Raw genomic sequence first — 57,186 nt, 5'->3', positions numbered from 1 at the left:
GCTGCAACGGGATTCGCCGCGCGCGGCGGTCGACCAGCTCGCGGAACTCGTCCAGCTTTTCCGGCGGCACCAGCGGGGTCAGCGCCAGCCTGGTCCGTTCCACGCCGAGGACGTGCGCCGCCAAGTGCTCGGCGTCGGCCCGCGGACTGTGCACCCCGGCGGTCCGCAACGTCTCGACGGCCTCGTTGATGACGGGACGCAGCGCGACTCGGGTCATGGACATGGCACCGACTCTGCCCGAAAGACGATCATTCCGCCGCCATCCGCGCTTCGCGATCCGCCTTCCCCAGAGCATCCAGCAGCGCGTCCAGGTCGCCGTCGAGCACGGAGTCGAGGTTGTGCGCCTTGAACCCGATGCGATGGTCGGTGATCCGGTTCTCCGGGAAGTTGTAGGTGCGGATCCGCTCGGAGCGGTCCACCGTCCGGATCTGGCTGGCCCGGCCCGCCGCCGCCTCTTGGTCGGCCTGTTCTTCGGCCAGCGCCTGCAACCGCGCCGCGAGCACCTGCATGGCGCGCGCTTTGTTCTGCAGCTGGGAACGCTCGTTCTGGCAGGTGACCACGATGCCGGAGGGCAGATGGGTGATGCGCACCGCGGAGTCGGTGGTGTTGACGCCCTGGCCGCCCTTGCCGGAGGAACGGTAGACGTCGATGCGCAGATCCGACTCGTCGATCTGCACCTCTTCGACCTCGTCGGGTTCCGGATAGATCAGCACGCCCGCCGCCGAGGTGTGGATGCGGCCCTGGGACTCGGTCACCGGGACGCGCTGCACCCGGTGCACACCACCCTCGAACTTGAATCGCGACCACACGCCGTCACGCGTCGCGTCGCGGCTCTTGATCGACAGCGTCGCCTCTTTGTAGCCGCCCAGGTCGGACAGGGCGACGTCGAGAATCTCGACCTTCCAGCCGTGCCGCTCCGCGTACCGCACGTACATGCGGGCCAGGTCGGAGGCGAACAGCGCGGACTCCTCGCCGCCCTCGCCGGACTTCACCTCGAGCACCACGTCGTCACCGTCGTGCGGGTCGCGCGGGGCCAGCAGGTCGGCGAGGGTCTGTTCCAGCTCCTCGACCTGCCGTTCCAGATCCGGGACCTCCGCGGCGAACGCGGCGTCGTCGGCGGCTAGTTCCTGGGCGGCGGACAGGTCACCGCGCACCGTCTCCAGTTTGCGGTAGGTCGCCATGACCGGGGCCAGCTCGGCGAACCGCTTGCCGACCCGGCGCGCGGCGCCCGCATCGTTGTGCAGCGACGGATCGGCCAGCTGCGTCTCCAGGCCCGCGTACTCGGCCAGAATGTCGTCGATGGCGGACGGTTGCGTCACAGTGCTTCCTTCTCCCGGGTAGCTGTCCAGACAAAACACCGACGCCCGGCCTGCGAGCAGGACCGGGCGTCGGCGGGGAAGCTACTTGGCGTCGGCCTTCTTGCCGGCGCGCTTGCCGTAGCGGGCCTCGAAGCGGGCCACGCGACCACCGGTGTCGAGGATCTTCTGCTTGCCGGTGTAGAACGGGTGGCACTGCGAGCAGACCTCGACGGTGATGTGTCCCGACTCCTTGGTGCTGCGAGTCTGGAAGGTGTTGCCGCAACCACAGACGACCGTGGTGTCGACATACGTCGGGTGAATTCCTGCCTTCATGGGTGTCCTCTCGAGTTTGGTCGCCGGGTCGCCCCACGCGAATTCGCGCGAAGCGTGAACCGGAACCGACTAGGCGGGAGCTCTGCTCACCTGAGCAGACGCAACGACCGTTCAGTATGCCAGAACTGCCGTTACGCTCCCAAAACGCCCCCGGCGAGTGGTTTGTTCCCGCCCTAGGTACTCCCCCATCGTTCGCGCCCCTGGAAGTCCGGGCACGCGAATCGGCGCCGCCTCCGGGACGCTGAAGTCGGGTAGTCCGCTACTCACGAATGCGAACAGATCCGTTCATAGAGTTGCATACCTGGGTGCACATCGACGTGCCGAGACAGGAAGGAGACCTCGTGAACATCCGAATCGCGGCCGCGATTTTCGTTCTACTGACTCTCTCGGTCGCCGTCGGTTTGTCCGCACTCCCCGAAAACGCGCACTATCCGACGCCGGAGAACGCCGTGTACATCCAGGCCTCGGAATCCGCCGCCGCCCATGGCCCGGACGGCGGGCGCTGCGCACTGATCCTCGGTCTCCTGATCAGTGGCGCGGCCACGGTCGGCTTCGCCTTCTTCGCCCCGCAAACGCCGAAAGGGTCCCGCACCAGCGGGACCCTTTCGGCCGTTGTCATGGCGACAACTGATCAACTCCACGGCACCCGACCGGTACGGCCCGAGTACCCGCAGAGGCGGACGAGCCCGATGCTATTCGTCGAGCGCGCCCGGCGCGGTCTTGCTCACCTGCATCAAGAACTCGAGGTTGTTCTTGGACTTCTTCAGTCGGTCGATCAGCAGATCGATCGCCTGGTGCGAGTCCAGGCCGGACAGTACGCGGCGCAGCTTGTGCAGTACCGCCGCCTCGTCGGGGCTGAGCAGTAGCTCGTCCTTGCGGGTACCGGACGGGTTGACGTCCACCGCGGGGAACACTCGCCGCTCCGCGATCTTGCGGTCCAGCTTGAGCTCGGCGTTGCCGGTGCCCTTGAACTCCTCGAAGATCACCGTGTCACCGGTCGAGCCGGTCTCCACCATCGCGGTGGCAATGATCGTCAGCGAGCCGCCGTTCTCGATGTTGCGCGCCGCGCCGAGGAACCGCTTGGGCGGGTACAGCGCGGTGGAATCCACACCACCGGAGAGGATTCGGCCCGAGGCGGGCGAGGAGTTGTTGTACGCGCGGCCGAGCCGAGTGATCGAGTCGAGCAGCACGACGACGTCCCTACCCATCTCCACCAGGCGCTTGGCGCGCTCGATGGCGAGTTCGGCGACCGAGGTGTGGTCCGACGGCGGGCGATCGAAGGTCGAGGAGATGACCTCGCCCCGCACCGAACGCTGCATGTCGGTGACCTCTTCCGGACGCTCGTCCACCAGCACGACCATGAGGTAGACCTCGGGGTTGTTGGTCGCGATCGCGTTGGCGATGTCCTGCAGAATCGTGGTCTTACCGGCCTTCGGCGGCGACACGATCAGGGCGCGCTGGCCCTTGCCGATCGGCATGATCAGGTCGATCACGCGGGTGGTCAGCTTGTTCGGCTGAGTCTCCAGCCGCAGGCGCTGGTTCGGGTACAGCGGGGTGAGCTTGCCGAACTCGGGACGGCGCTTGGCCGCCTCGACGTCGCCGCCGTTGACCGTGTCCAGCCGCACCAGCGGATCGAACTTCTGGCGCTGGTTGGCCTGTTCGCCGTCGCGCGGGGCGCGCACCGCGCCGGTGATCGCGTCGCCGCGGCGCAGACCGTTCTTGCGGACCAGGTTCATCGACACGTAGACGTCGTTCGGCCCGGCCAGGTATCCCGAGGTGCGGACGAAGGCGTAGTTGTCCAGCACGTCGAGGATGCCCGCGACCGGCTGCAGGACGTCGTCCTCACGGATCTCCAGCTCGCGGGCCTCACCGCCGCCACCATCGCGGTCGCGCCCACGACGACGCTCCCGGAAGCGGCGTCCGCGCCGTCCGCGACCGCCTTCCTCGTCGTCGCCGCCACGGCCGCCCGCGCTGCCGTTCTGGCTCTGGCCACGCTCACCCTGGCCACGCTCACCGCGCTCGCCACGCTCACCCTGGCCACGCTCACCGCGCTCACCGCGCTCACCCTGGCCACGCTCGCCGCGCTCACCCTGGCCACGCTCGCCGCGCTCACCCTGACCGCGCTCACTCTGACGCTCGCCCTGGCCACGCTCGCGGCGGCGCTCGCCGCCCTGTTCGCTGTCCTGCTTCGGTTCGTCGGCACGCGTCTCGGCGGGCGCGGTCTCGGCGGATGCGGATCGCGCCTGGTCACGGCCACGCCGCTGCCGTCCACGACCACGCTGGCCGCTCTCTCGGCCGGACTCCTCGGTGGTCTCGGTCGCCTCGGTCGCCTTCGACGAGGCCGACTCGGCGGCGGGCGCGGAATCGGCGGGAGCCGTCTTCGCCGGGGCGGGAGCCTCGGTGGGCGCGGCCGAAGCCGCGGGCGTCACGTCGAGGGTCGCCTGCTCGGCCTTGGCGGGCGCCGACTCGGCGGGAGCGGCGTTCTTCGCGGGGGCATCGGCCTTGGCGGTTGCCGCGGACTTGGCCTCGCTCTTGGCGGGCTTTTCCACCTTCGCCGACTTTCCGGCGGCCTGATTTTCCTTGATGGCGGCGATCAAATCGCCCTTGCGCATTCCGGAGGTGCCTCGGATACCGAGCTCCCCCGCAAGCGCGCGCAACTGCGGCAACAACATTCCAGTCAGCCCCGATCGTGCGACGTCGGTGTTTTCGATCATCTTCGAAATCTGTCCGGATTCACTTTCGCGGTCGCCCGTCGGGTTCGATTCCACGCCGGGTGTCGCGAGCAGGTCCGTATCTGTCACGGAAATCCTTTCCTTCCCTCGATTGCCGTGTGCTGTTTCGAGGGTTCGTCCCGCAGCCCGGGCATTCTGCCGGACTGGGATGCGTCCGTCCGGGCGCTTTGTGCCGTATCACCTGCCCCGCCGGACCGGCGGCTTCTCCACCGTTGGTGAAAGGTGGGGAGAGATCATTCCAGTTGCGCAGCTACGCAGCACCCCCATGGCCTGGAGGCTCGAGCCTGGAGCCTGCTGGAGCGATTGCCCTGATGAAGCACCGGCGTCTGATGCGCACGATGTACGGACTTGCCCAGGATAGCTGTCCATTGCGAATCTCGGCAAGACAGACTCGCCGTCACTCGACCAGGACACCCTCGGCGATTCCCGGCTCCAGCACGCGCAAGCCGTCGACCGCCGCCAGTTCGCGGAGTTCCGCTGGAAATTCGCTGGTACCCAGGGCCAGGATGGTGGGTCCCGCGCCGGAGACGGTGGCCGCCATCCCCGCCGCGCGCAGGCGGGTGATCCAGGCGGTGGTCAGCGGTAGCGCGGGGGCACGCTGGGCCTGGTGCAGGCGGTCGGCGGTGGCAGGCATCAGCAGATCGGGACGCTGGGTGAGCGCCACCACGGCCAGCGCCGCGCGACTGACGTTGAACGCGGCGTCACCGTGCGGCACCACGTCGGGCAGCAGGCCGCGGGTGTGCGCCGTGGACGAGCGCTCCTCGGGGATCAGCACGAACGGCCGCAGCGCGGGATGCGGCTCGAGCCGCACCGCGCGGTAGACGCGACCGTGGTATTCCGTGCCCGGCGCCTCGTCGGCGGGGCGCTCGCTCTCGGTCCACGAGACCACGATCCCGCCGAGCACACTGGCCGCCGCGTTGTCCGGATGACCCTCGAATTCGGCGGCCAGCTGGACCATTCGGTCGGCCGAGGTGGCCAGCGCCGGGTCCAGCTTCGCGACCAGGGCGCACCCGGCGGCCAGTCCGCCGACCACCGCGGAGGCCGACGAGCCCAGCCCGCGGGAATGCGGAATCACGTTGCGGCACACCACATCGAGGCCGTCGGCCCACACCCCGGCCGACTCCAGGCCGCGCTCGATCGCGCGGACCACGAGATGCGAAGGGCCCCAGGGCACGTCGTCGGCACCCTCGCCCTCGACCCGGATGGTGAGCCCGGAATCGGTGGTGCGCACCTGGATCTCGTCGTAGATCCCCAATGCCATACCGAGCGAGTCGAACCCGGGACCGAGGTTCGCGGTGGACGCGGGCACCCGCGCGGTCACGGTCAGACCGGCGGGCAGCGTCGCGCTCATGAGCCGGCTGTCACGCGAAGTCAACTCAGGCCAGCTCTAGTTCGGCGGCGACCGCGACCGGGTCGACCGAGATCGGCTGCACCTGCGGCATGCCCGACAGCGCGGTGTCGGGATCCTTCAGACCGTTGCCGGTCACCGTGCACACCACGGTGAGGCCCGAGTCCAGCCAGCCCTCCTTGCGGGCGGCGAGCACACCGGCCACGCTGGCGGCCGACGCGGGCTCGACGAACACTCCTTCGGTGGCCGCGACCAGGCGGTACGCGTCCAGGATCTCCTCGTCGGTGGCCGCGCGGAACGCACCGCCGGACTGCTCCTTGGCCTCGACCGCGCCGTTCCAGGAGGCGGGCGCGCCGATCCGGATGGCGGTGGCGATGGTCTCGGGGTCCTTCACCGGAGCGCCGTTGACCAGCGGGGCCGCACCCGCGGCCTGCACGCCGAGCATGCGCGGCAGCCCACCGGTGACGCCGTCGGCGTGGTACTCCCGGTAGCCGCGCCAGTACGCGGTGATGTTGCCCGCGTTGCCGACCGGAAGGGCGTGCACGTCGGGCGCCCTACCGAGCACGTCGCAGATCTCGAAAGCCGCGGTCTTCTGGCCCTCGATGCGCGCCGGGTTCACCGAGTTCACCAGCCCGATGCTGGGGAAATCGGCGGTGACCTTGCGGGCGAGCTCCAGGCAGTCGTCGAAGTTGCCCTGCACCTGGATGATCTTCGCGCCGAGCATGACGGCCTGGGCCAGCTTGCCCATGGCGATCTTGCCCTGCGGGATCAGCACCGCACAGCTCATGCCCGCGCGGGTGGCGTAGGCCGCGGCGGATGCCGAGGTGTTGCCGGTGGACGCGCACAGCACCGCCGTCTGCCCGCGGTACTTGGCGTCGGTCATCGCCATCGTCATGCCCCGGTCCTTGAACGAACCGGTCGGGTTCAGGCCTTCGACCTTCAGATAGACCTCGCACCCGGTCACCTCGGACAGGTGCGGCGCGGGCACCAGGGGCGTGCCGCCCTCGTACAGCGTGACCGGCTCCCAGTCGGCTGCGCCCGCGAGCCGGTCGCGGTAGGCCGCGATCAGGCCCGGCCAGCGGGAGTGCACTCCTGCCTGTGGCGCGACGCCAGTCGTACTCATTCTTCGGTGCCTTCCAATCTCAGAACGCTGGTCACGGATGTGACGGATGCCATATCCGCCAGGGCGGCCACGGTCTCCGCGAGCGCCGACTCCACGGCGTGGTGGGTCACCACGACCAGGCGCGCACCCGAGCCGTGCCCTTCTTGACGGACGGTCGAGATGCTCACCCCGTGATTGGCGAATTCACCCGCCACCGCGGCCAGTACCCCAGGACGATCTTCGACCTGCAGGTTCACGTGATAGCGGGTGGGCGTATCGCCGATCGGCGCGATCGGTAGCTCAGCATAAACCGATTCGCCAGGAGCGCGACCCCCGTAGAACTTGTTCCGCGCGGCCATCACCAGATCGCCGAGTACCGCGGAGGCGGTCGGGGCGCCACCGGCGCCCTGCCCGTAGAACATCAGCCGCCCGGCGTTCTCCGCCTCGACGACCACCGCGTTGAAGGCGCCGGTCACCGCGGCCAGCGGGTGCTTGCGCGGAATGAGCGCCGGGTAGACGCGCACCGAGACACGCTCTTTGCCGCCGTCCTCCGGTCCCGGCTCGCCGGGGCCCGCGTCCACACGCTCGCAGATAGCCAGCAGCTTGACCGTGCAGTCGAGCGCCGAGGCGGTCTCCAGGTCCTCCGCGGAGATCCGCGAGATGCCCTCGCGGTACACGTCGGCGGCGGTCACCCGGGTGTGGAACGCCAGGGAGGCGAGGATCGCGGCCTTGGCCGCAGCGTCGTAGCCCTCCACATCGGCGGTCGGATCGGCCTCCGCGTAACCGAGCCGGGTGGCTTCGGCCAGCGTGGCCGAGTAGTCGGCGCCGGTCTCGTCCATCGCGGAGAGAATGAAGTTGGTGGTGCCGTTGACGATGCCGACGACCCGGTTCACCCGGTCGCCCGCCAGCGACTGGATCAGCGGGCGCACCACGGGGATGGCGCCCGCGACGGCGGCCTCGAAGTACAGGTCGGCGCGGCTGCGTTCGGCGGCCGCGGCGAGTTCGCCGGTGTAGTCGGCCAGCAGCGCCTTGTTCGCGGTGACCACGGATTTGCCCGCGTTCAGTGCGGCCAGGATCAACCGACGGGGCGGATCGATGCCGCCGATCACCTCGACCACCAGGTCGACGTCGTCGCGGGCGACGAGTGCGTCGGCGTCGGTGGTGAGCAGGTCCGCGGGGATGCCGCGGTCGGTGTCGAGGTTGCGCACGGCGACACCGCGCAGCACCACCGGGGCGCCGACGCGGGAACGCAGGTCCTCGGTGTGCTCGCGCAGGATGCGCACGACCTCGGTGCCGACATTGCCCATACCCAGGACCGCGACACCGATCGGGCGATCGGTCCCCCACGCACCCTTGTTCGCGTTCGCCGTCACGCTTCCACCTCCAAGCTGAGCAGGTCCGCCACCGTCTCCCGGCGCAGGATCAGGCGGGGCTTTCCGTCCCGTACCGCGACGACCGCGGGACGGGTCAACTGGTTGTACCGGCTGGACATCGAGTAGCAGTACGCGCCGGTGGCGGCGACGGCGACCAGGTCGCCGGGGCCGACATCGGCGGGCATCCAGGTGTCCCGGATGACGATATCGCCACTCTCGCAATGCTTTCCGACCACACGCGCGACCACCGGACCGGCCTGCGAGGACCGCGAGACCAGGCGGCAGTCGTAGTCGGCCTGATACAGCGCGGGCCGGATGTTGTCGCTCATGCCGCCGTCGACGCTCACGTACCGGCGGCGCAGACCACCGTCCAGCGAGACGTCCTTGATGGTGCCCACCTCGTAGAGCGTCACCGTGCCGGGGCCCGCGATGGCGCGGCCGGGCTCCACCGCGATCACCGGCGTGGGCAGCCCGGCGCGCTCCGCTTCTGCGGCGACCAGCTCGCGAAGGTTCGCGGCGAACTGGTCCAACGGCGGCGGGTCGTCCGACGGCAAGTACGAAATACCCAGTCCGCCACCGAGATCCAGCGTCGCGATCTGCGCGGTGCGCTCGACGCCGAACTTGTCGACGGCCTCGCGCAGCAGGCCGAGCATGCGCCGCGCGGCGATCTCGAAGCCGTCGATCTCGAAGATCTGCGAGCCGATGTGACTGTGCAGGCCGACCAGACGCAGATTGTCGGCGTCGAAGACGCGCGCGAGCGCCTCCATCGCGTCGCCGCCCGCGATCGAGAAGCCGAACTTCTGGTCCTCGTGCGCGGTCGAGATGTATTCGTGGGTGTGGGCTTCCACACCGACGGTGACGCGCACCAGCACGTCCTGCACCACGCCCGCGCGGCCCGCGACGGCTTCCAGGCGCTCGATCTCGATCAGCGAGTCGACCACCACGTGGCCGACGCCCGCGGATACCGCGGCTTCCAACTCCACGACCGATTTGTTGTTGCCGTGCAACGCGATTCGCTCGGCGGGGAAGCCGGCGTGCAGCGCGACGGCGAGCTCGCCGCCGGAGCACACGTCCAGCGAGAGGCCCTCGTCGCGGATCCAGCGGGCGACCTCGCCGCACAGGAACGCCTTGGACGCGTAGTGCACCCGCGCGTTCGTCCCGAAGGCGCGCACCATGTCGCGGCAGCGGGAACGGAAGTCGTCCTCATCGATGACGAACAGCGGGGTGCCGAACTGGGCGGCCAGCTCGTGCGCCGGCACGCCGGCCAAGCGGACGACACCGTCTTCGTCGCGCACCGCGTTGCGCGGCCACACGTTCGCGGGCAGGTCGATCATCTGCTTCGGATCGCTCGGACGCTCCGGCAGATTCGGCGCGTGCGGGATCTCGGCATGCCGGGGACCGGCGGGATGCGCGCTCATGCCTGCGCCTCGCTGACGCTCGGCCTCGGCATGACCGCGCGGGCGGCTGTGATGTTCACTGGTGCTTCCTTCCTCGCTCTGGTCGGCCGGCCGGTCACATGCGCTCCGGCGCACTGACGCCGAGCAGACCCAAGCCGTTGGCCAAGACCTGGCGTGTGGCGTTCACCAGAGTGAGCCGGGCGGCGTTCGTCGGCGAGACGGGGTCGTCACCCAGCGGCAGGACGCGCAGGTTCTTGTTGGTCTGGAAACGGTGGTAGGCGCCGGCCAGCTCCTCCAGGTAGCGGGCCACCCGGTGCGGTTCGCGCAGGCTCGCCGCGCTGCCCACCACGCGCGGGTACTCGCCGAGGGTGCGGATCAGCTCGCCCTCCTCCTCGGCCGACAGCAGCGCGAGATCGGGGGTGACGGCGTCGTACTCGAACTCGGCGGCGTTGCGCGCGATCGACGCGGTCCGCGCGTGCGCGTATTGCACGTAGTAGACCGGGTTCTCGTTGCTCTGGCTGGCCCACAGGTTCAGGTCGATGTCGATGCTCGAGTTCACCGACGAACGCACCAGCGAGTATCGCGCCGCGTCCACGCCGATCGCCTCGACCAGGTCGTCGAGCGTCACCACGGTGCCCGCCCGCTTGCTCATCTTCACCGCGACGCCGTCGCGCAGCAGGTTCACCATCTGCCCGATCAGCACCTCGACGGTCGCCGGATCGTCACCGAAGGCGGCCGCGGCGGCCTTCAGCCTGCCGATGTAACCGTGGTGGTCGGCGCCGAGCATGTAGATGCACAGGTCGAAGCCGCGGGCGCGCTTGTCCTGGAAGTAGGCGATGTCGCCTGCGATGTAGGCGGCTTTGCCGTCGCTCTTGATGACCACCCGGTCCTGGTCGTCACCGTATTCCGAGCTGGCGATCCACCAGGCGCCGTCCTTTTCGTAGAGGTCGCCGGAGTTCTTCAGCCGCTGCACGGCCTGCTCGACCGCGCCGGAGGCGAACAGCGAACTCTCGTTGAAGTAGACGTCGAAATCGGTGCCGAACTCGTGCAGCGACTCCCTGATGTGCGCGAACATCAACTCGACGCCCACCGCGCGGAACAGCTCGAGGCGCTCGCCCTCCGGCTTGCTCGGCGCGTCGGGATGCGCGGCGACGATCTTGTCGGCGATCTCGCCGATGTAAGCGCCCGCGTACCCGTTCTCCGGAGTCGGCGCGCCGGTGGCGGCCGCGACCAGCGAGGCGGCGAACCGATCGATCTGCGCGCCGTGATCGTTGAAGTAGTACTCACGCACCACGTCGGCGCCCTGCGCGGCCAGGATGCGGCCCAGCGCGTCGCCGACCGAGGCCCAGCGGGTACCGCCGAGGTGCACCGGGCCGGTCGGGTTGGCCGAGACGAACTCGAGGTTGATCCGGGTGCCCTTCAGCGTGTCGGCGGTGCCGTAGGCGGCGCCCGCGGCGAGCACCCGCTCGATGATCGCGCCCTGCGCGGAGGCGGCGAGGCGGATGTTCAGGAAGCCGGGCCCGGCGACCTCGGCGGCGGCGACACCGTCCGCGTCGGCCAGTGCGTCGGCCAGCCAAGTGGCCAGGTCACGCGGCTTGGTTCCGGCGCGCTTGGCCACCTGCATCGCGACATTCGTGGCATAGTCGCCGTGTTCCGGGTTTCGCGGACGCTCTACCGTGACCTCGTCGGGCAGGACCGCGGGGTCCAGTCCACGTTCGACAAGCACCTTCGCCGCGGTCGAGCGAAGGAGATCTGCAAGGTCAGCTGGAGTCACGAGTCTCTATCCTATGGTCTTGGCGGGTGTACACCTCTGGGTGGGCACTGCGCAGCCAGCGGATCCATCAACGTCGAAAGAGCACACTGAGCGATGCCTAGCAGTCCCAGCGCCAAATCGGCCAAGGCCGCCAAGGCCGCGGCGAAGTTGTCGGGTCCCCGCAAGGGGGGCAAACAAGGGCAGCTTCCGAAGAAGAATCGCCAGGTCCCCTGGCTGGCCATCGGCGCGGCCGTAGTAATCATCGCATTGATCGGCGCGCTGGCTTACAACCTGGTCCCCAAGTACCGGGAAAAGGCCGACCTGGAGAAGTACACGCCGAGCGCGCAGAAGAAGGACCCCTCGGACGGGATCGCGGGCGTGGTGAAGAAGGAATACCCCGCGGGCCTGCACATCGGCTCGAACCAGCGGGTGGCCTACGACCAGGCGCCGCCGTTCGGCGGCCCGCACGACCAGTCCTGGGCGACCTGCACCGGCGTGGTCTACAGCAAGCCGATCCGGGTGGAGAACGCGGTGCACTCGCTCGAGCACGGCGCGGTGTGGATCACCTACAACCCGGACAAGGTGAACGCCGACGGTATCGAGACGTTGAAGGCGAAGGTCGAGGGCAAGCCGTACACGTTGATGTCGCCCTACCCCGGCCTCGACTCCGCGGTGTCGCTGCAGTCCTGGGGGCATCAGCTGAAGCTGGACAGCGCGGAGGACAAGCGCGTCGGCCAGTTCATCACCGCACTGCGGCTGAACAACTACACCTATCCCGAGGTGGGCGCGGACTGCTCGACCATCGTCTTCGACACCGACAACCCGCCGCCGTTCGACCCGACGCCGCCCGGACCCGACGCGGTGCCGATGGACGGCAAGGGCCTGCAGCCGGACCCGTCCGAAGTCGGCGGTGCGCCCGGCGGGCTTCCGGGTGTGCCCGGCGTTCCCGGCCTCCCCGGGCTGCCCGGCATGCCCGGCGCTCCGGTGCCCGCGCAGCCCGCGCCCGCCCAGCCCGCACCCGCGCAGCCCGCACCCGGCGCGGGGCAGTAGTGTCCCGCGATCGCGAAGACGCCGGGGCCGACTCTCGCGAAGCATCCACTGGGGCTGACATTCCCGAATCGACCGCTGCGGCTGCCACTCCCGAAACACCGGCCGGTGCCGACTCACGCGTATCAACCGCCGAGGCCGGTACCCCGGAGGTACCCGCTGGGGCCGACGACCGCGCAACCCCGAGGGCCGGCAAGCCCGAATCCCGCACTTCCAGCGAGCACCGCGCCGCCGGATCCGACAAGCGCCGAGCCGCTGCATCCGACCCGCACGAAGCCACCGCATCCGGGCACGACGTCCCGGACGGATCCGATGACGACGCGTCGGCCGGTTTCAGCGGACAGTTCCGCCGCCAGCGCACGGCGCTGCTGATCCTCGGGATCATCGGCGCCATCCTGATCGGCTTCGCCATAGGCGTGCTGGCGCGGATTCCGCTGGACGGTTCGTCGGAGCCGGACCCGGGCGTGGTCGACGCCGGATTCAGCCAGGACATGTCGGCGCATCACGCCCAAGCCGTCGAGATGGCGGGCGTGGTGCTGGTTCGTTCCACCGACACCGAGGTACGGCGTCTGGCCTACGACATCCTGACCACCCAGCAGAGCCAGATCGGGCGTATGCAGGGCTGGCTGCAACTGTGGGGCGAGCCCGCGCAGGGCGTGGACGGATTCATGGGCTGGATGACCGAGCCCATGGGCGGACACGACCACTCCGGGACGAACGAGCCGCACCACTCCGGCCCGGTGCCCGCCATGCCCGGCATGGCCACGCCCGCCGAACTCGCGGCGCTGCGCCAGGCCACCGGCCCCGCCCTCGACACCATGTTCCTGCAGCTCATGCTGCGCCACCATGAGGGAGGGCTGCCGATGATCGACTACGCCGCCCAGCACGCGGCCACCACAGCGGTGCGCACCCTCGCCGAGACCATGGCGAAAACCCAGCGCGGTGAATCCGAGCTGATGACCACCATGCTCAGAACCCGCGGCGCCGCCCCCCTCCCCTGACCCGAATCCCCGCCGCCGTCCGCGCTTTTTGGCGGACGGCGGCCGATACGATAGGCTGACCCAGCCCGATCGGACCGCCTTCCAGGCCCCGACCGAGACCTATCCCGCCCTCGTAGCTCAGGGGATAGAGCGTCTGCCTCCGGAGCAGAAGGCCGCAGGTTCGAATCCTGCCGAGGGCACGTACGTGAAAGGCCCCCTGCCAGCTGGCAGGGGGCCTTTCTCGTTGCGATCTCGGCCTAGCTCGATGGATGTGACCGCATCAGCTGCTGCCGAACACACCGTTCGGTATCAGCTTGTGGAACATGCGCCACAGCGGATCATTGCCGCGGCCGCGGTCGTGATCCCCCCACCAATCATTGTCGCGGTCACTGCCCGGGAAGCCAGGACGGTCGTCCCACCGGTCATGCCTGATTTCGGTGCCGACCACGACGGGTGTCGCTGGATCGGCCGAGGCCGGAATCGTCGATATAGCCAGGGATGCAGCGGCGACTGCGCCGGCTACGACTGCGCGGATCAATATCCGACGCGGAGTAGTGAATGTGGTTGCCGAGAACACCGGCAGATCCTTTCTAGCGTCAGCGAAGGTACTCACCATGCCCTGATCTGCCTGAAGGCAACCGGAGCAGGTAGGAGATCGACGATGCCCACGTATGGCTGCCCCGGTCCCCCGGCCCATATCGTACGCATGTCCGATGTTGTCGTAGAAGTGGCGGTGTACGGGCAGTCACGCGGTGGTCCCGACCGGCCGAGCCGGATTCAGTCCAGTATGCGGTGACAGACGCTCGCATCTGCCCCACGGCCGTATGCCCGTTCGAAATCCTCATAGCCTGGATCTATCTTGCCGTCCAGGTAGTACGGGACAAGGGCCGCCTCGACGCTGTTGCACACCCACTTTTCACCCGATCCACTGTTTTGCAGTTGGAAAGTGATCCAGTGGTGGCCGATCAAAGGAGCGCCCGCCGTGGCCGTGCACTCACGACCTTTCACGGATCCGAAGTGCGGTAAGTCGAGCGTGTAGCTGCAGGTGTAAGTCGGCAGAACTTGTGCGGCAGCGGCGGGGGCGGCCACCAGACCGGCGGTGGCGGCCAGCAGGAGTGCAGGCAGCCCCAGGCGGACCAGACGGATTGTGCTCATCGCGGTTCCTGTTCGAATCGAAGTAATTGAATTGCGGGAAACGACTCACGAACGGCTTTCTCGCTCGCGTCGCGCGGTCAGATCGGACGACAGTTACTCGCGTCCACCCCGGCATTGAGCACCGCTTCGGCTTCGTAGGATCCCATTCCCGGATGGATCGGCTTGCCGAGGAACGGGAACGCGCCGCCGCACTCCCATTTCTCGCCGGTGACGCTGTTCTCCATCCGGACCGGGTAGAAATAACTGCCGTCCAGCGGCGCACCCGGCGACGCTGCGCACCTGCGCCCGCGCATCGAGCTGAATACCACGAAGTAATCCGTGATGGGCGTGTACTTGCAGGTGTAGGTCGGCAGCGGGGGTTGTGCCGCCGCGGTGGGAGCCGTCGCCAGGCCGGCACCAGCGGCCAGCATGAGCACGGGAAGCCCGAGAAGGGCAAGACGCGTTGTGATCATCAAGGCACCCTCACCGAGCGGCCTAAAGGAACCCTTAACGACTGGTAAGCAAGATCGACCGGTCGCGGCTTCCGTAGGAAATGATGACGAGCGGTACACCACGAAGAGGGCTGCACGACGTTCGACGCAGACATGTGCCACTCGCGGCTCGTCTACGCAGGAAGGTGAACGGCATTGGGTGACGGTGGGACTGGGCGAGTGTCCGCGCTGCGCTGGGTGGTGGTGGGAGTTGTCGCTGTCGCGGTGCTCGGGGGCGGTTTGTGGTTCGAGATCACCAGGGAGCGGCCGCCGTTCGATACGGACGCGGTTCCGGGGACTCAAGTTGTCTGGGTGACGGCGCCGGCCGGAGCCGACCGGGGGACGTTGGAACTGTGGCAGCGGGACCGGTTTCGACGGTGGGAGCGCACATTGGCGGTGCCCGCGTGGGTGGGCTCGGCTGGGATTTCCCGGGAGGCGAGGGAAGGCGCGGCGTATACGCCGGAGGGCACCTTCGCGTTGACCGAGGGCTTCGGCCGGTTGCCCGACGTAGGCGCGAAGCTTCCCTACCTGTCGGTGGACCCGTCGAACACCTGGTGGTGGGTGTCCGACACGGCGAGCCCGCTGTACAACCAGAAATATCAATGTGCCGAGGGCGGCTGCCCGTTCGACACCACTCTCAGCGAGAACCTCGGGCGCACCGACCCGCAATACAACTACGCGCTGGTCATCGACTACAACCGCTTTCCGGTGGTGCCGAAGCGGGGCTCGGCGTTCTTCGTCCACGTCGAGGCAGGCAGGCCGACCGCGGGCTGCGTCGCGGTCGGCGACGACGTCATGCGCACGCTGCTGACCACACTCGAGCCGTCGAGGAAGCCGGTGATCGGCATGTATCCGATCTGAATCGCCGCGGACCGCACACGCGGAGGAGGCGCGAAATACCTTGCTCGCAGACGAGAAAAGGGCTCCCGAACAGTCGGGAGCCCTTCGCTCGAGTGGTTCGGTGCCTTCTGCGGCACGGCGCTACGGCAGGGGTTCGGTGGGCTTGTCTGTGGCCGTCAGGACGCCGGCTTTGGTGAGGTAGGTGAAAGCGGGAGCGGTCAGGCCGGGCTGGAGGAAGTAGAAGTGGGCTTTGGTGAGGGTGCCGTTCTCGGCGGCGTCGCACAGGGCGTGCAGGGCGGTGGGATCGACGGTGAGGGCGATGAGCTTGCCCGCCTCGTAGTCCATCTCCACCCACTTCGCGTGGATGGCGGCGCTCATGACGCTGCCGGTGAAGTCCTCCCGGTCGGCGGCGGCGCTGAGGCCGAGCTCGAGGCCGTCGTCGAGGTCGGTCGGCGTGTGCTGCCAGCGGCCGAATTCCCACCAGCGCACGAAACTGACCGGGCCTTCCGCGCCACCGGGCAGCTGCGCCGTCGGTTCCACCGAGCGCACCCAGGCGGGCGCCGCGGCCAGCGGATCGTAGGAGGTCCCGGTGACCTCGTTGTCCTCGTCCCTCCCGAATAGCAGCGCGCGGTCACCGGGATATCTGACCAGTGAGTACCAATTGCCCTCACCGTCGTCGTTGATCAGCCGGCCGCCTTCCACTCTGGCCGTCTGCCCGATCTCCTGTCCGCTCGCGACCCGATCGGTGTGGGTCGCGGAGGTGATCACGTCCAAGACGGTCACACGCGCCCACAGCACCTCGGGATGCGGCAACTGAAATCCCATGCCGGGCAACGTATCACCGGCCCCCTACCGCGACAACCGGGCAGCAATCGGCCGGACAACCCGCTCGTCCGGTGCCGCACACCGCGGCAATCGGCCGGCCAAGGGCGCTCACAGGGATCTCCGAAGTTCTGACAAGACAGGCAAACTCGAGGCTACATGCTCGATCACTAAGGCTCCGGCGCGGCGGACTGCCGCGGACGCAGCGCATAGGCGGGGACCAACTGGTCGCGCACGTGCAGGTCCGGGCGGCCGTCGGCGAACTGGATGCTGTAGGTCACCCGGCCCATCCAGTCACCGTCGACGGTGGGCAACCAGTGCGTCAGGGTTCCGGGGCGCTCACCGCGCATGATGACGCCCGCGCCGTTCACATGCCGCGGAAGCCCCGGGTCGCGGACCAGGATCGCGTCCAGCCGCACCCAGACCGGCCGCGGCGGGTAGGTCAGCGTCCGGTAGTAGTGGCCGGTCCGGTTCGGGTAGACCAGCTCCGGTTCCGTGCCTTCGGTTCGCGGCGTTTCATCGCTTATCGAACCCATGTTCGAATGTTAGCCGGACATATGCGGCAAGCACCAGGCAACCCGACCGGGGGAATCCGACGACATGACGACGACCACAACTCCTGCTCGAAATTCAGCCAGGGATCTAATATGATCGTTCTAGAACAATCATATTAGAAGGAGTGCGACATGTCCGCGAAGTTCGAGGTCGTCAAGGGTTTCTACCTGGCGACGCAGACGGGTGACGGACCGGCGATCCTGGCGTTGCTGCATCCGGATTTCGAAGCCCGAACCGCACCGGGAATGCCGTGCGGGGCCGGGGGCGCCTTCCACGGCCCGCTCGCGGCGATGGCGCGAATCTGGGGCGCGGTGGCCCGGGATTTCGAAACCGCCCCGTACGACGAGACCTGGCAGGAGACCACGGACGGCACCGTCGTGGTGACCGGCCACTATCGCGGCGCGGCGCGCGGCACCGGCCGCGAATACGAGGCCGAATTCGTGCACCTGTGGCAGGTGGACGACGAAGGACGCATCACGCGGCTGCACCAGTACACCGACACCGCACGCTGGCACGCCGCGCTGACCGCATGACCACGCAGGCGGGACCGTTCGCCATCGGTCACGGCGACCTCGCGAACGGTCCGGTTCCGGTTTGGTTTCCGGTTGCCCGGGCACGCCCTTGCCGTAGCGATGCAGGCACCGGGGGTAGACACCGGAGGACGACATGGCTTACCCGCCGGGCGGGCAACCGCCGGATGAGCAACCGCACCACCCGCAACAGCCATCTCCTGGCTACGTCCCGCCTCCGCCGGGCGCGGGCTATCCGCCACCCGGTTATCCACAGGCCGGATACCCGCCGCAACCACCGAAGCAGAGCCACACCGGCTTGATCGTCGGCCTGGCGGTGATAGTCGCCCTGGTGGTCGCGGGGGCGGTGATCGCGGGCGTGTTCTTGACCTCGCAGGGCCGAGGTCCGCTCGCCTCGGACGAGAAGCGGATCGAGTTGTCGATTCGCGACTTCTACGAGACCCTCGACACCCGCGGCTTCAGCGCGGCGGCCGAGCAGGCGTGCGCACGCGAGCGCGCCGCGTTCGAGGCGATGACCGAGCGCGAGAAGAACGAATTCGACAGCACCTCCGTCGCGGTCACCATCGATAGGATCGAGGGCATCGTCGTCACCGGGGACACCGCGACCGCGAAGGTCACCGGCAAGCTCACCGTCGCCGTGCCCGGTGAACAGCCCGATACCGAAACCAGCACGACCGAGCACCTGAAGAAGGAAGACGGCAAGTGGAAGGTCTGCTCCGCGGAGGGCACGCGCTGATCGAATGCACGCACCCATGAGTTGCTGCGGGCCGAACCGCAGAACCGTTCTCGGGGCGCTCGGCCTCGCCGCACTGCTTCCCCTCGCCGGACGAACGAAAACTCGGGCACAGCCGAATTCCGCCGTCGCCACCGATCTCGAAGTGGTGACGATCACCGACACCTCGGTGATCCTCACCTGGACCACGCTCGCGCCCGACCCGGCCGGTCGGCTGATCCCCGTCGACGCCGACACCCGGGTGCGGATCGGTCCCGCCGACTCCGCGCGCGAACCGGTGCCGGTATTCGCCGACGACCGCCCCACCCCGTTCCACTACGCCGAGATCGATGGGCTCGAACCGGGCCGCGCCTACCGTTTCGAGGCCTGGTCGGCGGGCCTGCGCGCCACGCCGGCGCTGTCGCTGACCACCTCAGATCCCGCCGCACCGGAAGCCCGCGGCGAGTTCACCACTTTGGTCCCGCCGCCCGGCCGCAGGCTGCGCACGCTGGCGCTGGCCAACGACGTGCACTACGGCGAGCAGGTCAGCGGCTTGATCGTCGGCGACCTGCCGCCCGGCTTCCGGCAGGCCCCCCACCTCGCGCCCTATCCCGAGGTGATGCTGGCCGCCGTACTGGACGACTTGCGCCGCCCCGACCGCGGGGCCGAACGCCTGCTGCTCGCGGGCGACCTCACCGCCGAAGCCTCCGAACACGACACCCGCACGGTGCGGGCCCGGCTCGACGCGTGGGGGTCGCTGGGCCGGGACTACCTGGCGGTGCGCGGCAACCACGACCGGCCGCACATCGGCGCCGAATACGCCGGCTGCGCGCCCGCTCCCGCCGATCACCGGGATTGCTGGGCCGACGTCTTCTCCGCGCGGCAGCAACTGGTCGAACACGAGATCGGCGGCCTGCGGCTGCTGGGCGTGGACACCAGCCGGCTCGACGGCGCGGGTGGGTCCATCGAACGGCCCCAGTTCGATCACCTCGCCGAACGCCTGCGCGCCGATCCGGACCGGCCGACGCTGCTGTTCGGCCACCACCCGGTCACGACCGAGTCCGGGCTGACCAACCTCGCCGGGCCGGGATTCGTCCTCGACGGACGCGACAGCGCCGAACTGCAGACGCTCTACACCCGGTCTCCCGGCGTCTTCCTGCATCACAGCGGCCATACCCATCGCAACCGCCGCACCAGACCGGACGCGTCGTGTGCGGTGGAGTTCCTGGAGGTCGCCGCGGTCAAGGAGTATCCCGGCGGCTACAGCCTGCTGCGTCTCTACGAAGGCGGCTACATGGTCAATTTCTACAAGACCCGCACCGAGGAAGCGCGGCGCTGGAGCGCGCTCACCCGCGGCGAGTATTTCGGGCTGCTCCCGGACTACACGCTCGGCACCTGCGCCGACCGCAATCACGTTGTGCTGCGCGACTTCTCGGGGCTGCGGTAGCCGCCGAGGAAATTCGCCACATCCGGGAACGGTTTGCGCACGTCGAACGCGGTATCTTCCTTAGGCAAGCCTCAACATACGTACGAGGAACGCGGTCGGAAGGACGAGGATGAAGCCGGTCAGATGGAAGACGATTGCCGCCGGATCGGCCGTCGCCGTGGCGGCGCTCGGCATCACGGCTTGCTCGGATTCCTCGGACGACGCGAACGAGATCACCGTCTACAACGCGCAGCACGAATCGCTCACCAAGGAGTGGGCCGAGGCGTTCACCAAGGAAACCGGCATCAAGGTGACGTTGCGCCAGGGCGGCGACACGGCGCTGGGCAACCAGCTGGTCGCCGAGGGCGCGGCCTCGCCCGCCGACCTGTTCCTCACCGAGAATTCACCCGCTATGGCGCTGGTGGAGAACGCGGGCCTGTTCGCCGACGTGAACGCCGAGACCCTGGAGCAGGTGCCCGCGCAGTTCCGTCCGTCCACCGGCAAGTGGACCGGCGTCGCCGCTCGCTCAACGGTTTTCGTCTACAACAAGAACAAGGTCCAGCCGGGGCAGCTGCCGGCCTCGCTGCTCGATCTGGCGCAGCCGCAGTGGAAAGGCCGCTGGGGCGCGGGCGTGTCCGGCGCCGACTTCCAGGCCATCGTGGCGGCCCTGCTCGCGCTGAAGGGTGAGGACGTGACCCGTGCCTGGCTGAAGGGCATGAAGGAGAACGCGACACCCTTCCCGAACAACGTCGCGACCATGAAGGCGGTCAACTCCGGCAGCCCGGACGGCGGCGTCATCTACCACTACTACTGGTACCGCGACCAGGCGAAGACCAAGGAGAGCAGCGCCGACACCGCCCTGCACTACTTCAAGAACCAGGACCCGGGCGCCTTCGTCAGCGTCTCCGGCGGCGGCGTGCTGAAGGCGAGTAAGAAGCAGGAGGCGGCGCAGAAGTTCCTGGCGTTCATCGTCGGCAAGGCCGGGCAAGAGGTGCTGCGCGACGGCACGTCGCTGGAGTACCCGGTCGCGAGCGGTGTGGCCGCGAACCCGGCGCTGCCGCCGCTGGCCGACCTGCAGGCCCCGGCCGTCGACCCGTCGAAGCTGGACTCGAAGAAGGTCACCCAGTTGATGACCGAAGCGGGCCTGCTGTAGCCGTGGCGCTGCGGACCGTTGTGACGGCGCCCAAGGTCGGCAGGCCGGGGCCGGTCGTCACGATCGTCGCGCTGCTGCTGGTGGCGGCGACGTTCGTACCGCTCGGATACATCGTTTCGACGGTCTTGTCCACCGGCCTCGATCAGGCGGCCGAGCTGGTGTTCCGGCCCAGAGTCGGTGAGCTGCTCGGCAATACGGCCGCTCTCGTGGTGTGCACCGTGCCGATCTGCGTGGCGCTCGGCGTCGGGCTGGCCTGGGTGGTCGAACGCACCGATGTTCCGGGGCAATCTTGGTGGGGGCCGGTTTTCGCGGCGCCACTGGCGGTGCCCGCGTTCGTCAACAGCTATGCCTGGGTCAGCGTCTTCCCGACCGTGCATGGGCTGTGGGCGGGTGTGGTGATCTCGACGATGTCCTACTTCCCGCTGGTCTACCTGCCCGCGGCGGCGACACTGCGCCGCCTGGATCCCGCGGTGGAGGAGTCGGCGCGGGCGCTCGGCTCCGGGCCGGTCGCGGTGTTCGCGCGAATCGTGCTGCCGCAGTTGCGCTTGGCCGTGCTCGGCGGCGGGCTGCTCATCGCACTGCATCTGCTCGCCGAGTACGGCGCCTTCGTGATGGTCCGGTTCGACACGTTCACCACGGCCATCTTCGAGCAGTACCAATCCAGCTTCGCCGGTCCGGCGGGCAGCATGCTCGCCGGTGTGCTCGTGCTGTGCTGCCTGGCGCTGCTCGGGGCGGAGGCCGGGCTGCGCGGCCGGGCGCGCTACGCGCGAATCGGCAGCGGGGCGCCGCGCGCCGCGACCCGGATCCGATTGGGCGCCGGCACGGTACCGGTCCTGGCCGTGCTCGTCGCGGTGACGGCGGGCGCGCTCGGCGTGCCGCTGTGGACCATCGTGCGCTGGTTGCGCATCGGCGGAACGGCGGTATGGGACCTCACCGACATCGGCGACGCACTCGGGCAGACGGTGGCGCTCGCGGCCGTCGCCGCGCTGCTCACCACACTGTGCGCGTTCCCGGTCGCGTGGATCGCGGTGCGTTCCACCTCGGCGTTCGCCCGGCTGGTCGAGGGCGCCAACTACATCACCAGCTCGCTGCCCGGCATCGTGATCGCGCTGGCCATGGTGACCGTGACCATCCGGTGGGCGCCCGCGCTCTACCAGACGGCGAGCATGGTGATCGCCGCCTACCTCTTGCTGTTCCTGCCCCGGGCCCTGGTCAGCGTGCGGGCCGGGCTCGCCCAGGTGCCGGTCGGCCTGGAGGAGGCGTCCCGATCGCTGGGCAAGTCGGGGCCCGCGACGTTCTTTCTCGTCACGCTGCGTCTCGCGGCGCCTGCCGCGGCTGCCGCCGCCGCGCTGGTGTTCGTCGCCGTGGCGACCGAACTGACCGCGACACTTCTGCTGGCGCCCAACGGAACTCGCACGCTGGCGATGCGATTCTGGAGTCTGTCCGGCGAATTGGACTACGCGGCCGCGGCACCGTACGCCCTGATCATGATCGTCACCGCGGTGCCGGTGACGTATCTGCTGTTCACCAACTCGCGGAAGGCGGCCGGGATATGAGTCGCGTTGTCGTCGCCGATGTGTCGAAGACCTTCGGTCACAGCCGCGTGCTGAGGGGTATCAGTCTCGACGTGCCGGACCGCACCGCGACCGCCGTGGTCGGCTCGTCCGGTTGCGGCAAGACCACGCTGCTGCGGGTCATCGCCGGATTCGAGGCGCCGGATACGGGCTCGGTGTCGATCGGCGCGGAAACCGTTGTGGGCGATCGGGGGACGGTGCCGCCGCAGCGGCGCAACATCGGCTACGTCGCGCAGGACGGGGCGCTGTTCCCGCACCTGACCGTCGGGCAGAACATCGCCTACGGGCTCGGCCTGCGCCGCCGCAACCGGCAGCGGGTGCACGAGCTGCTGGAGATGGTCTCGCTGGACGCGTCCTATGCCGATCGGCGGCCGCATCAACTCTCCGGCGGCCAGCAGCAACGCGTCGCGCTGGCCCGCGCGCTGGCGCGCAAGCCGTCGGTGATGCTGCTGGACGAGCCGTTCAGCGCGCTCGACGCGGGGCTGCGCGCGACGACCAGGCAGGCCGTGGCCGACACGCTGCGCGCGGCGGGCATGACCAGCATCCTGGTGACCCACGACCAGGAGGAGGCGCTGAGTTTCGCCGAGCAGGTGGCGGTGATGCGAGACGGGCGCTTCACCCAGGTCGGCACGCCGGAGGAGGTTTACGCCACGCCGAAGGACCTGTTCACCGCCCGCTTCCTCGGCGACTGCGTGCTGCTGGATGCGGTGGTGGAAGCCGACGTGGCCAAGTGCGCGCTCGGGCGGATCCCGGTGCAGCGCAATGCCCCGGCCGGGACCGTGACCGTCATGCTGCGGCCGGAACAGCTTGTGGCTCGCGCCGTTTCAGCGGGCGAGCGGGAAAGCGGGCAGGTCAGCGCGGTCGAATTCCGCGGCGCCGATGTCATCCTGACGATCGATCTCGACGGCGCCACCACCCCGGTGCGGGTACGCCGGGCCAGCGTCGACGCTCCGGCCACCGGCCGGCGGGTGCGCATCGAAGTGCTCGGCTCGGCGGTGGCGTACGCCGAGCCGGACACCGCCTGAATCCACATCCAGCTGCCGCGATCGTGGACCACCCCGAGACGCCTCGAAGTGCTCGGCTCAACGGTGACGTGCGCCGAGCCGAGCACCGAGGAAATATGGAGCGAGCGGCGGGAATTGAACCCGCGTAAACGGCTTTGCAGACCGTTGCCTAAACCACTCAGCCACGCCCGCCTCGCCCTAGATAGTGCCCGTGGCGGGTAGGCCCGGCCTACCATTGCGCTCACGCTGATCCGAAGGCTGGTCGGATGTCCCCGTCCCCGTGCGCGGGCATGGAATGATCGGAACATGTCTCGGCCACGCCCGCTTCCGAACGACCCGATCGAGGAGGCCCACCGCCAGTGGGTCGGCCACGGCTGGGGCGATGTCGCCGACGGCATGGCAGCGGTGACGTCGCTGGTGCGGGCTCAGCAAATCGTGATGGCCTGGGTGGACGAGGCGCTCAAACCCACCGGGTTGACCTTCTCCCGCTACGAGCTACTCATGCTGCTCAACTTCAGCAAAACCGGGGCCTTGCCGATGGCGAAGGCCAGCGCGCGCTTGCAGGTGCACCCCACCAGCGTGACCAACACCGTTGACCGGCTGGAGGCGGCGCAGCTCGTCGAGCGGGTACCGCATCCCAGCGACCGGCGCGCTACCTTGATCGAAATCACCGATGCCGGACGCGAATTGGTGGCCGAGGCGACGGTGGAGCTCAACGCGAAGGTCTTCGCGCGTCCCGGCCTCCCGCCCGAACGCCTGCACACCCTCTTGCAACTGCTCGCCGAATTCCGACACGCGGCGGGCGACTTCGACACCGCCGAGGGAACGGCGCGCTGGTCGGCCACGGCCACAGAGTAATTCAACGTACCGGTCGGTCGAATACCTCACCGGACCGACCATCGAGTGACATACGGGCATCCAACCGGCGAATTGCCGGGCATGCCGTCTTGGCAGCGGAAGCGAAAAGGTCCACCATGGACTCATGGTGCTGGTCTTGGGTGTATCGGCGGGCGCTGGCGGCGCCCACGCGATGCTGACACACTCCGATCAGCCGCACCTACCCCCGATCGATCGCTGCGAGGTGCCGCGCCGCGCGGGCGGTGGCGTCGAGGAATCGGTCTTCGAGGCGATCCGCCAGATGAACGGCGCCGCTGCCCGGCGAGACGAACTGATCTCGGGAACAGCGGTGACGTGCCGCTGTCCGCTGCACGCCGACGCCATCCGCGCCGGAGTGGCCGACCGCGGCGTGACCATCGTCGACGAACCGCTCGCCCAGCTGCGCTATCTGCGCTTCACCGGGCAGCTTCCGGACAGCGGCTCGGTGATCCTCTACGACCTCGGCAGTTCCGGGCTGACCATCACCCAGGCGGACTGCCGCACCGACACGATCCTGTCCAGCAAACGCAGCACCGTGCTCGGCGGCGACGGCTACGACGCGCTGCTGCGCTGGCGGCTGGCCCGCGACGGCGTGCTCACCGACACGCCGACCATCCGGCGGCACCGCGAAGAACTGAGCGACGCACGGGTGGTCACCGCGATCGACGACGACACCGGCGACCGGGCCGTGGTCACCCGCAGCGACCTGGCCGAACTGTGCGCCGCGGGCATCCATCACTCCGCGTCGTTCGTGCGCCAGATCATCGACGAGACCGGCGTGCGGCCGGAAGCGATGGTGCTGCTCGGCGGCTGCACCCGCAGTCCCAGCATTCGCGCCGAACTGGCCGAACTGATCGACCTGCCGATCATCTACGACCCGGAGCCCGAATTCGTCTCCGCGCGCGGCGCCGTGCTGCTGGCCGCCGAACGACGCGGCGGCGTAGTCCGGATGGCACGATTGCGCGCCGGAGCCACGCTGGTCCCCGTCACCGTCGACCGGCGCAAGCTCATCGCGGCGGCCGCGGTCACCGTTGCCCTCGGCGCCACCATCGCCGGTCTGCTCGCCACGGACAAGGACGCGACCCAGCCGGAAGGCGACCGGGCGCCCACGCCCGCGGAGATCGTCGCGCCCACACCGGGACACTTCGGATAGCTTTGCGACGGTCCGCCCGGCCGAGCGAGCCGGCCGGGCGGTACCGGCCTCAGCGGTTGGTGAACTTCGCGGGACGCTTCTCGACGAAGGCGCTCATGCCTTCCTTCTGGTCCTCGATCGCGAACAGCGAGTGGAAGACTCGGCGTTCGAAGCGCAGCCCCTCGGCGAGGGTGGTCTCGAACGAGCGGTTCACCGCTTCCTTGGCGATCATCGCGACCGGCAGCGACATCGACGCGATCGTCTCGGCGACCTCGAGTGCGGTGTCGAGCAGTTGCGCGGCGGGCACGATGCGCGAGACCAGCCCCGCCCGCTCGGCCTCCTCGGCATCCATGTTGCGGCCGGTGAGCACCAGGTCCATGGCCTTGGCCTTGCCGATCGCGCGGGTCAGCCGCTGCGAGCCGCCGATACCGGGGATGACGCCCAGCTTGATCTCCGGCTGCCCGAACTTCGCGGTGTCGGCCGCGAGCAGGATGTCGCAGATCATGGCCAGCTCGCAGCCGCCGCCCAGCGCGTAGCCTGCGACCGCGGCGATGGTCGGCTTGCGGAACTGCGCCAGCCGGTCCCAGCGGGCGAAGTAGTCGTCCATGAACATGTCCATGTACGACTTGGGCTGCATCTCCTTGATGTCGGCGCCTGCCGCGAATGCCCGCTCCGAGCCGGTGATCACGATGGCGCCGATCTCGTCGTCGTGCTCGAGTTCGTCGAGCGCGGCGATGACGTCATCGAGGACCTGCGCGTTCAGTGCGTTCAGCGCCTTCGGGCGGTTCAGCGTGATCCAGCCGACCCGGCCCTTGCGTTCCAGCAGAATCGTCTCGAAGTCGCGCCCTCCCGCCACCCGGCCGCCACCCTCCACGGAATCGCTTCGCGATGCGTCCATCTTCATGCACCCTCTTGGTCGGATCGGTTACGGATATCGGTGACGATAGCCGAGAAGTCCCGGCCGGCATCCGTCTGGTTGAAGCGCTCGTAGATCGCCGCGGCGAGCAACCCGAGCTGCCCGTCGATGTTGTTCTCGCGCAACGCGTTCGCGGCCAGACCCAGGTCCTTCGACATCAAGGCCGTGGCGAAACCCGGCTGGTAGTCGTTGTTGGCCGGGCTGGTCGGCACCGGGCCGGGGACCGGGCAGTAGCTGGTCAGCGCCCAGCTCTGGCCGGAGGCGGTGGAGACCACGTCGAAGAACGACTGATGGCTCAGCCCCAGCTTCTCGCCCAGCACCAGCGACTCCGACAGCGCGATCATCGAGACGCCCAGCAGCATGTTGTTGCAGATCTTCGCGGCCTGGCCGACGCCGGAGCCCCCGCAGTGCACGACCTTGCCGCCCATCACCTCGAGCACCGGAAGGGCGGCGGCGAAGTCCTCGGCGGCGCCGCCGACCATGAAGGTCAGCGTGCCCGCCGCGGCACCGGCCACACCGCCGGAAACGGGTGCGTCCAGCGCGCGGTGCCCGGCCTCGGCGGCGCGTTCGGCCGCGAGCTTGGCATCGGCCACGTCGATGGTGGAGCAGTCGATGAACTGCGTGCCCGGCGCGGCGACCGGCAGCAGCTCGGCGTACACGTCGAGGACGAGTTTGCCGTTGGGCAGCATGGTGATCACGGTGTCGGCCGCGGCGGCCTCGGTGGCCGAACCGACCACGAGCGCGCCGTCGCGCTCGGCCTGCTCCCGCGCCGCGGGCACCGGATCGAAGGCGAGCACCTCGTAGCCCGCCCGCACCAGGTTGGCCGCCATCGGCCCGCCCATGTGTCCGAGGCCGAGGAATCCGATTCGCTTGCTCATCACGCCACCTCCGGGGTCGCCAGACCCAGCTCTCGATCGCCCAACTCGGCGAAGTATGCGTCCACCTGCGCGTCCGTGACCGCCTCCAGGGTGGCGGGCGACCACTGCGGGTTGCGATCCTTGTCGATCACCTGGGCGCGAATGCCTTCCACCAGATCGTGCGAGGCCAGCGACGCGATGGAGACCCGATACTCCTCGTTCAGCACCGCCTCCAGGCTCGGCGCGGTGCGTGCCGCACGCAGCGAGCGCAGCGTGACCTTCAGAGCGACCGGCGATTTCGCCAGGATCTCGTTGGCCGCCGCCCGCGCTTCCGGCGCGTCGTGCGCTTGCAGCCGCGCGAGGATCTCCTCCACGGAATCGGCCGCGTAGCAGGCGTCGATCCAGCTCTGTCCGGCGGCCAGCGCGGAATCCGGCGCGTCGGTGGCGAACTTGGCGATCGCGATGTCCGCGCTCTCCGAGCGCAGCGTCTCCAGCAGGGCGGGCAGATCCTCGGAGGCGACGAAGTAGTCCGCGAAGCCCGCCGCGATGGCGTCGCCCGCGCTCATCCGCGCGGTGGTCAGCGCGACGTGCGTTCCGATCTCACCCGGGGTGCGGGCCAGCAGGTACGTGCCGCCGACGTCCGGGACGAAGCCGATGCCCACCTCGGGCATGCCGATCTTGGACCGCTCGGTGACGATGCGGTGGCTGCCGTGGCCGGAGAGCCCGACGCCGCCGCCCATCACGATGCCGTCCATGACCACCACGTACTGCTTCGGGTAGCGGCCGATCAGTGCGTTGAGTATGTATTCGTCGCGCCAGAACCGCCCGGTCGGCGAATCCACCCCGGCGGCACCGCTTTTCGCATCCGCGTGAATGGCGACGATGTCGCCGCCCGCGCACAGGCCGCGCTCCCCCGCGCCGGTGACGACCACGGCGCGCACCGCGTCGTCCTCGACCCAGGCGCGCAGCGCGTCGGTGATGGCAAGGGCCATCGAATGATTCAGCGCGTTGATGGCCTTGGGCCGGTTCAGCGTGATCAGGCCGAGGCCGTCGCGCTGTTCGAGAAGAACTTCGAGTTCACTCATGCTCTGTCCTTTCCGGCACGAGCGGGGCCCTGCGTGGTCACGCTGCGCTGCCGCCTCCGGGCCTGACCGCTCATGCTGTGTCTCCTGTCGGCATGAGCGGGGCCCTGCGTGGTCACGCTGCGCTGCCGCCTCCGGGCCTGACCGCTCATGCCGTGTCTCCTGTCGGCACGAGCGGGGCCCTGCGTGGTCACGCTCCGCTGCCGCCTCCGGGCCTGACCGCTCATGCCGCTCCTGCCACCAGTGAGCGGGCGACGACCACCCGCATGATTTCGTTGGTGCCCTCGAGGATCTGGTGCACCCGCAGATCCCGGACGATCTTCTCCACGCCGTACTCGGTGAGGTAGCCGTAGCCGCCGTGCAGTTGCAGGGCCTTGTTGGCGACCTCGAAGCCCGCGTCGGTGGCGAAGCGCTTGGCCATCGCGCACAGCTCGACCTTGTCCGGCGCGTCGGCGTCCAGCGCCGCGGCAGCCCGCCACAGCAGCGTGCGGGCGGCCTCCAATTCGATGCGCATATCGGCGAGTTCGAATTGCAGCGCCTGATTGCGCAGCAGCGGCTTGCCGAACGCGTGCCGCTCGGCGAGATACGGCACCGTCTTGTCCAGCGCCGCCTGCGCGCCGCCGACCGAACAGGCGGCGATGTTGAGCCTGCCGCCGTTGAGTCCGTTCATCGCGATGCGGAAGCCGTCGCCCTCCGCGCCGAGCCGGTTCGCCGCCGGGACCCTGGCGTCGGTGAAGATCACCTGACGGGTCGGCTGCGCATTCCAGCCCATCTTCTTCTCGTTGGCGCCGAAGGTGATACCCGGTGTGTCGGCGGGGACGATGAACGCCGAGATACCGCGGGCGCCCGCGTCACCGGTTCGTGCCATCACCACGTAGACGTCGGTGGCGCCCGCGCCGGAGATGAACTGCTTGGCGCCGTTGAAGACGTAGTCGTCGCCGTCGCGAACGGCCTTGGTGCTCAACGCCGCCGCGTCGGAACCGACACCGGGCTCGGTGAGCGCGTAGCTGGCCAGCAGTTCCATCGCGGTCAGCCGGGGCAGCCAGCGGTTGCGCTGGTCGTCGTCACCGTAGCGGTCGATCATCCACGTCGCCATGTTGTGGATGGAGATGTAGGCGGCGATGGCGGGGCAGCCGGTGGCCAGCTGCTCGAAGATGCGCACGGCGTCGAGCCTGCGCAGCGCCGAGCCGCCCACGTCCTCGCGTACGTAGATGCCGCCGAGGCCGAGCGGGCCCGCCTTGCGCAGCACGTCCACCGGAAAGTGCTTCTGCTCGTCCCATTCCAGCGCGTTCGGGGCGAGGAATTCGTCGGCGAAGCCGCGCGCGGTGTCGCGGATCGCCTTCTCGTCGTCGTCGAGTGCGAACATCGGCGTCAGTCCATGGTCGGGATGACGAACGCGTTGCTCTCCTTGAGGCCGGAGGGCCAGCGCTGGGTCACCGTCTTGGTCTTGGTGTAGAAGCGGATGGAATCCGGGCCGTGCTGGTTCAGGTCGCCGAAGCCGGAGCGCTTCCACCCACCGAAGGTGTAGTACGCGATCGGCACGGGGATCGGCACGTTGATGCCGACCATGCCGACCTGCACGCGCGCGGCGAAGTCGCGGGCGGTGTCGCCGTCGCGGGTGAAGATCGCGACGCCGTTGCCGTACTCGTGCTCGTTGGCCAGCCGCAGTCCCTCTTCGTAGTCCTTGGCGCGGACCACGCTGAGCACCGGACCGAAGATCTCCTCGCGGTAGATCCGCATCTCCGGGGTCACCTTGTCGAACAGCGTCGCGCCGACGAAGTAGCCGTCCTCGGCGCCCTCCACGACCAGACCGCGTCCGTCCACCACCAGGTCGGCACCCTCATCGATGCCGATCTGGACGTAGTTGTTCACCCGGTTCACGCCGTCCTGGCCGACCAGCGGGCCGTAGTCGGCGCCGGGGTCGTCGGAACGGCCGATGTTGAGCTTGTGCACCCGCTCGGTCAGCTTGGCCACCAGGCGGTCGGCGGTCTCCTCGCCGACCGGGACGGCCACCGAGATGGCCATGCAGCGCTCGCCCGCCGAACCGTAGCCCGCGCCGATCAGCTGGTCGGCGACGTCGTCGAGGTCGGCGTCCGGCATGACGATCGCGTGGTTCTTCGCGCCGCCGAAGCACTGGGCTCGCTTGCCGTTCGCGGTCGCGGTCTCGTAGATGTACTGCGCGATCGGGGTGGAGCCGACGAAGCCGACGGCCTTGACGCGCGGATCGTGCAGCAGCGTGTCGACGGCTTCCTTGTCGCCGTTGACGACGTTGAACACGCCTGCGGGCAACCCCGCCTCGAGGAACAGCTCGGCCAGCCGCAGCGGCACCGAGGGGTCGCGCTCGGAAGGCTTGAGGACGAACGCGTTGCCGGTGGCCAGCGCGGGACCGGCCTTCCACAGCGGGATCATGGCCGGGAAGTTGAACGGGGTGATGCCCGCGACGACACCCAGCGGCTGGCGCATCGAGTACACGTCGATGCCGGTGCCCGCGCCTTCGGTGTACTCGCCCTTGAGCAGGTGCGGGATGCCGACGGCGAATTCGATGACCTCCAGGCCGCGCTGGATGTCACCCTTGGCGTCGGCGATGGTCTTGCCGTGCTCGGAGGACAGCAGGGCGGCCAGCGAATCCATCTCGTCCTGCACCAGGGTCAGGAACTTCATCAGCACGCGCGCCCGCTTCTGCGGGTTGAAGGCGGCCCATTGCGGCTGCGCCGCCTCGGCGTTCGCGATGACCGCTTCGACCTCGGATTTGCTCGCCAGCGGCACCCGCGCCTGCACCTGGCCGAGGTTGGGATCGAAGACGTCGCCGAAGTTGCCGGAAGTGCCCGGCACATGCTGTCCGCCGATGAAATGGGTGAGTTCGCGAACCATGCCAGTCCTGTTCTGGTAGCCGATCGGGACACCGCGGTGCGGTATGCGGTCATCCTATAGTTGGATGTCCAAGTATCCACTGGGCGCAGGTCCGATGTGATTCATCCCACGGTTCGGAGTCCACTGAGCGACCTGCATCGCGCCGGTTACCGCTGCGCACCGGCCGGTACGTCCCCGAGGGCTACGGCTTCGCGACCGGATCGGCCTTCTTCTCTCGCCACGGCCGTGCGAGCCGGAATGCGCCGACGGCGAGCGTGATCGCGCCGATCGCCACCACGACGGCCGCGGCGCCCAGCGAGTCGTCGGTCCAGTCCGAGACCGCCTCGCCCGCCGCCAGCGCGATCGCCACACCACCCCCGATGACGAGCACCGCCGACCGCTGGGTCGCGTACAGGGCGAAGCAGATCAGGGCCACCAGCGCCGTGAGTCCGTAGGCCCAGGCCCGGCCGTCGACGTCGACACTCTGCGCGGCGGCGACGGACGTGATGATCGCGATCAGGTATCCGACCCGGATATCGATCAACGCTCCGACCCTGGTCAGCGCGAACCACACGCCACCGAGCAGCAGCACCGCCACGCTGCCCCAGATGTCGTCGAGATCGATCACCTCGGTCAGCAGCCCCGCGACGGCCGCGGGCACGAAGCACGCGCAGACCAGCATTCCGACCACCGAGGGCAGCGCGAGGTAACCGAGCACGGCGATCACCGCTCCCGCCACACACGCGAAAACCCATGCGGCATCGGAGCCGCCGCCCTCCAGCGCCGTACCGACGGACCCGGCGAGCGCGACGGAACCCAGCGCGAACAGAACCGCCGCCAGCCGGGCGCGAGCGCTGTGCACGCTCGTGCGGCGCGATCGCACGCCGGTGAGCAGAACTCCGCCGAGCAGAACACCGCCGAGCAGAACACCGCCGAGCAGTAGACCGGCCGACACGACGGCGAGCACGCCCACCCGGACCGGCCGCCCGAGATCGTCCCAGGATGCGGACGCCACCAGGAAGATCCCGCCGAACAGCAGACCGGCCCCGACGTACGCGGCGATCTCGGCCAGCACCTTCCCGCGCGCCACCGCCGACGCCCGCTCGACGGCGAGCGCGGCGAGCACCGCGTCGGCTTGGTCCTTGGACAGCACGCCCTCGGAGACCAGCCGACCCAGCGCGGCGCCTGCCCTCTCATCCCTCACCATGCGCCCAGTATGTCCGAGTCGGCCGACGGCACAACGCGAACCGGGTTCGGACCTCCTGGGCAGCCGGGGAACCGGCACGACTCGGATCCCTGGCGATGTGATGGCAGTCACCGTAGGATTAGTTTGACGTCCTAGTATCGGGCGCCAATGGACTCGCCGGAGGAATTCCGTGGCCGACAGCAGCGCGCTCTACGCACCCACCCATCCCGTTCGTTTCGTCACGTCAGCGGCCCTGTTCGACGGGCACGACGCGGCGATCAACATCATGCGCCGCATCCTGCAGAGCCAGGGCGCGGAGGTGATCCACCTCGGCCACAACCGCTCGGTCAGCGAGGTGGTCGACGCGGTGCTCACCGAGGACGCCCAGGGCGTCGCGGTCAGCTCCTATCAGGGTGGTCATGTCGAGTACTTCGAATACCTGGCCGACGCGTTGCGCAAGGCCGGAGCCGAGCACGTGCGGATCTTCGGCGGCGGCGGTGGCGTGATCGTCGCGGAGGAGATCGCGCGCTTGGCCGCATCCGGCGTGACGATCTTCTCCCCCGAGGACGGACAGCGGCTCGGTCTGCCGGGCATGATCAATCAGTTGATCCGCGCGTGCGACATCGACCTCGCGGCCGAGCCGCCGGTACCGGACGCGGTGCTCGCCGGTGAGCGCGCCGCCTTGGCCCGCGTCATCACCTGCCTGCAGGCGAACGCGCTGCCGGAGGAAGACCGGCTCGAGCTGGCCGACGCCGCGTCCGCGCGGACCGTGCCGGTCCTGGGCATCACCGGCACCGGCGGCTCCGGAAAGTCTTCGCTCACCGACGAATTGGTGCGCAGGCTGCGTTCGGATCAGCAGGACAAGGTGCGCGTCGCGATCCTCGCGGTCGACCCGACCCGGCGGCGCGGCGGCGGCGCGCTGCTGGGCGACCGCATCCGGATGAACGCGCTCGACGGCGAGCACGTCTTCTTCCGCTCGCTGGCCACCCGCGGCGGACGGGAACTGCCGGACAACATCGATCTCATCGTGACCGCCTGCAAGGCAGCGGGATACGACCTGGTCATCCTGGAGACGCCTGGCATCGGTCAGGGCGACGCGGCGGTGACCGATTACGTCGACGTGTCGATGTACGTGATGACACCCGAGTTCGGCGCCGCCTCCCAGCTGGAGAAGATCGACATGCTGGACTTCGCGGACGTGGTGGCGATCAACAAGTTCGAGCGCCGCGGCGCGGCGGACGCGCTGCGCGACGTGGCCCGCCAGCTGATCCGCAACCGGGAGGAGTTCCACGCCGCGCCGCAGGACATGCCGGTCTTCGGCACCAGCGCGGCGACGTTCAACGACGACGGCGTGACGGCGCTCTACCAACACCTGACGGGGCTGCTCGCGCAGCACGGCCTGCGGCTCGAGCCCGGCGCCCTGCCCCGGGTGGACACCCGGACCTCCACGCGCTTCGCCCAGCTCATCCCGCCCGCGCGGGTGCGCTACCTGGCCGAGATCGCCGAGACCGTGCGCGGCTACCACGCCGAGACCGCCGCCCAAGCGCTCGCCGCGCAACGGCTGCAACGCCTCGAGCAAGTGGCTGCCGAGCTGCCCGGCGACACCGCGGTCGCCGAACTGGCCGAACGCGCCCGCGCCGATCTGACGCCCGCGAACACCGCGCTGCTGGCCGAGTGGCCCGCGCTCGCCGAGTCCTACCGCGGAGACGAACAGGTGGTCCGGGTGCGCGACCGGGAGATTCATACCCCGCTGCGCCGGGAGACCCTGTCCGGCAACTCGATTCCGCGCGTCGCGCTGCCCCGCTTCACCGATCACGGTGAGCTGCTGCGCTTCCTGCGCGCCGAGCACCTGCCCGGCCGGTTCCCGTTCACCGCGGGGGTGTTCGCGTTCAAACGCGACAACGAGGACCCGGCGCGCATGTTCGCGGGCGAAGGCGACCCGTTCCGCACCAACCGCCGGTTCAAGGTGCTCAGCGAGCATTCCGACGCGAAAAGGCTGTCCACCGCGTTCGATTCGGTGACGCTCTACGGGCACGATCCCGCCGAGCGGCCCGACATCTACGGCAAGGTCGGCACCTCCGGGGTGTCGATCGCCTCGCTCGACGACATGAAGGTGCTCTACGACGGTTTCGACCTGACCGCCCCGACCACCTCGGTGTCGATGACCATCAACGGCCCGGCGCCCACCATCCTGGCCTACTTCCTGAACACCGCGATCGATCAGGCGCTCGATCGATTCGCGGCCGAGCAGGGACGGCCGCCGACCGAGGACGAGGCGGCCGAGCTACGCGCGCGGACGCTGGCCACGGTGCGCGGCACGGTGCAGGCCGACATCCTCAAGGAGGACCAGGGCCAGAACACCTGCATCTTCTCCACCGAGTTCAGCCTGCGCATGATGGCCGACATCCAGGAATGGTTCGTGCGCAACGGCGTCCGCAATTTCTACTCGGTGTCGATCTCCGGCTACCACATCGCCGAAGCGGGCGCGAACCCGATCAGCCAGCTGGCTTTCACCCTCGCCAACGGGTTCACCTACGTGGAGGCCTACCTCGCGCGTGGCATGCACATCGACGACTTCGCGCCGAACCTGTCGTTCTTCTTCTCCAACGGGATGGACCCGGAATACTCGGTGATCGGCCGGGTGGCCCGGCGCATCTGGGCGGTCGCCATGCGAGATCGCTACGGCGCCAACGAACGATCGCAGAAGCTGAAGTACCACATCCAGACCTCCGGCCGGTCACTGCACGCGCAGGAGATGAACTTCAACGACATCCGCACCACGCTGCAGGCGCTGATCGCGATCTACGACAACTGCAACAGCCTGCACACCAACGCCTACGACGAGGCGGTGACCACCCCGACCGAGGAATCGGTGCGCCGCGCGCTGGCCATCCAGCTCATCATCAACCGGGAGTGGGGCGTCGCGATGAACGAGAACCCGCTGCAGGGCAGTTTCCTGGTGGACGAGCTCACCGATCTGGTCGAGGAGGCCGTGCTGAGCGAGTTCGAGCGGATCAGCGAACGCGGCGGCGTGCTCGGCGCGATGGAGACCGGCTACCAGCGCGGCAAGATCCAGGACGAATCGATGCGCTACGAACAGCGCAAGCACGACGGATCGCTGCCGATCATCGGGGTGAACACCTTCCGCAACTCCCACGACGAGCCGCACCGGGAGCTGGAACTGGCGCGCGGCACCGAGGCGGAGAAGCAGTCGCAGTTGCGGCGGGTGCGCGAATTCCAGCAGCGCAACCGGGATGCCGCGCACGCCGCGCTCGCCCGGCTGGAAGCCGTGGCCCGCACCGACGACAACATTTTCGAGGTCTTGATGGAGGCCGCACGGGTGTGCACGTTGCAGCAGATCACGGATGCGTTCTTCACCGTCGGAGGGCAGTACCGCCGCAACGTGTGAAGACCGGGCCGGGTCCCGCCGATAATCCAGCCCGGCCCGCGCGGGGCGTGTGACAATCGCCGAGCAAACCTTCGGCGTGGTTGGGACGGCAGACATGGACCTCTCGGAAATTCGGATCATCGACGCGCACATCCACCAGTGGGATCCGTTCACCACACCCCGGGATTTCAGTGCCTTGGCGAAATTGTTCCGGCTGCTGCCGGTACCGGTGGACGCGGCAAAGCGCCTCGCACCGCGGCGGGATCGCGAGTTCGTCGGAGACCCGGTCGCCTACCTGAAGCCCTATCTTCCGTTCGATTACCGCGCCGACGCCGGGAACGCGCCGGTCGAGGTGGTCGCGCACATCGAGGTCGAATGGTCGCAGCCGGGACCGCTGGGCAAGGCCGGGGAGACCGCCTGGGTGGCGGGGCTGCCGCTGGAGGCGGCGCCACGCCTCGGCGCGATCCTCGCCGGCGGCGACCCGGCCGCGCCGGGGTTCGCCGACCTGCTGGACGCGCACGCGGCCGCGTCACCGCTGCTGCGCGGCATCCGCACGATGGTCGCCCACCACCCCGATCCCGGCGTGCGATCGTTCACCGACACGCCCGGAAAGCTCGCCACCGAAGCCTTCCTGGACGGCTTCGCCCAGTTGGCCGAGCGCGGCCTGTGCTTCGAAGCGTGGGTGTACTCGCACGCCATCCCCGACGTCACGGCGCTGGCCGAACGCTATCCCGAGGTACCGATCGTGCTGAACCACCTCGGCACGCCCGCGGGGATCTTCGGCGGCGTCGGTAAGCACACCGGCACGCATCCCGGACTGCGCAGGGAACTCCTGGTGCGGTGGCGCGACGATCTCGCCGCCCTGGCCGCGCGGCCGAACGTCGTCGCGAAGGTGAGCGGTCTGACGATGCCGATCCTGGGGCATCCGATCCCGCCGCGCGGCACGCCGACGCCCGCGGCGCACCTGCTCGACCGGATCGGCCCACTGGTCGAGCACGCCATGGACGTCTTCGGCGCGGACCGGCTCATCTGGGGCTCGAACTTCCCCGTGGACAAGCCGGTCACCAGCATCGCGAACAGCATCGAGGCGATCGCGACCGCCGTCACCGGCCACGGCGGCGGGCCCGCGGAACTCGCGCAGGTCTTCCGCACCACGGCGCAGCGCGTCTACCGGATCGCGGACTGAGTGGTGCGGGCCGCGCAGCGGTCGATGCTGTCGGCCCCCGTAGCTAGCATCTGCCGCGTGAAAGTTACCGGCACCTTCTCCGTGAGTTCCTTCGACCCGACCGAGGTGGTGCCCGATCCCACGATCACCACCGCGCTGCCGGTCGGCGTCGCCATCATCACCAAGCAGTTCCGCGGCGCGATCGAAGGCCGCTCGTCGACTGTCTTCACCGCGGCGTTCGACCAGGCCACGGGCGTGGGCAGCTATACGGCGATGGAGTCGTTCGAGGGAGCGCTCGGCGGCGTCGCGGGCACCTTCAATTTCTTGCACGTCGCGAGCACCAGCGGCTCCGACCGTACGAACGAGTTCTGCATCATCGTCCCCGGCAGCGGTACCGGCGACCTCACCGGCATCACGGGCACCGGCGGACTGAGGGTGGACGCCGATGGCACGCACCACATCTGGTTCGACTACGAACTGGGTTGAGCCGCCCGCGCCAGTTGCGCGGTGAGCGTGGCGCGAGCGGTCGCCAACGACGGCCCGTACCAGGTGAGGGCGCGGCCTTCCACCAACGCGACCGGGATGTCCGGAAACGCTTCGGGTCCGTCGTTCTCGGTGAAGACGTAGGGCTCGTCGGGAAGCACTGCGAGGTCGACGCCCGCGGTCAGCTCGGCCTCCGAAACGTGCGGATAGCGGGCGGGGCGATCGGCATGTACCAGCCGCAGGCCCAAACGATGGGCGATGTCGCCGGTGAAAGTGTTCCGCCCGACCACCATCCACGGATCGCGCCAGACCGGGATGACGGCGGCGCGCGCCGGTACGGGCGGTGGTGGCGCCCAAGCGGATTCGGCTCGGCGCAGCCATTCCGGCACATCGGCGCCGAGCGCCTCCACGCAGAGCCGGGTGAGCGACACGATGGCCTCGTCGACGGTCTCTATCGCGGTCACCCACACCGGAACTCCCGCCGCGCGCAGGCGTTCGACGTCGATGCGGCGGTTCTCCTCCTTGTTGCACAACACCAGGTCGGGAGCGAGTTCGACGATGCGGCGCACGTGCGGATTCTTGGTGCCGCGGACCCGCTCGACCGCCAGATCGGCTGGGTGCGTGCACCATTGCGTCGCTGCGACCAGCACCTCCGGACAGGTGTGCGCCACCGCTTCGGTCAGCGACGGAACGAGCGACACCACCCGGCGCGGCGGCGTGCGGACGTCCACCGGAGTTCCGAGGTCGTCGCGAGGCAACCCACCCAACGGACTCTTCCCTGCCACCCCGCCACCCTATCCGAACATTTGCCCTGTTCGGGCCCCTTCTCCGGCGCCGGGCACGGCGTGTGACCGATCCGGCGGCGCGCGGAGGCAGTTCGGCAAGTTCGGCGCAAGGGCAGTGTGCGGGCGCTGTAGGGCAGTTCCGTATCGGGGTCGATCGGCGGGAGACTTGATAAGGCACCCGGCATCGGGAAGTCTCCGGTCCCTTCGCTCCGCCGGTCCAGATCCCGCCCCGACAGTCCGGCGGTAACCGACAGCCCCGATGCTGGGTGCCGACCAACCTCAGCGGTCGAACCGCAGATACAGTGCGGTGAGCTCGCGCAGGCCGGTCGCGGCGATCGTCTCGTCGGCCGAGGTCATCCGCAGCGCCCTGCGCAGCAGGACCGGATCCAAATCCTCGGTCGCCGGGCGGAATTCGACAGCGGGCAGATCCGGCAACGTGATGTTCGCACCGTACGGGTCGTCGGAAGCGGGTGGTCCCGGCTCGCGCTCGATGCCACCGATCAGTGTGTCCAGGTCGAGTCCGCGCAGGGTCAAGATCTCGCGCGGGTGTTGGTCCAGCCGCTCGGCCAGCAGATAGCAGACCGCCGCCACATGCTTGCACGGCCAGCCCGGGTCGGGGCAGGTGCAGGTGAAATCCAGCTCCGCCGCGGTGCTCGGCAGCAGCAGCGGCCCGAGCCCGGTCGGCAATGCGCCCGAGGCGATCTCGGCCAGCATGCCCGGAGCCGAGCGGATGGTCTCGATGAGTTCCGCGATTTCTTCCCCGCGCAGCGGGCGCACGGTGAACACCGCCGTGAACGGACGCGGTTGGCTGCCTTGCACTTCCGCCGTCACCGCACCCGGCTCGATCCGGTAGTTCACCACCTGACCCGACCTGGCGTAATTGCGGCCGCGCGCCAGCCTGCCCGGCTCCGCCATCCGCTCGACCGAGTCGACCAGGGCCTTGCCCCACCAGGTGCGCCCGAACCCACCCCGCCTGCTGCGTGCCTCCCCTCCGCCGCGCACCGGCAGCTTCTTCCCGTACTCGGAGTAGTCGACGAAGGGACTCATTCGCCCACCGCCGCCGCACCGAGGGTGAACAGGTCGCGCAATTCGTCGGTGCTCAGCTCGGTGATCCAGTTCTCCCCCGTGCCGACGGCCAGATCGGCGAGTTGCCGCTTGCCGTTGATCATCTCGTCGATCCGCTCCTCGATCGTGTCCACGCAGACCAGCTTGCGCACCTGCACATTGCGCCGCTGGCCGATCCGGAACGCGCGGTCGGTGGCCTGGTTCTCCACCGCGGGATTCCACCAGCGGTCCAGGTGGACCACGTGATTGGCGGCGGTGAGGTTGAGCCCGGTGCCACCTGCTTTCAGCGACAGCAGCATCAACGGCGGCCCGTCCGGCGCCTGGAACCGGGTGACCATCGCGTCGCGCTTCTTCTTCGGCACGCCACCGTGCAGGAACGGGATCTCGGCGCCGAATCGCTCGACCAGATACGGCGCCACCAGCTCGCCGAATTCCCGGAACTGGGTGAACAGCAGAGCCTTCTCACCATCGGCGAGCACCGCCTCCAGGACGTCTTCGACCAGGGCGAGCTTGCCCGATCGGTGCGCGCCGCGGTGCAGCATGCCCGACCCGTCGCCCAGGAAGTGCGCGGGGTGGTTGCATACTTGTTTGAGCCGGGTGAGCGCGCCGAGCACGGCGCCCTTGCGGGCCATGCCCTTCGCGTCCTTGATCTTGGCGAGCATGTCGTCCACCACCGCCTGGTACAGCGTGGCCTGCTCGACGGTGAGGTTGGCCCGCACCGTCATCTCGAGTTTCTCCGGCAGGTCGCTGATCACCGTGGGGTCGGTCTTCACCCGGCGCAGCACGAACGGCTGGGTGAGCCAGCGCAGGCGGCTGATCGCGTTCTGGTCGCGCTCGCGTTCGATGGGCACCGCGAAGCGCGCGCGGAACGACTGGGGGCTGCCGAGCACCTTCGGCATCGCGAAATCCATGATGGAGCGCAGCTCTTCCAACCGGTTCTCCACCGGGGTGCCGGTGAGCGCCAGCCGATGTCGCGCGCGCAGCGACCGTGCCGCCCGCGCCTGCCGCGTTCCCGCGTTCTTGATGTGCTGCGCTTCGTCCAGGACGACGCGGGCCCAGTGCTGCCTGCCGAGCTCCTCGGCGTCCCGCGCGAGCAGCGCGTAGGTGGTGACCACCAGGTCCGCGGCGGCGACCGTCTCGTCGAACTCGTCGCCGGCCCGCCGTCCCGCGCCGTGATGCACCCACACCCGCAGGTCGGGCGCGAACCGCTCCGCCTCGCGCTGCCAGTTCCCGACCACCGACATCGGGCACACCAGCAGGGTCGGGCCGGGCGGCTCGGCGGAGGCCTCGGCAGCCTCGCGCTCGTGCACCAGCAGAGCGAGTACCTGGACGGTCTTGCCGAGCCCCATATCGTCGGCCAGGATCGCGCCGCAACCCATCCGGCTCATGGCGGCCAGCCAGGCCAGGCCGCGTTCCTGGTAGGGGCGCAGCTCGGCCTTCAGCCCGACGGGCGGGGCGACCGCTACCGGATCGCGTGCCCGGTCGAGCAGGTCCGCCGCCCATCCGGAGGCCGTGACCTCGGTGATCGGCACCTGCGGCACGCGGGAGACCGCGATCTCGCCGAGCATGTCCGCGAAGGTGACCGGCGAGTCGTCGGTGTGCGCGGCGACGTAGCGGGCCGCGGCGGCCAGCGCCTTGTGATCGGCCTGCACCCACTGCCCGCGCAGCTGGACCAGATCGGACTTGCCGCGCACCAGCCGCTGCATCTCGGCCTCCGTCAGCACCATGTCGCCGAGCGCGAGCTCCCAGCGGTAGGAGACCAGGCCACGCAGACCGATCGTGCTCTCCGCGGCGGGCACCGCGCTGTCCACCCGCAGCCGCATGCTCGGTTCGGCGACATTCCACGCGCGCGGCAGCAGCAGATGGACTCCCGCGGCGTGCAGGGCGTGCGCGCCGTGCGCGACCAGGTCCAGCACCACCTCGGTGGGCAACAGCAGATCCATGCTGTGCGGATCGCTCGGCAGGTCGCGCAACCTCGGATACGCGCGCTGCGCCGCGCCGAGCTTGTCCACCGCGATCCGAAGGAGGTTCGGATCTTCGTGCAGCGGCACGGTTCTGGGCGCCTCGCCGGTGACCCGCAAGCAGACCTCCAGCCGCCACAGCGCCACCGACTCGTCGGCGACGCCGAGTTCGCCATCCGGCTCGAGCAGGCGCAGCACCAGTTCGGGTTCGTCGCCGGTCAGGCTGGCCCGCCAGCGCTCCAGCACCTCGGCGACCTGATAGCTGCCGTTGTCCAGCGGAGTGTCCCCGGCCAGAGCGGCCAGCAGGGGATGCGGCGAATCCGGCAGATCGGCCAGCGCCCGCGCGATCGGATCGGTGAGCTCGGTGACCATGTCGTCGAGCAGCGCCGCCGGACGCCCGGCCACGCGCAGGGCCTGCGGCATGGCGACCGCGAGCTCGGCCAGCCAGGCGCGTTGCCGCTCGCCGCCGACCAGCCGCCAGCGCACCCACCACTGGCCGTCCTCGCGGCGCAGCTCCGGCACGACACGCCCGGCGCGCACCCAGCGTTCGATGCCGTGGGCGACGTGCGCGAGGAAACGCAGATCTCCCGAGACCAGCTCGGCGGGCAGCCGCTGCCGCAGGACCGCGACGGCCGCGACGGGAGCCAGCGCGTGCGCGCGCACCTGCTCGGTCGCGGCAGCGGCAGGAACGCCGTTCGCGACGACCAGGACCTCGGCACGGTGCCGGAACTTCGACGCCCGCAACACGCTGCCCAGCGGATCGGGGAGCTCGGCGGACGACGCGGCGACCGGCGAGTCGTGCCAGAGCAGCAACCCGGATCCCGGCGACCACAGTCCGTGCAGCATCACCCCATCCAAGCAGGCCGGTACGACACGGCCGCGCACACCGCGGCCCGACCGTTGTGGATTTCTGCGCGATACCGGAACATACTGGAATATCCGCAGGTCATCGCAGAATAACCGCAGCTTTGTGGCAAGAGAAGCGGAGGAAGCAGCATGACGATTCTGCTCCAGGTTCTCGAGCAGAGCTTCACACCGACGACCGCGTGGGAACGGCGCAAATTCACCTTCGTGCACGCCGACAAGATCGTCGGCATGCGGCTCGACGGGCAGTGTGGCGTATGGCTGGACCTGTCTCGCCCAGGTGAATCCCAGCGGCTGGCCCGCACCGCCGACCCGCGCGAGGCGATCACGTTCCTGCTCACCACCTTCGCCAAGATCGCCGAATGCGAGGAGCGCGGCGGCTCGTGGGTGATCGGGCACGACGGGACGCATGTCGAGTCGATCGCGGCCACCCGATTCCCGCCCCGGGCGAGCGAGGTCGCCGACGACGATCTCCTGGCTCGCGCCTGGCTGTAGCGGCGTGCGCCCGCGCGGCGCGGGCTAGTTGCCCGTCGCGACCGGCCGTTTGGGATCGTTCGACCACTGCGACCACGACCCGGGATACAGAGCGGCCTCCAAGCCCGCGACGGCCAGCGCGGCGACCTGGTGGGCGGCTGTCACACCGGAACCGCAGTACACGGCCACCGGCCCGGACCCGAAACCGGCGAAACGCTCACGCAGGTCCTCGGCTGCGCGGAAGCGTCCCTCGGCGTCGAGGTTGTCGGCGGTCGGGGCGCTGTGCGCGCCGGGAATGTGCCCGGCGCGGGGGTCGATCGGTTCCACGTCACCCCGGAAGCGCTCGCTCGCCCGCGCGTCCAGCAGCACGCCCTTCCAGCGTGCCGCCGCGTCGGCGTCGATCACCGGCAGGTGGCCGGGGCTCAATACGACGTCGCCCGGCTCGGGGTCCGGTTCGGCTCCGGTCGCGACCGGCCCGCCCGCGGCGATCCAGCCGGGCAGCCCACCGTCGAGAATGCGCACGTCGGCGACACCGGCCCAGCGCAGCAGCCACCAGGCTCGGGCGGCGGCCATGCCGCCGGTCGCGTCGTAGACGACCACTGGGTCGCCCTCGCACAGCCCCCAGCTGCGCGCGCACTTCTCCAGCTGCGCGAGGTCCGGCAGCGGGTGCCTGCCGCGCGCGGGTGAGGGCGGCGCGGCCAGTTCGGTTTCCAGGTCGACGAACACCGCGCCGGGGATGTGCCCGGCGAGATAGTGCTGCGGCCCGTCCGGGTCGCCCAGCGCCCATCGGACATCCAGTAGGCGAAGCCGCTTGTCCGCCAAGGCTTCCCGCAGCTCGCCCGGTGAGATCAGTACCGCGCTCAACTCAGCTCCTCGTCCCGAATCGCGTCCTCGCGCACCGACTCCCCCACCCTACGCATCCGGATGTGCCGGTGTGGCCATACTCTCGTGTCGCACGTCACGGGCGGGTCCAAGTCAGGCCAGTTTCGCGGCACTGGCAGGCGACACACCCTCGTGACCAGGGGCAATATCCGACCGATGTCGAACGTTTCCACCACCCCCGCCACCGCGACGCAGCAACCGGAACAGTCGCGGACCGGACTGGTGCCGCCGCTGGGTGCGGGTGTGGTGACGGCGCTCGTCGGTTTCACCAGTTCGTTCGCCGTGGTGCTGAGCGGGTTGACCGCGGTCGGAGCGACCCCCGCGCAAGCTGCGTCGGGCCTGCTCGCGCTGTGCCTCACGCAGGCGATCGGCATGATGGCGTTGAGCTACCGCTACCGGATGCCGATCACCTTGGCCTGGTCCACGCCCGGGGCGGCGCTGCTGGCCGGAACCGGCGCGGTGGCGGGCGGCTGGCCCGCCGCGATCGGGGCGTTCGTGGTCGCCGGTGTCCTGATCGTGGTCACCGGACTGTGGCAGCGGCTGGGCGCGCTGGTCGCCGCGATTCCGGTGGAGATAGCCCAGGCGATGCTGGCCGGAGTCCTGCTGCCGCTGTGCCTGGCTCCGGTCCGGGCCGTGCAGACGAGTCCGGCGGTGGTGGTTCCGGTGATCCTGGTCTGGCTGGTGCTGCAACGGTACGCCCAGCGCTGGGCCGTGATCGCCGCCTTCGCGACCGCGGCGGCAGGCGCCGCGATCAGCATCGCGGTGCAGCACCGGCACCTCGACGTCGGCGCCATGACTCCGCGGCTGGAACTGACGCTGCCGCATTGGAGCTGGCAGGCGCTGATCGGCGTCGCGATCCCGCTCTACATCGTCACCATGGCGTCGCAGAACATTCCGGGCACCGCGGTGCTCGCCTCGTTCGACTACCGAGTGCCGTGGCGCGCGGCGATGACCGTCACCGGTCTCGGCACCGTGGTGGGGGCGCCCGCGGGCGGGCACGCCATCAACCTCGCCGCCATCAGCGCCGCGCTCTCCGCGGCGCCCGCCGCCCACCCCGACCCGAAACGGCGCTGGATCGCCGCGTTCACCACGGGCGTGATGTACCTGCTGCTGGCGCTGGGCTCCGCCGCCCTGGTCACCCTGATCGCGACCGCTCCGGCCGGAACACTGGAAACTGTCGCAGGTCTGGCCCTGCTGGCGACCCTGGCCGCGGCCCTCGGCGCGGCGCTGCGCTCCGAACACCGCGAGGCAGGCGTGGTGACCTTCGTGATCGCCGCCTCCGGAGTCGGCTTCGCAGGCATCGGCGCCGCCTTCTGGGCGTTGCTCGCCGGGCTGGTGGTACGAAAAGTGCTGCGCCCGGCCGCAATGAGCGCTGCCTGACGAAGCCGCCTAGCCCCGGAGGGCGGCCTGGAAGCGGCGCATTCCGTCGATCCAGCGGTCGTAGTCGGAGCCTTTGTGGCGGTACATCTTCAGCACCTCGGGGTGCGGGAGGATCAGGAAGTGCTCCTCCGCCACCCCGGCGAGCACGATGTCGGCGACCTCGTCCGGCGCCAGCACCGCCCCCGCGCTGGTGACGGCCTTCACCGCCAGCTCCGCCTCGGCGGCGTGCTCCGGCGGAACGAGACCGCCGTGCAGCAACCGCGTGTCCACACCCATCGGGCACACGCAGCTCACCCGGATCCCCCGGTCGCCGTAGGTGACCGACAGCCACTCCGCGAAACCGACGGCCGCGTGCTTGGACACCGCGTAGGGCGCCGAACCGAGCTGGGTGAGCAGCCCCGCCGCGGACGCGGTGCCGACGAAGTAACCGCCGCCGCGCTCCAGCCACCCGGGCACCAGCAGCCGCGCGGCGCGGACGTGCGCCATCACGTTGACCTCGAGCGCGGCCGCCCACTGCTGGTCGGTGCTGTCCAAGCCCGCGCCGCCGCCGATGCCCGCGTTCGCGAAATACAGGTCCACCGGACCGAATTCGGCCTCGGCGCGGTCGATCGTCGCGCGGATCACCGCCTCGTCGGCCACATCCCCGCCGACCGCGACCGCACCGGGCCCGAGAGACTCCGCGACCTCGGCCGCACTCGCCGCGTCGAGGTCGGCGAGCACCACGCGCGCGCCTGCGGCGACGAGCCGGCCCGCCAGCGCCGCCCCGATCCCCGCACCCGCGCCCGTGACAATGGCAACTTTGCCCGAAATCTCCATCCCCGCACCCTAGCGGGAGGGCACCGGCCCACCACGGCCAGCGGCAGCCGCGCGTCCGGGGCGAGGGCACAGAACCTAGAGCACCCTCCGAGGGGTCAGGGGATGCGGCTCGTATTGGCCAGCCGATCCAGCAACGGAGCGGTGCGCGGCCCGACCAGTTCGCGCATCACCAGCGCCATGTTGGTCCGCTCCACGCCGGGAATCTTGAGGATCTGCCCGGCGATGCGATACAGGTCGTCGGCGTCCTGCGCGACCACCCGCACGGTGAGATCGGTGAGTCCGGTCATGCCGCACACCTCGGTCACCTCCGGCACCTCGGCGAGTTCGTCCACCACCGAGTCCAGCCGGTGCTGGTCGACGACGACCGCGACGAACGCCGCGAGCGGATAGCCGAGCGCGCGCGGCTCGACGCGCCGCTCGAAGCTGCCGAGCACGCCACCGGCCTCCCAGCGGGACAACCGCGCCTGCACGGTATTGCGGGACAGGCCGAGCCGGGCGGCGAGCTCGACACCCGTCGCCCGGGGGTTGGCGACCAGCTCCAGTAACAGCCTGGCGTCGGTGGCGTCCAGGCTCACGCCGACGTTTTCTCTGGTCATACCACGCAGTATGACATCACCCCGCGGGTCGCAATTGAGCATTCTGCCCATCCGCCGGTCGGCCACTTGCGCAGTTCGCATTCGAGGGGATGCTGTGAGGTAGGACACATTCCGATGTGCCGCAGCGACCTGGTGAGGAGGCGATCACTCATGTCGGCCAAGTCCGAGTACCCGGTGCAGTTGGTGCAGCCCGACGGTCATCGCGTCCTCGATCCCGAACACGCCGCGATAGTCGCCGACGTCGGGCCGGACGAGCTGCGGGCACTGTACGAGGACATGGTGGTCACGCGCCGGATCGACACCGAGGCCACCGCGTTGCAGCGGCAGGGCCAGCTCGGGCTCTGGGCGCCGCTGCTCGGGCAGGAGGCCGCCCAGGTCGGCTCCGCGCACGCGCTGCATCCCGACGACTACGTGTTCTGCGGCTACCGCGAGACGGCGGTCGCCTACTGCCGCGGTGTGCCGCCCTCCGATCTCACCCGGCTGTGGCGCGGCGTCGCGCACCATTGCTGGGATCCGCACCCGGTGAACATGACCAATCCCAACATCGTGGTCGGCTCCCAGGGCCTGCACGCGACCGGTTACGCCTTCGCGGCGCACTTGGACGGCGCCGACATAGCCACCATCGTCTATTTCGGCGACGGCGCGAGCAGCCAGGGCGATCTGGCCGAGGCGCTCGGTTTCGCCGCGAGCTGGAGCGCGCCCGTCGTGTTCTTCTGCCAGAACAACCACTGGGCGATCAGCGAACCCGTGCGGGTGCAGAGCGCGACGCCGATCGCGCGCCGCGCGTACGGCTACGGCATGCCGGGCAGGCAGGTCGACGGCAACGACGTCCTCGCCGTGCTCGCCGTGACCAGGCAGGCGGTGGCCAGGGCGCGTTCCGGCGGCGGCCCGTCGTTCATCGAGGCGCTCACCTACCGGATGGGCCCGCACACCACGGCCGACGATCCCACCCGCTACCGTTCGGCCGCTGAGACCGAGCAGTGGGCGCGGCGCGATCCGATCGACCGGATCCGCAGGCTGCTCGAGCGCGAGGGCCACTGGGACGACGCGTTCGAAGGCCGCGTCGCCGAGCGTTCGGACGCGGTCGCGCGCGCGGTGCGCAGCGCGACCGTCGACATGCCCGATCCGGCGCCGGCCGAGCTGTTCGATCACGTCTACACCAGCCCGCACCCGCTGATCACCGAACAGCGGAGGGCGTACACGGAGTACCTGGCCGGCGATCCCGGCGGGGCCTCCGCACGAGGAGAAGGAGTCCCGCGATGATCACCACCTTCGCCGGCGCGCTCAACACCGGCTTGCGCCGTGCGCTGGAGGACGATCCGAAGGTCTTGCTGATGGGCGAGGACATCGGCCGCCTCGGCGGGGTTTTCCGGGTGACCGACACATTGCAGAAGGACTTCGGCGACAACCGCGTCATCGATACGCCGCTGGCCGAATCCGGCATCGTCGGAACGGCTTTCGGCATGGCGCTGCGCGGCTACCGGCCGGTGTGCGAGATCCAGTTCGACGGCTTCGTCTATCCCGCCTTCGACCAGATCGTCTCGCACGTGGCCAAGATCAACTATCGCACGCAGGGAAAAGTCAGCGCTCCTTTGACTATTCGCATACCGTTCGGCGGCGGTATCGGTTCGGTGGAGCACCACTCCGAGTCACCCGAGGCTTACTTCGCGCACACCGCGGGGCTGCGTGTCGTGACACCGAGCAACCCGGCGGACGCGTACTCGATGATCCGCCGGGCGATCGCGCTGAACGACCCGGTGATCTTCTTCGAACCCAAGCGCAGGTACTGGGACAAGGCCGACGTCGACTTCGCCGCGCTCGACCGCGACGGCGGGCTGCCACTGGACCGTGCGCGGGTGTGCACCACCGGTTCGGACGCGACCGTCGTCGCCTACGGCGGGACCGTGGCGACCGCGCTGTCGGCCGCGCAACTCGCCGCGCGGGAGGGTCACGCGCTCGAGGTGATCGACCTGCGCAGCCTCTCGCCGATCGACTTCGACACCATCGAGGAGTCTGTGATGAAGACCGGGCGGCTGATCGTCACGCACGAGGCGCCGGTATTCGCCGGGCTCGGCGCCGAGATCGCCGCGCGGATCACCGAGCGCTGCTTCTACCACCTGGAGGCGCCCGTGCTGCGCGTCGGCGGGTTCGACATCCCCTACCCCCCGGCTAAGCTCGAGAAGCACCACCTGCCCGACCCCGACCGCATTCTCGACGCGGTCGACCGTTCCCTCGCCGCGTGAGGCGGGTCCGCCGTAGTGAAAGGTGCTCACGTGGAAGACCGTCCGGGCCCTTCGGCGTCCGTGCTGGAGTTCCGGCTGCCCGACCTCGGGGAAGGGCTGACCGACGCCGAGTTGGTGTCCTGGGCGGTGGCCGTCGGCGACACGGTCGAGCTGAACCAGACCATCGCCGATGTGGAGACCGCCAAGGCGGTCGTGTCGTTGCCGTCGCCGTTCGCGGGCCGAGTGGTCGAATTGCTCGCGCAGCCGGGCGACACCGTCGCGGTGGGGGCACCGCTCATTCGCGTGGACCAGACGGCCGGAGCGAAAGACGAAACAAGCCGCACTTCGGTCTTGGTGGGATATGGCCCGGACGAGGAAGCGGCGTCTCGGCGGCGACGGCCTCCTGCGACGCGATCACCCAGCGACGCACAGCCGGCCGAGGCGAACCCCGAGCCCCGCGAAACAGAAGCACCGGGCCCCGAGCTCGGTGCGACGCGCCCGGCAGCGACGCCCGCCGCGCGAAAACTCGCCCGCGAACTCGGTATCGACCTGTGGTTCGTCGCGGGCTCCGGACCGGGCGGCGCGGTCACCGTCGACGACGTGCGCGGCGCGGTGCCGGTCTCCCAGCCGCGTCCGGCCTTGCCTGCCGCACCCGCGGTCGCGGGCCCCGGCGTGGTCGGTCCGGCCGCGCGCGAGGAACGCACTCCGATCAGCGGCATTCGCAAGCGCACCGCGGCGGCCATGCTGCACAGCGCGCGCACCATCCCGCAGGCCGCCACGTTCGTCACGGTGGACGCCACCGCCTCGATGGAACTGCTCGACCACCTGCGCAGCACGAAACCCTTCGCGGGCCTGACCTTGACGCCGCTGCCGCTGGTCGCCAAGGCGGCGCTGGCCGCGCTCGCCGATTTTCCCGGCATGAACGTCTTCTGGGACGAAGCCGCGCAGGAGATCGTCACCAAGCACTACGTGAATCTGGGCGTCGCGGTGGCCACCGATCGCGGCTTGCTGGTACCGAATATCAAAGAGGCGCAGACCCTGAGCCTGCGTGATCTCACCCGCGAGATCGGCTGGCTGGCCGAGACCGCCCGCGCGGGCAGCGCCACCCCGGCCGACCTGCGGGGCGGGACGTTCACCATCACCAACGTCGGAGTGTTCGGCGTGGATGCCGGGGTGCCGCTGGTCAACCCGGGTGAGTCCGCGATCCTGTGCCTCGGCGCGATCGGCAAGCGGCCCTGGGTCGTGCGGGACGAGATCGCGGTGCGGTGGGTGACCACGCTCGGCGTCAGCTTCGACCATCGCATGATCGACGGCGAACTCGCGGCCCGCTTCCTGGCCACCACCGCGGGCTTCCTGGAAGACCCGCTCACCCTGCTCAGCCGCGTGTGAACTCCCGCGCCGCAGGAATTTTCGTGGATCAGTCCGTGACGAGTCCGGCCGCGGCGGTGCGGATGACCTCCGGGATCTCCACCGGCTTGCGGGTCTCCGCGTCCACGTAGACGTGCACGAAGACACCGGTGGCGGACAGCTCGAGCGTGCCGTCGGCCTCGCGGAAGATGGCCAGGTCGTAGGTGATGCTGGAGCGGCCGAGCCGGGAGACGCGCAAGCCGACCTTCAGCTGATCCGGGAAGCTGAGCGAACCGAGATACTGGCAGGAGGTCTGCGCCACCACCCCGAGCGCGGGCAGTTCGCGGATGTCGGTTCCGGTGGCGTGCATCAACCACGCGTTGACCGCGGTGTCGAAGTACGAGTAGTAGGTCACGTTGTTCACGTGCCCGTAGTGGTCGTTGTCGGCCCACCGGGTCGGCACCGGCCAGAGCACCGGATACTGCTGCGTCACCCGGCCGACGATAGCTCAGTAGGTGTGTTGTGCCCATCGCGCAGCGTGCGGGACCCTACGTGGCTACGCGGGCTCCCTCCTCCGAGCCTGACCGCACGCGGCTGTGCCGGTGGTCGCGCGGGGAGACGCCGAAGTGCCTTTTGAACGCGGCGCTGAGCGCGAAGGCGCTGCCGTAGCCGACCTGACGAGCGATGGCCTCGATGGTGGCGTCGGACTCCTGGAGCAGGTCGGCGGCCAGTGCCAGCCGCCATTCGGTGAGGAACGCCATCGGCGGTTCGCCCACCAGGTCGGTGAACCGGCGTGCCAGTGCGGCCCGCGACACCCCCACCGCCTCGGCCAGGCTCGCGACCGTCCATCCGTGCGCCGGATTGTGCTGTAGCAGGCGCAGGGCCTTGCCGACCAGCGGATCACCGTACGCGTGATACCAGGCGGGCGCGTCGTCGCGGGCGAACCAGGCGCGCAGCGCCGCGATCAGCACCAGATCCAGCAGCCGGTCCAGCACCGCGCTCTGCGCGGGCTCGTCCTTGGTCACCTCGTCGACCAGGATGTCGAGCACCCGGCTGTCGAAGTCGCCGCGCTGCAGCACGAGAACCGGCGGCAACGCGCGCAGCAAGCGCTGGCTGGCCGCGCCCGCGGACTCGTATGTCCCGGTGACCATCAGGGTGGCCCCGTCGGGGTCGGTCCCCCATTGGCGGACGCCCAGACTGAGCGTCTCGCACAAGACTTCGCCCTGCGGCGTCTTCGTCACCTGGCCGGGATGGATGATGATCTGCGGTTCGGTCGCCGGGTCGTCGGCCACCGTGTACGGGGCGGGCCCGCGGAAGATCGCGACGTCGCCCGCGCCCAGCTGCCGGGGCGCACCCCGGTCGGCGACGATCCACGCGCCGCCGCGGATCATCGACAGCACGGTGAGTGGGGCCTCGTCCTGGATGCGCAGCGACCACGGCGGATCCAGCAGCGAACACATCAGGAACGCGCCGCGGGCGCGAGGACCTTCGAGCAGACTGGCGAGCGCATCCACCCTCCCACAGTAGACGATCACGCATGATCATGAGCCGCTGAACCATGTTCCGTCTCGGCCCGGGCGGATGTACTGGAACCATGACACACACCAGCACCGACCAGCACCTCATCCTCGTAACCGGCGGCACCGGCAAGACCGGCAGCCGCGTGGTCCACCGGCTCCGGGCGGCCGGGCATCCGGTCCGGGTGGGCTCCCGGACCGCGGACGTCCCGTTCGACTGGGCCGACCGCGCCACCTGGCCCGCCGCGCTGACCGGCGTGAGCACCGCATACGTCGCGTTCCAGCCGGATCTCGCGGTCCCCGGCGCGCCGGAGGTGATCCGCGCGTTCGCCGCGGCCGCCGCGCGGTCCGGCGTGCGGAAACTGGTACTGCTGTCGGGCCGGGGCGAGCCGGAGGCCGTCGAGTGCGAGCAGGCCGTGCGCGGATCGGGCCTGAACTGGACCATCGTGCGCTGCAGCTTCTTCGCGCAGAACTTCAGCGAGGGCGCGTTCACCGACTACCTCCTGGCCGGGGAACTCGCCCTGCCCAACGGCGACGTGCCCGAACCGTTCGTGCACGCCGACGACATCGCCGACGTGGCCGTCGCCGCGCTCACCTCGGACCGGCACTCCGGCCAGGTCTACGAGCTGACCGGCCCGCGCGCGATCACGTTCGGCGAAGCGGTCGCCGAGATCGCCGCGGCGACCGGAAGGCCCATCGCCTTCGTGCCCATCTCCCGCACGGATTTCGTCGCCGGGCTCACCGAATCCGGGGCGCCCGCCGACGTGGTCAGCCTGCTCGACTACCTCTTCGGCACGGTGCTCGACGGGCGCAACGCCGAGCCGGCCGACGGGGTACGCCGGGCGCTGGGCCGGGATCCGAAGGATTTCGCCGACTACGTCATGGAGACGGTGGTCACCGGAATCTGGAATGTCCCGGCGGCGTGAGACGTTGAATCGATGAACAGGCTCGCTCGCGGACGAGACGCGCAGAGTCGAGCGTCCCGCACGGTCGCACGACCAGGTCGACGATGCCCTGGGCCGATTCCGCGGGCGAGGCTGGCTGTTCCCGGGGGTTCACCGGTACCGTCGAAATGGTGGGGAGCCCGCCGGTAGATCGTCCGATCCGGGTCGCGCGCGCCGCGGTGTTCACCGTGTTCGCCCTGAACGGCTTCCTGCTCGCCATGTGGGTGGTGCACATCCCGGTCATCACCGACCGGACCGGGGTCTCGAAATCAACACTGGGGATGTTCATCCTGCTCATGGCCGGTGCGGGCATCGTCGGCATGCGGCTGGCCGGTCCGCTTGCCGATCGGTTCGGCAGCAGGACGCTGGTCGGCGCCGCGGCGTGCCTCGGGTCGGTCGCGGTGGTCGGACCCGGCCTCGCCACCGGACCGGTCACCTTGGCGCTCGCCCTGGCCTGCTTCGGCTTCGGCAACGGAGCACTCGATGTTTCGATGAACACCCAAGCGGTGCATGTGGAACGGGCGTACCGGCGTCCGATCATGGCCGCGTTCCACGCGCTGTTCTCCGGCGGCGGCCTGCTCGGTTCACTGCTCGGAGCCGCCGCGCTCCGGGCGGGCTGGGACGTGCGCGTCACCCTGATCGTCGCGGCGGTCGGCTGTGTCGCCCTGACCCTCACCCTGGTGCCGCGGTTGCTGCGCGAAACCACGCCCGGGGCGGAAACGGCGGCACACGGCGTCCCGTCCGTGCACGCGCTCGAACCGGACGTCACGCCGCTCGACCACGACACGACTTCATCCCGGCACGACACCACGACGCCTTCGTACGACACGTCACTCCCCCGGCGCGAGACGCCACTCCCGTGGGACGACACCACGACGCCTTCGTACGACACGCCCCCGCCCCGGCACGACACGCCACCGCCCCGGCACGACACGACGACACCTCAGCACGAGCCGACACTGCCCCGGCACGAGGTTCCGTCGCTGGGATACGACGCAGCGCCCACCGCGCAGCCGCTCGACCGTAAACGGGTGCGGCGCGGCTTCACCACTCGCCTCGAGATCCGCGATCGCCACCGAAAACTGTTCGCATTGGCCGCGATCGCCTTCGCGCTGCTCCTGGCCGAAGGCGTGGCGGCCGACTGGAGCACTTTGCAGCTGAGCGAGCACCTGGGCGCCGATGCCGCGACAGCGGCGCTGGCCTTCGGCGCCTTCTCCACCACGATGACGATCGGGCGTTTCGCCACCGACCGGGTCAGCCACGCGTTCGGCGGGGTCGCGGTGGTGCGCTACGGCTCGCTGATCGCCGCGCTCGGCCTGGCGGTGATCATCGTCTCGCCCTGGATCCCGCTGACCCTGCTGGGCTGGGCCATGGCCGGGCTCGGGCTCGCGGGCGGCATCCCGCAGATCTTCACCGCGGCGGGCAATCTGGGCTCCGCGACGGCCGCGACCGACATGTCCCGGGTGTTCAGCATCGGCTACCTCGGCCTGCTCGCCGGTCCCACGGTGATCGGCTGGCTCACCGCCGTGATGTCGCTGACCACGGCTATGGTCGTGCCGATGATCGCCATCCTGCTCTGCTGCCGGTACGCGAGCGTCGTGGCCGCACCGCGTACGCCGGCGCGCTGATCATTTCAGGAACTTAAGGCCAGCTCGACCATGGCACCTGATCAATGGCCGAGCCCATGGCCTCCTCGACTATCCCGCCGCTACTTGGGCGGCACCAGGCACAGCGTGATCGGGTCGGGCTTGGGGTAGACGATCGTGTCGTTCTCGGTGGCCTTCGCACCGCACGCGGATTTGTCCGCGGTGCCGCGCACGATCCGGCCGATCTTGAAGTCCGCCGACACACCGCAGGCGACCTTGGTGCTGGCGCCGAGGAAGCCGCCGTCGATGCAGTCGCCCTCCTTGACGTTCAGCCGCAGACACAGCGTGTAGTCGTTGCTGCCGGTCTGGTAGTAGCTGGCGTAATCCTTGGTCGGGCAGTCCGCGTTCGCGCCGTCCAGCCGTTGCGCCACCACGTAGTTGGCTTCCGCATCGGAGCATTCCTTGGTGGCGAACTCGGCTTTGACAGTGGTGCCCGACAACTTCGCGCACTGACCGATCTCGATCTTCTCGCCGTCCGAGCGGAACACGGTGCGGGCCCCCACGACCAGCAGACCGAGCACCACGACGACACCGAGGACGAGCAGAATCTTCCCGATTCCGCCACCGCCGCTCCGATTCTGCTGGGGCGGCGGTCCGGGCGGCGGGAAACCGCCGCCGGGGTAGCCCGGCTGCTGCGGGAAACCACCCTGGTGCGGGAAACCGCCTTGCGGCGGATAGCCCGGCTGCGGCTGGCCCGGGTAGCCGGGTTGCGGGTAGCCCTGCGGCTGACCGGGATAGCCCGGCTGGCCGGGAAAGCCCTGCGGCGCACCGGCGGGCGGCTGCTGCGGGTAGCCCGGCTGGCCGCCGGGCTGACCTGGATACGGATTGTGCGGTGGTGTGGTCATGGGATCCCCTCCCCGGGTCTCGCGTGGTTCCGTGCGCAGAGGGCGACGGGCGAACCCATGGAATCTAGCCGATCGGCACGAGCACCGCCGTGCGAGATACCGGTTGGTTTTCTCCGACCGACCGGTCGCACCGGCGAACCGCCGCAACGGCTTCGGAAGTCGAGGCCCTTCGGCCCGGCTTACAGATACAGTCCCGGACTGACCGCTTCCTGTGCGGCGGCGTCGATTCGCGCCTCGCCGTCGCGCGCCGCGACGAGCTCGGCCAGGGTGGCTCCATCCGGATACGCGGTGGTCTCGCCCTCCTGCTCCCGCGCCGACCAGGCCGCCGCCTCCGCGGGAGACAGCCGTCCGATCTCGATCCGCGCCAGGCACCGGCCCGGCCGCGTCACGGCCGGATGCAGCCGGGACAGGTCCTCGTTGGTGGTGATGGCGACGAGCACGTCGCGGCCCTGGCCGAGCATGCCGTCGGTCAGGTTCAGCAACCGCGAAAGCCCCTGCCCGGCGGTTTCCTTCGCTTCGCCGCGAATCAGCTCGTCGCAGTCTTCCAGCACCAGCATCCGCCAGCGGGACGCGTCTTCGTCGGCGTTTTCCACGCCCGCGGCCACGTCCATCAGATAGCCGGGCTTGCCGAACATCACCTCGGGGTCGAGCACGCAGTCGAACTGGCACCAGGCGCCCCAGGCGCGCGCCAGTGCGCGCAGGGCGGTGGTCTTGCCGGTGCCGGGCGGACCGTGCAGCAGCACCAACCTGCCCCGGACGTCGGCGGCGGTGAGCGACATCAGACGATCCATCGCGGCGGCGACCTGTCCGGTGTAGTTTCCGCGGATCGCGGGCCACTCGGGCGCGGAGATCGAGCGCGCGCGCCGCTGCGGGCCATGGCTGTGCATGTGCCAGAAGCCCATCTCCACCGTCTCGCCCACCTCCGGCGGCGCTGCCGCGTCGCGGATCGCCTCGGCGAGCAGTTCGTCCGCGAGCGTGTCGGTGACGGCGGTGACCTCGACCATCGCCGAACCACCCGACCAGCGCACCGACCGCAGCGACCAGCCGGGGCCGACCACCAGCGTCGCCCCGCTGTCGTTGTCGCGCACCGTGCGCACCACGCGGCCGCGTGCGGGTCGCAGCGGCGCGTCCGGCCGCACCCGCTCCAGGTGCGCCGTGCGCGCGCAGGGGTGATCGCCGCGCAGGAACGGACCGAGCGCGAGGGCATCGATCGCGTCGCGGATCGAGTAGGTGGAATCGACGGTGACGGTCCACGGCAGCCGCTCGGCGGGATCGGCCGAGGGCTCGCCGGAACCGATCAACCGAAGAGGCTCATGACGTGCGGACACTCCGAGAATGATCCGGCGCGCCCCGCCGTGGTGTCCATCGAATTACGAAAGCGCCCCGCCATCGACGGACTCGGTGGCGGGGCGCTTCGCGCGAAACCGCTGAACTACAGGGCCTTCAGTTCCTCGGTTACTGCTCCGACGGACTTCTTGGCGTCGCCGAACAGCATCGAGGTGTGGTCGGCGTAGAACAGCGGGTTGTCGATGCCCGCGAAGCCGGAGTTCATCGAGCGCTTGAGCACGATCACCGACTTGGCCTGGTCGACGTTCAGCACCGGCATGCCGTAGATCGGGCTCGAGGAGTCCTCGCGGGCAGCGGGGTTGGTGACGTCGTTGGCGCCGATCACCAGGGCGACATCGGTGCGGCCGAATTCGCCGTTGATGTCGTCCATTTCCTTGAGCGCGTCGTAGGAGACCTCGGCCTCGGCCAGCAGCACGTTCATGTGGCCTGGCATACGACCGGCGACCGGGTGGATGGCGTATTTGACCTCCACGCCCTTGGCCTCGAGCAGCGAGGCCATCTCCTTGACCGCGTGCTGCGCCTGCGCCACCGCCATGCCGTAGCCCGGGACGACGATCACCTGGTTGGCATACGCCATCTGGATCGCGGCGTCCGCGGCGGAGGTGGCCTTGGCCTGCTTCTGCTCGCCATCGCCTGCGCCGGGTGCGGTTCCGCCGCCGCCGAAGCCGCCCGCGACGATGGCCGGGATGGACCGGTTCATCGCCTTGGCCATCAGGTTGGTCAGGATGGTGCCGGACGCGCCGACGATCATGCCCGCCACGATCATCGCGGTGTTGTTCAACGCCAAACCGGCTGCCGCGGCCGACAAGCCGGTCAGCGCGTTCAGCAGGGAGATGACCACCGGCATGTCCGCGCCGCCGATCGGCAGCACCACCATCAACCCGAGCACACCCGCGGCGAGCAGCAGCAGCACCATCCACCACCACGGCGCGCCACCGTCGGCGGCCCCGATACCG

General features: G+C 69.6%; 52 protein-coding genes and 2 tRNA genes (2 of these 54 running past the window's edge). 22 read left to right on the top strand and 32 right to left on the bottom strand.

Going from position 1 to position 57,186, the window contains the following annotated elements:
* The 9 genes from prmC to argS form a co-directional block, all read right to left on the bottom strand.
* Positions 1-217: the beginning of a peptide chain release factor N(5)-glutamine methyltransferase gene (gene prmC, locus IU450_RS17030; protein ID WP_195150774.1), read on the bottom strand. 656 nt of this gene lie to the left of the window's left edge; the window shows 217 of its 873 coding nt (coding positions 1-217); it begins with the start codon at positions 215-217; its stop codon lies beyond the left edge, outside the window.
* Between the two features lie 31 nt (positions 218-248).
* Positions 249-1,319 (bottom strand): peptide chain release factor 1, encoded by a 1,071-nt coding sequence (gene prfA / locus IU450_RS17025; RefSeq protein ID WP_195150738.1) that lies wholly within the window; start codon positions 1,317-1,319, stop codon positions 249-251.
* Positions 1,320-1,400: 81 nt separating this feature from the next.
* A complete protein-coding gene (gene rpmE, locus IU450_RS17020) occupies positions 1,401-1,631 on the bottom strand; it encodes a 50S ribosomal protein L31 (protein ID WP_039796334.1) in 231 nt (76 codons plus the stop codon).
* A 692-nt stretch (positions 1,632-2,323) separates the two neighbouring features.
* Positions 2,324-4,432: a transcription termination factor Rho gene (rho, locus tag IU450_RS17015; protein ID WP_195150737.1), complete on the bottom strand. Its 2,109-nt coding sequence runs from the start codon at positions 4,430-4,432 to the stop codon at positions 2,324-2,326.
* Between the two features lie 328 nt (positions 4,433-4,760).
* Positions 4,761-5,714, bottom strand: coding sequence for a homoserine kinase (thrB, locus tag IU450_RS17010; protein WP_195150736.1), 954 nt, complete (start codon positions 5,712-5,714; stop codon positions 4,761-4,763).
* Positions 5,715-5,739: 25 nt separating this feature from the next.
* Positions 5,740-6,834 carry a threonine synthase gene (thrC, locus tag IU450_RS17005; RefSeq protein WP_195150735.1) on the bottom strand — a complete coding sequence of 365 codons (1,095 nt, stop codon included), beginning with the start codon at positions 6,832-6,834 and terminating at the stop codon, positions 5,740-5,742.
* On the bottom strand, positions 6,831-8,186 hold the full coding sequence (locus IU450_RS17000) for a homoserine dehydrogenase (RefSeq protein ID WP_195150734.1): 1,356 nt from the start codon (positions 8,184-8,186) through the stop codon (positions 6,831-6,833). The genes thrC and IU450_RS17000 overlap by 4 nt, the downstream gene beginning before the upstream one ends.
* Positions 8,183-9,604, bottom strand: coding sequence for a diaminopimelate decarboxylase (gene lysA / locus IU450_RS16995; RefSeq protein WP_195150733.1), 1,422 nt, complete (start codon positions 9,602-9,604; stop codon positions 8,183-8,185). Before lysA ends, IU450_RS17000 begins: the two co-directional genes overlap by 4 nt.
* Before the next feature lie 94 nt (positions 9,605-9,698).
* The gene (argS, locus tag IU450_RS16990) at positions 9,699-11,357 is read right to left on the bottom strand and encodes an arginine--tRNA ligase (RefSeq protein ID WP_195150732.1); all 1,659 of its coding nucleotides are present in this window, start codon (positions 11,355-11,357) and stop codon (positions 9,699-9,701) included.
* A gap of 93 nt (positions 11,358-11,450) precedes the next feature.
* Here argS and IU450_RS16985 point away from each other — a divergent pair, with 93 nt between their 5' ends.
* The 3 genes from IU450_RS16985 (at position 11,451) to IU450_RS16975 (ending at position 13,563) form a co-directional block, all read left to right on the top strand.
* Positions 11,451-12,386, top strand: a complete 936-nt coding sequence (locus tag IU450_RS16985) for a DUF3105 domain-containing protein (protein WP_195150731.1) — start codon at positions 11,451-11,453, stop codon at positions 12,384-12,386.
* Between the two features lie 362 nt (positions 12,387-12,748).
* Complete coding sequence (locus tag IU450_RS16980) at positions 12,749-13,384, top strand: DUF305 domain-containing protein (protein WP_195150773.1); 636 nt, start codon at positions 12,749-12,751, stop codon at positions 13,382-13,384.
* A 106-nt stretch (positions 13,385-13,490) separates the two neighbouring features.
* A tRNA-Arg gene (locus IU450_RS16975) sits at positions 13,491-13,563 on the top strand.
* Between the two features lie 80 nt (positions 13,564-13,643).
* Here IU450_RS16975 and IU450_RS16970 read toward each other — a convergent pair.
* From IU450_RS16970 to IU450_RS16960, 3 genes are all read right to left on the bottom strand, one after another.
* Positions 13,644-13,940 (bottom strand): hypothetical protein, encoded by a 297-nt coding sequence (locus tag IU450_RS16970; RefSeq protein ID WP_195150730.1) that lies wholly within the window; start codon positions 13,938-13,940, stop codon positions 13,644-13,646.
* A 200-nt stretch (positions 13,941-14,140) separates the two neighbouring features.
* Positions 14,141-14,518, bottom strand: coding sequence for a hypothetical protein (locus IU450_RS16965; RefSeq protein ID WP_195150729.1), 378 nt, complete (start codon positions 14,516-14,518; stop codon positions 14,141-14,143).
* A 77-nt stretch (positions 14,519-14,595) separates the two neighbouring features.
* On the bottom strand, positions 14,596-14,970 hold the full coding sequence (locus IU450_RS16960; RefSeq protein WP_195150728.1) for a hypothetical protein: 375 nt from the start codon (positions 14,968-14,970) through the stop codon (positions 14,596-14,598).
* Between the two features lie 174 nt (positions 14,971-15,144).
* Here IU450_RS16960 and IU450_RS16955 point away from each other — a divergent pair, with 174 nt between their 5' ends.
* Positions 15,145-15,849, top strand: coding sequence for a L,D-transpeptidase family protein (locus IU450_RS16955; RefSeq protein ID WP_195150727.1), 705 nt, complete (start codon positions 15,145-15,147; stop codon positions 15,847-15,849).
* 120 nt (positions 15,850-15,969) lie between these two features.
* Here the strand turns inward: IU450_RS16955 and IU450_RS16950 are convergent, their stop codons facing one another.
* Positions 15,970-16,653, bottom strand: a complete 684-nt coding sequence (locus tag IU450_RS16950) for a hypothetical protein (protein ID WP_195150726.1) — start codon at positions 16,651-16,653, stop codon at positions 15,970-15,972.
* Positions 16,654-16,820: 167 nt separating this feature from the next.
* Positions 16,821-17,186 carry a hypothetical protein gene (locus IU450_RS16945; protein ID WP_195150725.1) on the bottom strand — a complete coding sequence of 122 codons (366 nt, stop codon included), beginning with the start codon at positions 17,184-17,186 and terminating at the stop codon, positions 16,821-16,823.
* Positions 17,187-17,336: 150 nt separating this feature from the next.
* On the opposite strand from IU450_RS16945, the gene IU450_RS16940 reads away from it, so the two are divergent.
* The 6 genes from IU450_RS16940 to IU450_RS16915 all read left to right on the top strand — a co-directional run bounded on the left by IU450_RS16940 (position 17,337) and on the right by IU450_RS16915 (position 23,625).
* Complete coding sequence (locus tag IU450_RS16940; RefSeq protein ID WP_195150724.1) at positions 17,337-17,738, top strand: nuclear transport factor 2 family protein; 402 nt, start codon at positions 17,337-17,339, stop codon at positions 17,736-17,738.
* Positions 17,739-17,871: 133 nt separating this feature from the next.
* The gene (locus IU450_RS16935) at positions 17,872-18,471 is read left to right on the top strand and encodes a hypothetical protein (protein WP_195150723.1); all 600 of its coding nucleotides are present in this window, start codon (positions 17,872-17,874) and stop codon (positions 18,469-18,471) included.
* 4 nt (positions 18,472-18,475) lie between these two features.
* On the top strand, positions 18,476-19,894 hold the full coding sequence (locus IU450_RS16930) for a metallophosphoesterase (RefSeq protein WP_228834659.1): 1,419 nt from the start codon (positions 18,476-18,478) through the stop codon (positions 19,892-19,894).
* 109 nt (positions 19,895-20,003) lie between these two features.
* On the top strand, positions 20,004-21,026 hold the full coding sequence (locus IU450_RS16925; RefSeq protein WP_195150722.1) for an iron ABC transporter substrate-binding protein: 1,023 nt from the start codon (positions 20,004-20,006) through the stop codon (positions 21,024-21,026).
* 2 nt (positions 21,027-21,028) lie between these two features.
* Positions 21,029-22,582 carry an ABC transporter permease gene (locus IU450_RS16920; RefSeq protein WP_195150721.1) on the top strand — a complete coding sequence of 518 codons (1,554 nt, stop codon included), beginning with the start codon at positions 21,029-21,031 and terminating at the stop codon, positions 22,580-22,582.
* Positions 22,579-23,625, top strand: coding sequence for an ABC transporter ATP-binding protein (locus IU450_RS16915; protein WP_195150720.1), 1,047 nt, complete (start codon positions 22,579-22,581; stop codon positions 23,623-23,625). The genes IU450_RS16920 and IU450_RS16915 overlap by 4 nt, the downstream gene beginning before the upstream one ends.
* 96 nt (positions 23,626-23,721) lie before the next feature.
* Here the strand turns inward: IU450_RS16915 and IU450_RS16910 are convergent.
* Positions 23,722-23,796 (bottom strand) — tRNA-Cys (locus IU450_RS16910).
* A gap of 114 nt (positions 23,797-23,910) precedes the next feature.
* Here IU450_RS16910 and IU450_RS16905 point away from each other — a divergent pair.
* Positions 23,911-24,462 carry a MarR family winged helix-turn-helix transcriptional regulator gene (locus IU450_RS16905; RefSeq protein ID WP_195150719.1) on the top strand — a complete coding sequence of 184 codons (552 nt, stop codon included), beginning with the start codon at positions 23,911-23,913 and terminating at the stop codon, positions 24,460-24,462.
* Between the two features lie 124 nt (positions 24,463-24,586).
* Positions 24,587-25,633, top strand: a complete 1,047-nt coding sequence (locus IU450_RS16900; protein ID WP_195150718.1) for an Hsp70 family protein — start codon at positions 24,587-24,589, stop codon at positions 25,631-25,633.
* A 49-nt stretch (positions 25,634-25,682) separates the two neighbouring features.
* Here the strand turns inward: IU450_RS16900 and IU450_RS16895 are convergent, their stop codons facing one another.
* The 6 genes from IU450_RS16895 to IU450_RS16870 all read right to left on the bottom strand — a co-directional run bounded on the left by IU450_RS16895 (position 25,683) and on the right by IU450_RS16870 (position 32,524).
* Positions 25,683-26,510, bottom strand: a complete 828-nt coding sequence (locus IU450_RS16895; RefSeq protein WP_195150717.1) for an enoyl-CoA hydratase — start codon at positions 26,508-26,510, stop codon at positions 25,683-25,685.
* A 2-nt stretch (positions 26,511-26,512) separates the two neighbouring features.
* A complete protein-coding gene (gene mmsB / locus IU450_RS16890; protein WP_195150716.1) occupies positions 26,513-27,406 on the bottom strand; it encodes a 3-hydroxyisobutyrate dehydrogenase in 894 nt (297 codons plus the stop codon).
* Positions 27,406-28,470, bottom strand: a complete 1,065-nt coding sequence (locus IU450_RS16885; protein ID WP_195150715.1) for an enoyl-CoA hydratase/isomerase family protein — start codon at positions 28,468-28,470, stop codon at positions 27,406-27,408. Before IU450_RS16885 ends, mmsB begins: the two co-directional genes overlap by 1 nt.
* 220 nt (positions 28,471-28,690) lie before the next feature.
* Entirely contained in the window at positions 28,691-29,833 is a 1,143-nt protein-coding gene (locus IU450_RS16880) for an acyl-CoA dehydrogenase family protein (protein ID WP_195150714.1), read from the bottom strand.
* Positions 29,834-29,838: 5 nt separating this feature from the next.
* Complete coding sequence (locus tag IU450_RS16875; protein ID WP_195150713.1) at positions 29,839-31,338, bottom strand: CoA-acylating methylmalonate-semialdehyde dehydrogenase; 1,500 nt, start codon at positions 31,336-31,338, stop codon at positions 29,839-29,841.
* A 181-nt stretch (positions 31,339-31,519) separates the two neighbouring features.
* Complete coding sequence (locus tag IU450_RS16870) at positions 31,520-32,524, bottom strand: DUF2157 domain-containing protein (protein WP_195150712.1); 1,005 nt, start codon at positions 32,522-32,524, stop codon at positions 31,520-31,522.
* 169 nt (positions 32,525-32,693) lie between these two features.
* Here IU450_RS16870 and icmF point away from each other — a divergent pair, with 169 nt between their 5' ends.
* From icmF to IU450_RS16855, 3 genes are all read left to right on the top strand, one after another.
* Entirely contained in the window at positions 32,694-35,912 is a 3,219-nt protein-coding gene (gene icmF / locus IU450_RS16865) for a fused isobutyryl-CoA mutase/GTPase IcmF (protein ID WP_195150711.1), read from the top strand.
* Between the two features lie 94 nt (positions 35,913-36,006).
* On the top strand, positions 36,007-37,077 hold the full coding sequence (locus IU450_RS16860) for an amidohydrolase family protein (RefSeq protein ID WP_195150710.1): 1,071 nt from the start codon (positions 36,007-36,009) through the stop codon (positions 37,075-37,077).
* 57 nt (positions 37,078-37,134) lie between these two features.
* On the top strand, positions 37,135-37,542 hold the full coding sequence (locus tag IU450_RS16855; RefSeq protein ID WP_195150709.1) for a DUF3224 domain-containing protein: 408 nt from the start codon (positions 37,135-37,137) through the stop codon (positions 37,540-37,542).
* On the opposite strand, the gene IU450_RS16850 is transcribed toward IU450_RS16855, so the two are convergent.
* From IU450_RS16850 to IU450_RS16840, 3 genes are all read right to left on the bottom strand, one after another.
* Positions 37,527-38,324 carry a helical backbone metal receptor gene (locus IU450_RS16850; RefSeq protein ID WP_416382875.1) on the bottom strand — a complete coding sequence of 266 codons (798 nt, stop codon included), beginning with the start codon at positions 38,322-38,324 and terminating at the stop codon, positions 37,527-37,529. The genes IU450_RS16855 and IU450_RS16850 overlap by 16 nt on opposite strands.
* Before the next feature lie 279 nt (positions 38,325-38,603).
* Positions 38,604-39,371: an SWIM zinc finger family protein gene (locus IU450_RS16845; protein WP_195150708.1), complete on the bottom strand. Its 768-nt coding sequence runs from the start codon at positions 39,369-39,371 to the stop codon at positions 38,604-38,606.
* Positions 39,368-42,196 carry a DEAD/DEAH box helicase gene (locus IU450_RS16840; protein ID WP_195150707.1) on the bottom strand — a complete coding sequence of 943 codons (2,829 nt, stop codon included), beginning with the start codon at positions 42,194-42,196 and terminating at the stop codon, positions 39,368-39,370. Before IU450_RS16840 ends, IU450_RS16845 begins: the two co-directional genes overlap by 4 nt.
* A gap of 150 nt (positions 42,197-42,346) precedes the next feature.
* On the opposite strand from IU450_RS16840, the gene IU450_RS16835 reads away from it, so the two are divergent.
* Positions 42,347-42,709, top strand: coding sequence for a hypothetical protein (locus IU450_RS16835; protein WP_195150706.1), 363 nt, complete (start codon positions 42,347-42,349; stop codon positions 42,707-42,709).
* Positions 42,710-42,733: 24 nt separating this feature from the next.
* Here the strand turns inward: IU450_RS16835 and IU450_RS16830 are convergent, their stop codons facing one another.
* Positions 42,734-43,552, bottom strand: coding sequence for a sulfurtransferase (locus tag IU450_RS16830; RefSeq protein ID WP_195150705.1), 819 nt, complete (start codon positions 43,550-43,552; stop codon positions 42,734-42,736).
* Positions 43,553-43,726: 174 nt separating this feature from the next.
* Between IU450_RS16830 and IU450_RS16825 the strand changes: the two genes are divergently transcribed.
* Positions 43,727-44,950: a benzoate/H(+) symporter BenE family transporter gene (locus IU450_RS16825; protein WP_195150704.1), complete on the top strand. Its 1,224-nt coding sequence runs from the start codon at positions 43,727-43,729 to the stop codon at positions 44,948-44,950.
* Positions 44,951-44,959: 9 nt separating this feature from the next.
* On the opposite strand, the gene IU450_RS16820 is transcribed toward IU450_RS16825, so the two are convergent.
* Positions 44,960-45,766: an SDR family oxidoreductase gene (locus tag IU450_RS16820; RefSeq protein WP_195150703.1), complete on the bottom strand. Its 807-nt coding sequence runs from the start codon at positions 45,764-45,766 to the stop codon at positions 44,960-44,962.
* A 95-nt stretch (positions 45,767-45,861) separates the two neighbouring features.
* Positions 45,862-46,362, bottom strand: a complete 501-nt coding sequence (locus tag IU450_RS16815) for an Lrp/AsnC family transcriptional regulator (RefSeq protein WP_195150702.1) — start codon at positions 46,360-46,362, stop codon at positions 45,862-45,864.
* 150 nt (positions 46,363-46,512) lie between these two features.
* Here IU450_RS16815 and pdhA point away from each other — a divergent pair, with 150 nt between their 5' ends.
* Genes pdhA through IU450_RS16800 form a run of 3 tightly spaced genes read left to right on the top strand, consistent with a single transcriptional unit; the run spans position 46,513 to position 49,973 of the window.
* Positions 46,513-47,625: a pyruvate dehydrogenase (acetyl-transferring) E1 component subunit alpha gene (gene pdhA, locus IU450_RS16810; RefSeq protein ID WP_195150701.1), complete on the top strand. Its 1,113-nt coding sequence runs from the start codon at positions 46,513-46,515 to the stop codon at positions 47,623-47,625.
* Complete coding sequence (locus tag IU450_RS16805; RefSeq protein ID WP_195150700.1) at positions 47,622-48,605, top strand: alpha-ketoacid dehydrogenase subunit beta; 984 nt, start codon at positions 47,622-47,624, stop codon at positions 48,603-48,605. Before pdhA ends, IU450_RS16805 begins: the two co-directional genes overlap by 4 nt.
* A 30-nt stretch (positions 48,606-48,635) precedes the next feature.
* Positions 48,636-49,973, top strand: coding sequence for a dihydrolipoamide acetyltransferase family protein (locus IU450_RS16800; protein WP_195150699.1), 1,338 nt, complete (start codon positions 48,636-48,638; stop codon positions 49,971-49,973).
* Positions 49,974-50,001: 28 nt separating this feature from the next.
* Here IU450_RS16800 and IU450_RS16795 read toward each other — a convergent pair whose 3' ends face one another.
* Positions 50,002-50,424, bottom strand: coding sequence for a thioesterase family protein (locus tag IU450_RS16795; protein ID WP_324197704.1), 423 nt, complete (start codon positions 50,422-50,424; stop codon positions 50,002-50,004).
* Between the two features lie 55 nt (positions 50,425-50,479).
* On the bottom strand, positions 50,480-51,445 hold the full coding sequence (locus IU450_RS16790; protein ID WP_195150698.1) for an AraC family transcriptional regulator: 966 nt from the start codon (positions 51,443-51,445) through the stop codon (positions 50,480-50,482).
* Between the two features lie 80 nt (positions 51,446-51,525).
* Here IU450_RS16790 and IU450_RS16785 point away from each other — a divergent pair, with 80 nt between their 5' ends.
* Positions 51,526-52,374 (top strand): NAD(P)H-binding protein, encoded by an 849-nt coding sequence (locus IU450_RS16785; protein WP_228834658.1) that lies wholly within the window; start codon positions 51,526-51,528, stop codon positions 52,372-52,374.
* Between the two features lie 146 nt (positions 52,375-52,520).
* Positions 52,521-54,020, top strand: coding sequence for an MFS transporter (locus IU450_RS39755; protein ID WP_267470558.1), 1,500 nt, complete (start codon positions 52,521-52,523; stop codon positions 54,018-54,020).
* A gap of 80 nt (positions 54,021-54,100) precedes the next feature.
* Here IU450_RS39755 and IU450_RS16770 read toward each other — a convergent pair whose 3' ends face one another.
* The 3 genes from IU450_RS16770 to IU450_RS16760 all read right to left on the bottom strand — a co-directional run.
* The gene (locus IU450_RS16770; RefSeq protein WP_195150696.1) at positions 54,101-54,883 is read right to left on the bottom strand and encodes an LppU/SCO3897 family protein; all 783 of its coding nucleotides are present in this window, start codon (positions 54,881-54,883) and stop codon (positions 54,101-54,103) included.
* Positions 54,884-55,062: 179 nt separating this feature from the next.
* Entirely contained in the window at positions 55,063-56,211 is a 1,149-nt protein-coding gene (locus tag IU450_RS16765; RefSeq protein ID WP_324197702.1) for a DUF5925 domain-containing protein, read from the bottom strand.
* Between the two features lie 104 nt (positions 56,212-56,315).
* Positions 56,316-57,186, bottom strand: partial view of an NAD(P)(+) transhydrogenase (Re/Si-specific) subunit beta gene (locus IU450_RS16760; RefSeq protein WP_195150695.1) — the 3' portion only. The gene runs 548 nt beyond the window's last position; 871 of the gene's 1,419 nt are visible here — the last part of the coding sequence; its start codon lies off the right edge, out of view; its stop codon occupies positions 56,316-56,318.

It is taken from the genome of Nocardia abscessus, from assembly GCF_015477775.1.
Lineage (GTDB): Bacteria > Actinomycetota > Actinomycetes > Mycobacteriales > Mycobacteriaceae > Nocardia > Nocardia abscessus_A.
Note: the sequence above shows the minus strand (reverse complement) of the source record. Positions and strands in the feature narration are given on the sequence as shown.

Excerpts from the sequence above, each read along its gene's own strand:
- IU450_RS16925 (WP_195150722.1), top strand. The coding sequence starts at position 20,004 with ATGAAGCCGGTCAGATGGAAGACGATTGCCGCCGGATCGGCCGTCGCC.
- IU450_RS16900 (WP_195150718.1), top strand. The coding sequence starts at position 24,587 with ATGGTGCTGGTCTTGGGTGTATCGGCGGGCGCTGGCGGCGCCCACGCG.
- IU450_RS16825 (WP_195150704.1), top strand. The coding sequence starts at position 43,727 with ATGTCGAACGTTTCCACCACCCCCGCCACCGCGACGCAGCAACCGGAA.
- IU450_RS16875 (WP_195150713.1), bottom strand. The coding sequence starts at position 31,338 with ATGGTTCGCGAACTCACCCATTTCATCGGCGGACAGCATGTGCCGGGC.
- IU450_RS16915 (WP_195150720.1), top strand. The coding sequence starts at position 22,579 with ATGAGTCGCGTTGTCGTCGCCGATGTGTCGAAGACCTTCGGTCACAGC.
- IU450_RS16935 (WP_195150723.1), top strand. The coding sequence starts at position 17,872 with ATGGCTTACCCGCCGGGCGGGCAACCGCCGGATGAGCAACCGCACCAC.
- IU450_RS16770 (WP_195150696.1), bottom strand. The coding sequence starts at position 54,883 with ATGACCACACCACCGCACAATCCGTATCCAGGTCAGCCCGGCGGCCAG.
- IU450_RS16930 (WP_228834659.1), top strand. The coding sequence starts at position 18,476 with ATGCACGCACCCATGAGTTGCTGCGGGCCGAACCGCAGAACCGTTCTC.
- IU450_RS16870 (WP_195150712.1), bottom strand. The coding sequence starts at position 32,524 with ATGGTGAGGGATGAGAGGGCAGGCGCCGCGCTGGGTCGGCTGGTCTCC.
- thrC (WP_195150735.1), bottom strand. The coding sequence starts at position 6,834 with ATGAGTACGACTGGCGTCGCGCCACAGGCAGGAGTGCACTCCCGCTGG.
- IU450_RS16820 (WP_195150703.1), bottom strand. The coding sequence starts at position 45,766 with ATGGAGATTTCGGGCAAAGTTGCCATTGTCACGGGCGCGGGTGCGGGG.
- rpmE (WP_039796334.1), bottom strand. The coding sequence starts at position 1,631 with ATGAAGGCAGGAATTCACCCGACGTATGTCGACACCACGGTCGTCTGT.
- IU450_RS16815 (WP_195150702.1), bottom strand. The coding sequence starts at position 46,362 with ATGACCAGAGAAAACGTCGGCGTGAGCCTGGACGCCACCGACGCCAGG.
- IU450_RS16805 (WP_195150700.1), top strand. The coding sequence starts at position 47,622 with ATGATCACCACCTTCGCCGGCGCGCTCAACACCGGCTTGCGCCGTGCG.
- IU450_RS16785 (WP_228834658.1), top strand. The coding sequence starts at position 51,526 with ATGACACACACCAGCACCGACCAGCACCTCATCCTCGTAACCGGCGGC.
- IU450_RS16835 (WP_195150706.1), top strand. The coding sequence starts at position 42,347 with ATGACGATTCTGCTCCAGGTTCTCGAGCAGAGCTTCACACCGACGACC.
- IU450_RS16895 (WP_195150717.1), bottom strand. The coding sequence starts at position 26,510 with ATGGACGCATCGCGAAGCGATTCCGTGGAGGGTGGCGGCCGGGTGGCG.
- IU450_RS16880 (WP_195150714.1), bottom strand. The coding sequence starts at position 29,833 with ATGTTCGCACTCGACGACGACGAGAAGGCGATCCGCGACACCGCGCGC.
- IU450_RS16985 (WP_195150731.1), top strand. The coding sequence starts at position 11,451 with ATGCCTAGCAGTCCCAGCGCCAAATCGGCCAAGGCCGCCAAGGCCGCG.
- IU450_RS39755 (WP_267470558.1), top strand. The coding sequence starts at position 52,521 with ATGGTGGGGAGCCCGCCGGTAGATCGTCCGATCCGGGTCGCGCGCGCC.
- IU450_RS16840 (WP_195150707.1), bottom strand. The coding sequence starts at position 42,196 with ATGCTGCACGGACTGTGGTCGCCGGGATCCGGGTTGCTGCTCTGGCAC.
- mmsB (WP_195150716.1), bottom strand. The coding sequence starts at position 27,406 with ATGAGCAAGCGAATCGGATTCCTCGGCCTCGGACACATGGGCGGGCCG.
- IU450_RS16960 (WP_195150728.1), bottom strand. The coding sequence starts at position 14,970 with ATGATCACAACGCGTCTTGCCCTTCTCGGGCTTCCCGTGCTCATGCTG.
- IU450_RS16885 (WP_195150715.1), bottom strand. The coding sequence starts at position 28,470 with ATGAGTGAACTCGAAGTTCTTCTCGAACAGCGCGACGGCCTCGGCCTG.
- lysA (WP_195150733.1), bottom strand. The coding sequence starts at position 9,604 with ATGAGCGCGCATCCCGCCGGTCCCCGGCATGCCGAGATCCCGCACGCG.
- IU450_RS16905 (WP_195150719.1), top strand. The coding sequence starts at position 23,911 with ATGTCTCGGCCACGCCCGCTTCCGAACGACCCGATCGAGGAGGCCCAC.
- IU450_RS16860 (WP_195150710.1), top strand. The coding sequence starts at position 36,007 with ATGGACCTCTCGGAAATTCGGATCATCGACGCGCACATCCACCAGTGG.
- pdhA (WP_195150701.1), top strand. The coding sequence starts at position 46,513 with ATGTCGGCCAAGTCCGAGTACCCGGTGCAGTTGGTGCAGCCCGACGGT.
- IU450_RS16950 (WP_195150726.1), bottom strand. The coding sequence starts at position 16,653 with ATGGGATTTCAGTTGCCGCATCCCGAGGTGCTGTGGGCGCGTGTGACC.
- IU450_RS16940 (WP_195150724.1), top strand. The coding sequence starts at position 17,337 with ATGTCCGCGAAGTTCGAGGTCGTCAAGGGTTTCTACCTGGCGACGCAG.
- IU450_RS16965 (WP_195150729.1), bottom strand. The coding sequence starts at position 14,518 with ATGAGCACAATCCGTCTGGTCCGCCTGGGGCTGCCTGCACTCCTGCTG.
- thrB (WP_195150736.1), bottom strand. The coding sequence starts at position 5,714 with ATGAGCGCGACGCTGCCCGCCGGTCTGACCGTGACCGCGCGGGTGCCC.
- IU450_RS16945 (WP_195150725.1), bottom strand. The coding sequence starts at position 17,186 with ATGGGTTCGATAAGCGATGAAACGCCGCGAACCGAAGGCACGGAACCG.
- IU450_RS16845 (WP_195150708.1), bottom strand. The coding sequence starts at position 39,371 with ATGAGTCCCTTCGTCGACTACTCCGAGTACGGGAAGAAGCTGCCGGTG.